The sequence below is a fragment of the Lentzea sp. NPDC060358 genome (genome assembly GCF_042725365.1).
Taxonomy (GTDB): domain Bacteria; phylum Actinomycetota; class Actinomycetes; order Mycobacteriales; family Pseudonocardiaceae; genus Lentzea.
The window spans coordinates 1-54,401 of the sequence record NZ_JBHXCW010000010.1; the positions used below are offsets into that span (position 1 = coordinate 1).

A 54,401-nucleotide genomic window follows, 5' to 3' on the forward strand; every position below is an offset into this window, starting at 1 on the left:
GCGTGGCCGTTTGACATCCCTCCCCAGGCGCAGCGAGTGCTGTGGTGCGACTCGTGACGGGGCACCCACCGCTGAGAGCTGCGCTCAAAAGCAAAAGCTGACTGCTCGCCTTCGGCTTCGCGGTGGCTTACCTCTGCTCGTAGTAGAAGTCCGCTGCCAGGTCTTCCAGGAGGGTGGGCTCCTTCGGCTCCCAGCCCAGCAGGGCCTTCGTGTGTTCCGCTGACGTGGGTGCGTCTCGCGACACCATGAACGCCAGCGCGCCGAAGTGCTCCTGGGCTCGTTCTGCCGGGATGCTCTCGGTCGGGACGTTCAGCTTGCGGCCGATCGCCTCCGCGATCTCCTTCATCGTCACGGCTTCCTCCGCCACCGCGTGCAGCACCGCGCCGGCCGGGGCGCCTTCCACCGCCAGGCGGTACAGGCGGGCCGCGTCCAGGGTGTGGCCCGCTGACCAGCGGTTCGTGCCGTCGCCCGGGTAGCCGGAGACGCCGGTCCTGCGTGCGGTGTTCACCAGGATCGGGATGAAGCCCGCCGTGTCCAGGGCGCTGTGGACGGTGGGCGGGAGGACCACCACCGCGCCGCGGACCTCGGTCGCGTCGAGGATTTCGTTGCGGGCTGCGCCTCTCGGGCTTTCGCTCGGGACTCGTTCCTCCTCGGTGGCCGTGTGGCCCAGGTTCGAGTAGGACAGGGTGCCGCTGGTGCCGATCAACGGCTTGCCGGTGCCGGACAGTTCGTCCAGGAACGTCCTGACCACGGTCAGGTCCGCGTCGGCTGCGCCCTGGTAGTCGCCCGCGTACATCTCGTCGTGCTTGAACGCCAGGTGGATCACGGCGTCGGACTCCGCTGCCGCCTTGCGGAGGAGGTCGAGGTCGTCGAGCGTGCCTCTTAGTGCGGTGGCGCCCTGGGCCTCGACCTTGGCCGCGGAGGCCTCGGAGCGGGCCAGGCCCACCACCTCGTGGCCCGCCCGCAGCAGTTCTGGGACCACGGCCGAGCCGACGTGGCCGCTGGCGCCGGTGACGAAGACCTTCATGGACTTGCTCCTGGAAAGTGATGGGACTTGGTCTCATCAACCGTAGCAGAGCGATGGGACTTAGTCGCATCACATAGGATGCGGGCATGGGGCGATGGGAGCCGGACGCGCGGGCTCGGCTGGTGCGGGCCGCGCTCGACCTGTTCAGCGAGCAGGGGTACGAGAGCACGGCCGTCGCGCAGATCGCCGAGCGCGCCGGGCTGACCAAGAGCACGTTCTTCCGGCACTTCCGCGACAAGCGCGAGGTGTTGTTCGGCGGGCAGGACGAGCTCGCGGAGCTGATGACCGGGGCGATCGCCGCCACGCCGCTCGAGGCCGGGGCATTGGCCGCCGTCGAGGCGGCGCTGGTGGCCACGGCCTCCACGTTCGGCGAGGAGCGGTTGTCGCACGGGGCGCAGCGGCTGGCGGTGATCGAGGGCAACGTCGAGCTGCGCGAGCGGGCCGCGTTGAAGATGGTCGGGTTCGCCGTGGCGATGGCCGACGCGCTGAAGGCGCGCGGGGTGTCCGAGCTGGAGGCGGTCGTGGCGGCGGAGCTCGGGGTGCTCGCGTTCCAGCGCGGGTACGACCGGTGGCTCGAGGCCGGCGGGGACTTCGGGGAGGTCGCCCGCCGGACGCTCGGCGACGTGCGTGCCGCGGTGCAGGGGTTAGCGGGCGGCGAGTAGCTCCTCGACCTCGGAGGCGATCCGGTCGAGGGCCCGGTCGTCGTCGTGGGCGGCGATCGCGCGGTCGATCCAGTCGGCGATCAGCGGCATCTGCGCGGGCTGGAGGCCGCGGGTCGTGACGCCGGCCGTGCCCAGGCGGATGCCGGACGGGTCGAACGGCTTGCGGGTGTCGAACGGGACCGCGTTGTAGTTCAGCTCGATGCCCGCGCGGTCGAGGGCGCGCGCTGCGGGCTTGCCGCCGAGCAGCTTCGACGTCAGGTCGATCAGGACCAGGTGGTTGTCCGTGCCGCCGGAGACCAGGTCGAAGCCGCGGGCCAGCAGCGCCTCGGCCAGGGCCTTGGCGTTCGCGACGACCGTGTGCGCGTACTCGCGGAACTCCGGTTGCGCGGCCTCGTGCAGGGCCACGGCGATCGCGGCGGTCGTGTGGTCGTGCGGGCCGCCCTGCAGGCCGGGGAACACCGCGCGGTCGATCGCCTTCGCGTGCTCGGCGTCGCACAGGATCATGGCGCCGCGCGGGCCGCGCAACGTCTTGTGCGTGGTCGTGGTGATCACCGGCGCGTGCCCGGCGGGTGACGGGTGGGCGCCGCCCGCGACCAGCCCCGCGATGTGCGCCATGTCCGCGACCAAGAGCGCGCCGACCTCGTTCGCGATCTCCGCGAACCCCGGGAAGTCGATGGTCCTGGGGATCGCCGTACCGCCGCAGAAGATCACCTTCGGGCGTTCGGCCAGCGCCTGCGCGCGGACCTCGTCCAGGTCGACGACGCCGGTGTCCTTGCGGACCTCGTACTGCACGGCGCGGAACCACCTGCCGGTCGCCGAGACGCCCCAGCCGTGGGTGAGGTGACCGCCCATCGGCAGCGACATGCCCATCACGGTGTCGCCCGGCTGCAGGAACGCCAGGTAGACGGCGAGGTTCGCCGGTGCGCCGGACAGCGGCTGCACGTTGGCGTGGTCCACGCCGAACAGCGACTTCGCCCGGTCGACCGCCAGCTGCTCGACCTGGTCGACGATCTGCTGACCCTCGTAGTACCGCTTGCCGGGGTAGCCCTCGGAGTACTTGTTGGTCAGCACGGAACCCGTCGCCTCGAGCACGGCCTGCGACACGTCGTTCTCCGACGCGATCATGCGCAGCTTGCGTGCCTGGCGGTCGGCCTCCGCGTTGATCAGCGCGAACACGGCGGGATCGGTTTCAGCGAGCACAGCGCGACTCCACGCCGGGCACCCAGGCGTTCGGTGCGCACGGCAGTCGCTTCCCGGTGGTCTCTTCCACCCTCGGCACGCCAGTCGCGGACGTGCCGAGCCTAGTCGAGCGTGAACGGGTCGTACTTGATCCGGTCGAGCGGAGTTCCGGCGACCAGCATGCGGGACACCGTCGACCTGATCATGGCGGGGCTGCCGCAGACCAGGACGTCGCGGTCCTCCCACGCGCCGTACCGCGTGACGACGTCGGCCAGGCTGCCCTGTTCGACGCCGCGGACCCCGGGGTCCGACTCGAGCACCGGCACGACCGTCAGCCACGGGTTCGTGGTGGCGATGCGCTGCAGGTTGTCGAGGTCGTAGAGGTCCTCACGGGTGCGACCGCCGTAGAAGAGGTGCACGCGGGGGTTGTCGCCCCACTGCGACATCTCGTCGATGATCGCGTGCATCGGCGCCACGCCGGTGCCGCCGGCCACCATCAGGACGTCGGACCCGGACGTGCGGTCGACCGAGAGACGTCCCATCGGCGGGCCGATGCGCCAGGTGTCGCCGGCCTGCGTGTGGCCGACCACCGAGCGGGACACCCAGCCGCCGTCGACGGACCGGATGTGGAACTCGATGACGCCGTCCTCGCGGGGGGCGTTCGCCGGCGAGTAGTACCGCCACAGCCGCTTGCGCTGCGGGGTCTCCACGCTGACGTACTGGCCGGCCTTGTAGTTGACCGGGTGGTCCGGTTGCAGCCGGACGACGGCCAGGTCCCACGAGACGCGCTGGTGCTCCAGCACGGTCGCGTGCCAGTAGGCGGGGCCGTTGTCGGCGTCGGCGGCCTCCTGCATGGCCCGAGCCATCAGCGTGTAGGCCTCGGCCCACGCCATCTCGACCTTCGGCGTCCAGGCGGCACCCGCGTACTTCTTGACCGCGGACAGCAGCGCCGTCCCGACCGCCTCGTAGTGGACGTTGATGACACCGAACTTGCGGTGGTCACGGCCCAGCTGGCGCAGGAAGGGGATGAGGTCGTCCGGGCGGTCGACCATCTGCACCACGTGCACGAGGGCGCGCAGCAGACGGCTGCGTTGCACCTCCATGTTCGCGGGGAACATCTCGCGTGTGGCGGGCGAGAGCGAGAAGAGCATTCCGTAGAAGAACTTCGCCACTTCTTCGGAGTGCGGCTCCACCACCGCGAAGCTCTCCCGGATCATCCGCACCATCGCGGTGACGCCAGGAGGTGGTTCGCGGTGTGGCGGGGTAGGGATGGGGCTCAGCACAGCGTTCGCAGTCATGGTCCGCGCGCAGTCTCCACGTTCTCATGGGCGCCAGCAAGGCGCTGTCGTCCTGGTCGAGCATTGGTGCCAGCAAGGCGCTGACGTTCCTCGTCAAGCATCCGTCCCCCGACAGGGTGGACAGTAACCCCTGTTCTAGCCCTTTGACTCCTTGATGCCACCTTCGAGCGAAGCGTGATTACCCTACGCAACTACTTGTTACCGCAACAGTGTGAATATGAGGAACCGTCTGTACCGGGTTGCGCGCTTGCGTGCTTGGGTGGGCCGCGTGTCCCTGCCTGAGCTGACTGAAACCACCTCACCCGACCGTGTCGACCTCCCCGGCTCGCGCGGAGAGCACTACCTCCAATGTGCCCTGGAGACGTCCGATCGCGCTAGGCGCTTCTACTCGGACCAGGTGCTCGACCACCTGAACTCGGCCATGGCCGAGTTCGTGGAGCGGATGGAGATGGCGTTCATCTCGACGGCCGACGCGGACGGGGCGTGCGACTCGTCACTGCGGTGCGGCGGCGCCGGGTTCCTGCGGGTGGCCGACTCGCGGACCATCGTCTACCCCGAGTACCGGGGCAACGGGGTGATGGCGTCGCTGGGCAACATCATGGAGAACCCGCACGTCGGGATGCTGATGGTGGACTTCGCGGACGACCTCATCGGGCTGCACGTGAACGGGCGGGCCCGGATCGCGCCCCTCGAGGAGTTCGAGACCGACGACAAGCGGGTCGAGCAGTGGGTCGTCGTCACCGTCCAGGAGGCTTACGTGCACTGCCGCAAGCACATCCCCCGGATGGTTCCCGTGGAGCGGATCCGGCACTGGGGCACCGACGACGCCAAGCCCAAGGGCGGTGACTTCTTCGGGGTGAAGGCGGAGAAGGCCGCCGCCGGGGACGCTTCGGCCTCGTAGGTCCTCCCGCCTCGCGCGACCTCTGCTCCACCGGCCTCGCCGACCCTCCGGTGTGACCCGTCAGTCACCGATTTAGTTGGCCTAGCTAACTATCTCCGGATATAGTTGTATGACATCAACTAACTTCTGGAGGTGTGCTTGAACCGGCCCACGTCGCATCGGGAGATCCTCGAAGCGCTGTCCGGAATCTGGGTGGCGCTGCTCGTCGCGATCCTCAGCTCCACCATCGTCTCGAACGCCCTCCCGACGATCCTGGCCGAGCTCAAGGGCACGCAGACCCAGTACACGTGGGTCATCACGGCGATGCTGCTGGCCTCCACCGCCAGCACGCCGGTGTGGGGCAAGCTCGCCGACCTCTTCGACAAGAAGATGCTGCTGCAGACGGCGATCGTGCTGTTCGTCGTCGGCTCCGTGCTGTCCGGCCTCAGCCAGAACATGGAGCAGCTGATCGGGTTCCGGGTCGTGCAGGGCCTCGGGATGGGTGGTGTGCAGGCGCTCGGCCAGGTCGTGGTCGGCGCGCTGCTGAGCCCCCGCGAGCGCGGGCGGTACAGCGGCTACACCGGCATGGTCATCTCGGCGGGCACCGTCGGCGGGCCGCTGGTCGGCGGGTTCCTCGTCGACTGGCCGGGGTGGCGCTGGTGCTTCTTCGTCTGCGTGCCCCTGGCGCTGGTCGCGCTGGCCGTGCTGCGCAAGACGCTGCACCTGCCGACGGTCAAGCAGCACGTGAAGATCGACTACCTCGGCGCCACGCTGATCACCGGCGGGGTCAGCCTCGTGCTGATGTGGGTGTCGTTCGCCGGCAAGGACTTCGCGTGGATCTCGGGTGAGAGCGCGCTGTTCGCCGGCGGGGCGCTGCTCGCGATCGTCGGTGCCTACTTCGTGGAGGGGCGGGCGTCCGCGCCGGTCATCCCGCTGCACCTGTTCCAGAACCGGACCGTGGTGCTCGCGATGCTCGGTGGCGTCGCGGTCGGCACCGCGATGTTCGGGGCCTCGGTGTTCATGGGCCAGTACTTCCAGATCGCGCGCGGCTTCTCGCCCACCAAGGCCGGTCTGCTGACCGTGCCGCTGGTGCTCGGCCTGAGCATCTCCTCGACGGTCAGCGGGCAGCTGATCGCCAAGAGAGGCAAGTGGAAGAGCTACCTCGTGTGGGGCTCGTTCTCGCTGGTCGCGGGGCTCGCGCTGCTCGGCACGATCGACCACTCGACCAACCTGGTGCTGATGGGGGCCTACCTGGCGCTGGTCGGCGTCGGTGTCGGGCTGACCATGCAGAACCTCGTGCTCGCCGTGCAGAACGGTGTGGGGATGGCGGACCTCGGCGCGGCCAGCTCCACGGCCACGTTCCTGCGGTCGCTGGGCGGGACGGCCGGCGTCTCGGTGCTCGGGGCCGTGCTGGCCGCGCACGTGAGCACGAAGACGCTCGACCGCGGTTCCCTCTCCCCGGCCGTGCGGGACTCCTACGGCGACGCGATGGGGCAGCTGTTCCTGATCGCCGCCGGGCTCGCGGTGTTCACCGTGATCGCGGTGCTGCTGATCAAGGAACAGCCGCTGCGCGAGTCCGTGGATGTCACCCCAACGGGTTCTGGTGCACAGAAGGTCGCCACTGAGTCTGATTCACCTGTGGATACTGACCTGCGGATTGTGGACAAGTCGGCACCTGCTGTGGACAAGCTGTTGGTGCTTTCGAGTGACGGTGGTCAGGAGGTCGCGGCGCGTTCGGCTGCGCTGCGTTCCACGCAGAACTCGTTGCCCTCGGGGTCGCGCATCGTCACCCAGCCCGTGCCGTCCGCCCTGCGCTGATCGTCGAAGACCGTCGCGCCCAGGCCGACGAGGCGCTCCACCTCCTCGTCGCGGGTGCCGTCGGACGGTTGCAGGTCGAGGTGCAGGCGGTTCTTGAGCTCCTTGCCCTCGGGCACGTTGATGAACAGGTACCGGATGCCGATCGGCAGCTCGATCAGGCACTCCGGGTCGCCCGGGTTGTCGTCCGGGTGCAGCGGGTGGCCCAGGACCTCGCTCCACCACGTCGCGATCTCGTAGGAGTTGCGCGCGTCGACGGTGATGCTGTGGATGATGGACGTCATGGGCTGATCTTGGCCCAACCCCGGCCGGGTGACGTGCGATTTTCGCGACGGCGGACACGTTCTCCTAGTTGAGCGGAACAGACTCAACTTTTCTGACGTTGTGCGGGATGATGGTCCATGCTGGAGGCTGACCACGAGGTGGAGGAATGGACGCTTTCAACCCGACGACGAAGACGCAGCAGGCGGTTTCCGCCGCGGTCCAGGCCGCGACGCTCAACGGGAACCCGGACACGGGGTCCGTGCACCTGCTCAGCGCACTGCTGGCGCAGACGGACGGGTTGACCGCGCCGCTGCTCGAGACCGTGGGCGCCGACCCGACGCTCGTGCGCAAGGAGCTGGAGCAGCTCTCACGGTCGTTGCCCAGCGCTTCGGGCTCGACGGTCTCCGCGCCGCAGCTCTCCCGCGACGCCGTGCGGGTGCTCGGCAAGGCGCAGGAGCTTGCGACCGAGATGGGCGACGAGTACGTCTCGACCGAGCACCTGCTCGTCGGGCTGGCCCAGCACGGCGGCCAGGTGGCCGACCTGCTGCGACGTCACGGCGCGACGCCGGACGCGTTGAAGGAGGCTTTCAGCCGTGTGCGTGGGTCGGCTCGTGTGACGTCTCCTGATCCCGAAAGCACCTACAAGGCGCTGGAGAAGTACGGCGTCGATCTGACCGAGCGCGCGCGCAAGGGCGAGCTCGACCCGGTGATCGGCCGTGACGCCGAGATCCGCCGGGTCGTGCAGGTGCTGTCGCGGCGCACCAAGAACAACCCCGTGCTGATCGGCGAGCCCGGTGTCGGCAAGACGGCGATCGTCGAGGGCCTGGCGCAGCGCGTCGTGGCCGGTGACGTGCCGGAGTCGCTGCGCGGGAAGAAGGTCGTGTCGCTCGACCTCGGCTCGATGGTCGCGGGTGCCAAGTACCGCGGTGAGTTCGAGGAGCGGCTCAAGGCCGTCCTGAAGGAGATCACCGACTCGGCCGGCCAGGTCATCACGTTCATCGACGAGCTGCACACCATCGTCGGCGCCGGCGCGACCGGTGAGTCGGCCATGGACGCCGGCAACATGATCAAGCCGATGCTCGCCCGCGGTGAGCTGCGCATGGTCGGCGCCACGACGCTCGACGAGTACCGCGAGCACATCGAGAAGGACGCCGCCCTGGAGCGCCGCTTCCAGCAGGTGCTCGTCGGCGAGCCGTCGGTGGAGGACACCGTCGGCATCCTGCGCGGGCTCAAGGAGCGCTACGAGGTGCACCACGGCGTGCGCATCACCGACGCCGCCCTCGTCGCCGCCGCGACCCTGTCCGACCGCTACATCACCGCGCGCTTCCTGCCGGACAAGGCCATCGACCTCGTGGACGAGGCCGCGTCCCGGCTGCGCATGGAGATCGACTCCCGGCCCGTCGAGATCGACACCGTCGAACGCGCCGTCCGCCGCCTCGAGATCGAGGAGATGGCGCTCGCCAAGGAGTCCGACGCGGCCTCGGTCGAACGGCTGCACGCGCTGCGCGCCGAACTGGCCGAGAAGCGCGAGGAGCTGGCGGCGCTGACCGCCCGCTGGCAGAACGAGAAGGGCTCCATCGACCGCGTGCGGGGTCTGAAGGAGGAGCTCGAGTCGCTGCGCGGCGAGTCCGAACGGGCCGAGCGCGACGGCGACCTGGGCCGCGCCGCCGAGCTGCGCTACGGCCGCATCCCGGCGCTGGAGAAGGAGCTGGAGGCCGCCGCGGAGGCCACCCAGGAGACCGCGATGCTGAAGGAGGAGGTCGGCCCCGACGACGTCGCGGACGTGGTGGCGGCGTGGACCGGCATCCCGGCGGGACGGCTGCTCGAGGGCGAGACCGCGAAGCTGCTGCGGATGGAGGACGAGCTGGGCCGCCGAGTCGTCGGCCAGGCCGAGGCCGTGCGCGTCGTGTCGGACGCGGTGCGCAGGACACGCGCCGGCGTGGCCGACCCGGACCGCCCGACCGGCTCGTTCCTGTTCCTCGGCCCCACCGGCGTCGGCAAGACGGAGCTCGCGAAGGCGCTGGCGGCGTTCCTGTTCGACGACGAGCGGGCGATGATCCGCATCGACATGAGCGAGTACTCCGAGAAGCACTCGGTGGCCCGCCTGGTCGGAGCGCCTCCCGGCTACGTCGGCTACGACCAGGGCGGCCAGCTCACGGAGTCGGTCCGCCGCCGCCCGTACTCGGTGGTGCTGCTCGACGAAGTCGAGAAGGCGCACCCGGACGTGTTCGACGTGCTGCTGCAGGTCCTCGACGACGGCCGCCTGACCGACGGCCAGGGCCGGACCGTGGACTTCCGCAACACGATCCTGGTGCTCACGTCGAACCTGGGCTCGCAGACGATCGTGAACCCGTCGCTGACCGAGCTCGAACGCCGCGACGCGGTGATGAGCGTGGTGCAGCGGCACTTCAAGCCGGAGTTCCTGAACCGGCTGGACGACGTCGTGGTGTTCCACGCGCTCGCCACCGAGGAGCTGACGTCCATCGTGGACATCCAGATCGCGCGCCTGGGCGACCGCCTGGCCGCCCGCCGCCTGACCCTGGAGGTCACCACGGCGGCCCGCGACTGGCTGGCGCTGAACGGCTTCGACGCCGTCTACGGCGCCCGCCCGCTGCGGCGGCTGGTGCAGTCGGCCATCGGCGACCAGCTGGCCAAGGAGCTGCTGGCCGGTGAGGTGCGGGACGGCGACACGGTGCGGGTCGACGTGCTGGACGACCAGACCGGGTTGATCGTCGGCCGCACGGCGTGACGTCCGGATCCCCCGCGAGGCCGGTAGGTTCGGCCTCTCGGGGGATCTTCGGCCTGGCGAACGGCCTGGGGCGCGTTCGTGATGCCTGCCGACGTGTGCGCGGTTGCCCGCTGACGCGTGCGCGGGGCCAGTGTGGACACCCGTGCGGCGTCCTCACCACCGCGAATAGGCACCCGCGGGCACGACGCGCGGAAGTGATCTTCGTTCCTCGCCCTCGACCCACTACGCTTCATGCGTGGGCATACCGGCGTGGGTCTGGTTCACCGTCGCCGCGGTGGCGGGCGTGGCGGGGTTCGCCCTGCTCGCGACCGACCGGGCGCAACGAACCGCGCGTAATCGTGAACGGCGCCGTTGGGCTGCTCTGCGCGGCTGGCAGTTCGAGGAGACAGACCACGTGCTGCCGACCCGGTGGGAGGCGGGGGCCATCGCGTACTACGGCACCGGGCTCGCCCGGGACGTCGTCGCGGGCTCGACCTTCACGGCCGACGGGCGGCGGCAGGTCTACGTGCTCGACCACGAGGCCGGCGGCAAGGTCAACTCCGTGCTGGTCGGCGTGCGGTGCCGGCGGGCGTTGTCGGTGGTGATCGAGCTCTGGCTGTCGACCGTGCCGTTCCAGCGCGACAACGACAAGGTGCCGATGCCGGACCTGCTCGGGCCGGTGGGCTCGCGGTACGCGTTCGTCACGGACGTGCCGGCCGCTCGCAAGATCATCACGCCCGACCTGATCGACGCCGCCGAGGAGATCGGCGGGGACGTCACGGTCGTCTGGATGGAGCACGACTGGGTGCTGGCCGCCGCGCCGCCCAACTCGTCGCCCGCGCGCCTGGAACGGCTGCTGCGCGACGTCGGTGAGCTGGCGGACGTCATCGACCCCTTCGACCCCGACCCGGCCGAGGCCGTGGAACCGGCGGCCGAGGAGGACGAGGGTGGCGAGGTCTACCGGCCGTCGTTCGGGCGCAAGCAGCAGTAGATTTTTCACGGAGCGTGACGAGGCGCACCGTAACCTGCCTTCGCAAGGCTCTCACCAGCGAAATTCCGATTTGGGACCAAAGACCTGTGTTCCAGGTCACGCCACTCTCCGTGTAAAACATCTGAGATTAATTCAGATACTCCGTGCGTAACACCGTCGTGTCCCCGAGCCCCCGGAAAGGGATCCACGATGTACGGAGGAAAAGCAGTTGCACCCGTTGCCGTCGCCGGCACGGCGTCCGTCGTGACGCTGGCCAGCACCGGTGCGTCGGTCGGGTGGTTGCTGGCGGGCGGAGTCGCTCTGGTCGTGTCCGGCCTCGCGCTGCGTCTCGCGGTTCTGCGCCGTCCGGCGAAGAACGAAGTGTGATCATCGGCGGCCTTCGGCCCCGGCGGATTTCCGACTACCGTGCGGTGGCATGCCAACCGCACTGGTGACCGGATCTACCGTCGGGATCGGGGCCGCCTTCGCCCGCAGGCTCGCGGCCGAGGGGTACGACCTCGTGCTGGTCGCGCGCACCGCGTCCGCACTCGAAGAGCTCGCGCAGAAGCTGCGTGAACGCCACGGCGTCAACGTCGACGTCCTGCCCGCCGACCTCAGCGACGCCACCGAGCGCGCCAAGGTCGAGGCGCGCCTCGCCGAGTCCGCCGTCGACCTGCTCGTCAACAACGCGGGCTTCGCCAACAGCGGCGAGTTCTTCGCCGCCGACGTGGAGAAGCTCCAGGCCCAGCTCGACGTCAACGTCGCCACGGTGCTGCGCCTGAGCAGGGCGGCGATCCCCCCGATGATCGCCCGCGGCAAGGGTGACGTGATCAACGTGTCCAGCGTCGCGAGCTTCCTGCCGGGCCGCGGCACGAGCTACAGCGCCGACAAGGCGTGGGTGACGACGTTCTCCGAGGGCATGGCTCTCGCGACCGAGGGCACCGGCGTGCGGATCATGGCGCTGTGCCCCGGCTTCGTGCGCACCGAGTTCCACAAGCGCGCGAACATCGACATGACCAAGACGCCGAACTTCCTCTACGTCGACGCCGACCGGTTGGTCCACGAAGGACTGCGGGACCTGCGCCGCGGCAAGCCGTTGTCGATCCCCGGCCTGCAGTACAAGGCGATCGTGACGATCTCGCGGCTGATCCCGCGGGCCGTCGTGCGCAAGATGGCCTCCCGCATGGCGGGTGGGCGCGGACGCACGTGACGGCGGCGTGTGCGAAGGTAGCGACCTGTGCGAACTGAAGTGGTCTTGGACGCGAACGCGAAGTCTGAGCTCGCCCGTCTGGTGAGCGAGCTGGCCGTGGTGCACGGCAAGGTGACCCTGTCGAGTGGCAAGGAAGCCGACTACTACGTCGACCTGCGGCGGGCCACGCTGCACCACGCGGCGGCTCCCCTGATCGGCAAGCTCCTGCGGCAGCTCACGAGCGACTGGGACTTCGTCGCCGTGGGCGGTCTCACCCTCGGCGCCGACCCGGTCGCCTACGCGATGATGCACTCCGCCTCGGCCGACGGTGACGTGCTCGACGCGTTCGTCGTCCGCAAGGCGAACAAGGCGCACGGCATGCAGCGCCAGATCGAGGGCATCGACGTCCGCGGGCAGCGCGTGCTGGCCGTCGAGGACACCTCCACCACGGGTGGTTCGGTGTTGACGGCCGTCACAGCGCTGCGCGAGCACGGGGCCGAGGTGATCGGCGTCGCGACGGTCGTCGACCGAGGTACGGGGGCCAAGGAGGCCATCGAGGCCGAGGGTCTGCAGTACCGCTACCTGCTCGACCTGAACGACCTCGGGCTGGCCTGAGGTTTTATCCAGAGCGGATCGAGTCACCCCGTCCTAGTCTGGAGGACGGGGTGGTGCGAATGGCCGGGGTGTTCGCAGAAGCGGTAGTGGTGCTGCACTTCACGGTGATGGGGTTCCTGCTCGCGGGCGGGTTCCTCGCGTGGCGCTGGCGGTGGGTCATCTACCCGCACCTGGCCCTCGGCGCGTGGGCGATCCTCAGCATCATCACGCCGACGGTGTGCCCGCTCACCGTGTGGGAGAACCACTTCCGCGAGCAGGCCGGGATGCCGCTGCTGGAGACCGGGTTCATCGACCACTACATCGACGGCGTCTGGTACCCGGAGAGCGCGTCGATGCTGGTGCAGCTCGTGCTCGGGGCGGTCGTCCTGACGTCGTGGATCGGCTTCTACGCTGGTGCCCGTGCTTCTCGAAGGCTTTCACACGGTTAAGCACGCGCTGCGCTTCGGCGCGGCGGTGGACCCGTTGCTCACGACGGACCTCGCCGCCGCGGTCGGGCTCGCCGAGTCGCACGCGCCGGACCTCGTGGACCGGTTCGCGCAGGCCACCGAGGTCGACCGGAAGGCGTTCGCGCTGCGGGTCGGGCGCACGCACCCGACCGGTGTCGCCGGGTTCGCGGACCGGCCCGAGCTGCCGTTCGACCGGCAGGCCCCGGTCGTGCTGCTCGACAACCCGCGCAACCTGGGCAACTTCGGCGCGGCCATCCGGGTCGCCGCCGGCCTCGACGCGGGCGGCGTGCTCTCGACCGGCGACGTGGACCCGTGGCACCCGAACGTGCTGAGGGGGTCCGCGGGCCTGCACTTCGCGTTGCCGGTCGCCAGGACGGAGAGCCTCGACTTCGCGGGTGAGCTGATCGCGTTCGACGCGGACGGCGACCTGCTGAAGGGCCCGGTCCCCGACGACGCCGTGCTGGCGTTCGGGTCGGAGCGCCACGGCCTGTCCGCCGAGGTGCGGGAGAGGGCCACCCGGATCGTCCGGCTGCCCATGCGCGAGAAGGTCAGCAGTTACAACCTGACAACTTCTGTGGCCATGGGCCTGTACCACTGGGCGATTCACCGAGCTTCTTGACCGGTCAAGCACTCACGATGATCGAGTGGCGATCGCGAAACTGCTGGCTGCGCGCGCGGGCGTCGCGGAGCGCGCGGTGTACTCCAGGCATCTGCGACGGGTCTGGGGTGTGCCGGGCACGCTGCTCGGGGCGCGGGCGTGGCCCCCGCTCTTCCGCGACCGGCTGCACGCCAGCTTCAACTACTGGTGGCAGGCGCACCTGCTCGACTGCATGGTCGACGGTTACCTGCGCGCGCCGGGCGAGCTGCGCAGAACCGCGATCGTCAAGGTCGTCCGCGGCATCCGGGTGCGCAACGTCCTCGGCTGGACCAACGACTTCTACGACGACGTGGCGTGGCTCGGCCTGGCCCTGCAACGCGCCCAGCACGAGGTGGGCGTCGCGAAGCCCCAGGCCCTCACCGCCATCGCCGGGCAGCTGCGCGACGGCTGGACCGACCACGCCGGCGGCGGCATCTGGTGGAAGCGCGACGACGACTTCAAGAACGTGCCCGCCAACGGTCCCGCCGCGATCTTCCTGGCCCGCCAGAACGAGCGGACCGACCTCGCCCGCGCCCGGTCCACCGTGGACTGGATCGAGGAGCACCTGGTCGACGAGAGCAGCGGCCTCGCGTGGGACGGCCTGCACGTCCACCCGAACGGCGAGATCCGCGAGGTCGAGAAGACCATCTACACCTACTGCCAGGGCGTGCTGATCGGCGCGTGCGTCGAGCTCGCGAAGCACGGCCAGCAGGACAAGTGGCTCGACCGGGCCGCCCGGACGATCACCGCGGTGCACGACGACCTCGCCACCAACGGCGTGCTCAAGGGGCAGGGCGGGGGCGACGGAGGCCTGTTCGCGGGCATCCTCACGCGCTACCTCGCGCAGGCGGCGCTCACGATTCCCGACCTCGACCCGGACCGGGCGGTGACCGCGGACCTCGCGCGGGAGCTCGTCGTCCAGTCGGCCGAGGCGGCGTGGACGAACCGCACGATGGCGGTGAGCGGCCCGCTGTTCGGTCCGGAGTGGACCGTCCCCGCGAAGGAAGCGGAGGGGCGCGACCTGTCCGTCCAGCTCGGCGGCTGGATGTGCCTGGAGGCTGCTGCCCTGCTCGAACGCAACGGTCTGAACGTCAAACCCGGCTGAGGGGTCAGGCCCGGTTTCGCGTCCTCGCGGAACCGCTCGGGTGAGTAGTCGCGCACGGACTCCAGGGCCCGGGGATCAGCACCCGCAGGACTGCCGGTGCAACAGCGAGGGGGCGAGGCGGATGGTCTCCGGCGCCCGGTCCGGGTCGGCGATCCGCGAGAGCAGCAGCTTCACCGCGGTCCGGCCGATCTCCTCGACGGGCTGGGCCAGCGTGGTGAGCGGCGGGTCTATCAGGGTCGCCCACTCCACCTCGTCGTAGGCGACGACGGCCAGGTCGGTGCCGAGCTTCAGGCCGCGGGCGCGCATCTCGTGCAGCATCCCGACGGTCACGAGGTGGTCGGCGGCCACGACGGCGGTCGCCGGGTCGTCCTGGTCGAGCAGCGGCGCGAGCCAGCCGCTCTGCGACACCAGCGCCTCGTCCCACTTGAGGCCCGCGCGGCCGAGGCCGAGGCGGTAGCCGAGGATGCGCTCCTCGGTCGTCGCCACGCCCGTCTTGCCGCAGACGATGCCGATCCGCCGGTGGCCGAGCTCCGCGAGGTGCTTGACGAGACCCGACGTGGCCTGCACGTTCTCCGGCCCGACCTGGTCGATGTCCTTGGCCACGGTCAGCCGGTCCACCAGCACGGTGGCGATGCCCTGCTTCTTGAGCTCGGGCAGCACGAGGCTCCCGCCGCCCGCCGACGGCGTGAGCAGCAGCCCGTCGACGCGTCTGGAGCGCAGCATCCTGACCGCCGCCTGCTCGGACTCGGGGGTGTCCCGCGTGTCGATCAGCACGAGCGAGTAGCCGTTGCGGGTCGCCTCCGACTCGATGGCGGCGATGAGCTCGGCGAAGTACGGGTGGGACACCAGCGACACCGCGAGGCCCAGCGACTTCGTGCCACCCATGACCAGCGACCGTGCGATGGCGTCACCGGTGTACCCGGTTTCGTCGATCGCCTTCTGCACGCGCTCGCGCGTGTCCCCGGCGACGGGCCTGGTCTCGTTGATCACGTGTGACACCGTGGTGATGGAGACCCCCGCGAGAGCCGCGACATCCCGCATGGTGACCATGACCTGGGACCATACCCGTTTGGAGGAAGCCCTGATGGCAGCCGTGCTGTGTGTCGGGCTCACAACACTCGATGTGACCCAACGGGTGGAATCGTTCCCGGAGCCGGGGCAGAAGATCACCTCGCTCGACGTGACCCTCGCACCGGGCGGCCCGGCGGCGAACGCGGCCCGTGCGGTCGCGGCGCTGGGCGGGCGGGCCGCGTTGCTCACCGCACTGGGCGCCGACGCGCTGGGTGATGTCGTCCGGGCCTCCTTGGAGCCGGTCCAAGTCACCGTCGTGGCCGGGACGACGCCCGTGAGCATGGTCGTCGTCAGAAGCGCTGATGGGGAGCGCACTGTCGTCTCGCGCAACGCGTCCGTGCCGGTCGAGGCGCCCGATCTGTCCGATCTCGTGGCCGCCGCGGACGTCCTGCTCCTGGACGGGCACCACGACGGACTGGCGATCCCGGCGGCCCGGCAGGCGAAGGAGGCGGGATTGCCTGTGGTGCTCGACGCCGGGAGCTGGAAACCTGTCCTCGATCACCTGTTGCCGCTGGTCGACGTGGCCGCCTGCGCTTCGGGGTTCGAGCTGTCCGATGCCGGGGTGCACTCCTACGGGGTGCCGCTGGTGATCCGCACGCGGGGTGCGGCGCCGGTGACCTGGTCGCGGGACGGCTCGACCGGAGAGGTGCCCGTGCCGGCGGTGCAGGTGAAGGACACGAACGGTGCCGGTGACGTCTGGCACGGCGCGTACGCCTACGCGCTGGCGTCGGGGACGGACCCGGTGGCGGCCATCGGCTTCGCGTCGGAGGCGGCCGCCGTTCGCGTCGGTGCGGTCGGGGACTGGATCAGGGAGCTGGCGCGGTGGCAGGACAGCAGGTCAGGTTCGAGGAGCTGCTAGAACGGGCTCGGGTGCTCACCGACCAGGGGGAGCGCAAGATCCTCGGCATCGGCGGCGCACCCGGTTCCGGCAAGTCGACACTCGCGCGGCGGCTCGTCGAGGCCCTCGACGGCCAGGCCGTGCTCGTCGAGATGGACGGCTTCCACCTCGCGCAGAGCGAGCTGGAACGGCTGCGGCTCGTCGAGCGCAAGGGCGCGCCCGACACGTTCGACATCCCCGGCTACGTCGACCTGCTCGGCCGGATCAAGGCGTGCGGGCCGGACATGATCTACGCGCCGCAGTTCCGCCGCGAGATCGAGGAGCCGATCGCCTGCGCCGTCCCGGTGCACCCGGACGTGCCGCTGGTCGTGACCGAGGGCAACTACCTGCTGCTCAACTACGACAAGTGGAAGCGCGTGCGGATCATCCTCGACGAGGCGTGGTTCCTGTTCATCGACGAGGACGTGCGCGTGCAGCGGCTGATCGACCGCCACCTGCGGTACGGGCGGACCCTGTCGGAGGCGGAGGAACGCGTGCTGCACGGCACGGACCACGTCAACGCGTTGATGGTGAACTCGTCGAAGGGATCAGCGGACCTGCTGATCACCGAGGTGCTCTAGCGGCGATTTCAGCCGCAGGCGATGGAGAAGCAGCCGAGGGCGTCGTCGCGGGAAATGTTCCCGCCGCCGTCGCGCACGGTGCCGGGCGTCGCCCACATGCCGTGCTGACCGTTGTTCTCGCTGAGGTTGTCGCGGACGACGATGTCGAGTGGAATCGGCACTTCGACGTGCAGTCCGTCGGCGCGGTTGTCCGCGAAGACGTTCCGTTCGACCAGCAGCCGGCCTTTCAACGGCTGCTGGACGTCGATCCGCAGACCGCCGTTGGGCATTTTCTCGAACCGGTTGTCGCGGACGACGCCGCTGCCGAGCGTGTGGACGCCGACCCACGGCCCGCCGCTGAACGTGCTGCGCTGCACGTCGAGGCGTCCGGGGGCGAACAGCTCGAACCCGTCCATCGCGCTGTCGCGGATGGTCAGCCGCTCCGCCGCGCCCACCCGGAACGCCCCGAGCCGCGCGCCGATGATCTCGGTGGTGGTGCCGCCGATGAAGTTGATGTTGTTCGTCGTGCCCCGGTCACCCCGGACCACCAGCGCTTCCGCGTAGACCTGCTCGACGGCGAAGGTGCTGTCGCGGAGTTCGCAGCGGGCACCGCAGAAGAGCCTGTTCGCGGTGATGGTGCTCCGCAGGAACGTCACCGACGTCGTGCCGGTCCAGTCGTAGGAGGTGAACCGGCTGCCGAACGTCACGTCGGCGAACCGGGTGCCGGTGGCGTTGTCGGCGGTGACGGGTCCGAGCACGCTGCCGTTGCGAACGGTCGTGCCGTCGACGCCCGTGATGTTCAGTGCGGGAGAACCGCTGAGCGTGTGCCCGTCCAGGTTCACCACGAGTCCATTGGTACCGAGAATGAGACCGGCAGTTCCCGGGCATTCCAGATCAGCGGTCAACCTGACGTTCTTCGTGAGCGTGTCCCCGCATTGTGGCGCCGCCTGTGCGTGAGCCGGTGTTACTCCCCCGAACAGTGCGATTGCGATTACCAATAGGCTGAAAAAACGCACAACAGGCCTCCCCTGCCTCTTATGAGAAAAGACATGGTGGCACTTCTGCCGTGATTTGTCGCTAGTGGGGGCCGACCTCGACCGGTTCGTCGATCGGCTTGGCCATCTCCTGCCGGTAGCGCCAGATCCCCCAGCCGGTCCCGCCGACGAAGAACGCGACGCTGACGACGATGGCCGCCGTCTCGAGCCACGGCAGCCGCTGCAGGATCCCCGCGCCGTAGTAGCCGGCGAGCACCAGCGTCGGCACCCACGCGACGGCGCCGAGGGTGGTGGCCACCGTGAACCGGCGGAGGTCCATGCGGGCGGCGCCGGCGATCATCGGTGCCAGGGTGCGGATCCACGGGATCCAGCGGGCCAGCACGACGGCCCAGAAGGCGCGGCGGTCGAGGAAGTCGCCGGCGCGTTCGAGGTTGTGCCTGTTCAGCACCCGGCCGCCCTTGCGCGCGGGCACGCGGGTGCCGGTCGCCCTGCCGATGTAGTACCCGACCAGGTTGCCGGCGACGGCCACGACCAGGGCGGCCAGGGACAGCAGCCACGCCGACAGCTCGCCGCCGTGGGTCGCCAGCACCACGCCGGCGGCGAACAGCAGCGAGTCGCCGGGCAGGAACAGCCCGAAGATGAAAGCGCACTCGACGAAGATGAAGCTGAGCACGATGACCCAGACGGCCACCGGACCCGCGGTCTCCAGCGAGGCGAAAGCATGCGCCACGGTGAGCCAGCGTACGTGGTGCTACGCCGTTCGTGCTGCTTCATCGGTCTGACGGGTGCACGAAATCCGGGTTGAGCACACCCGGTCACCGGGTGAACTCCGCGCCGCCGAAATCGCCTCCCGGTGGGCCGGTCGAAGCGGACTAGCGTGGCCGGTATGGAGACGTTGCTCGCTGAACTCCGCACCGCACTGGGTGACGCAGGCGTCCTGACCGATGCCGACGTCACCGCGAGCTACCGGCGCGACATGATGCCGCTGGCGCCGCACGGCAGCCCGCTGGCAGTGGTGTTCCCCCTGAACACGGAGCAGGTCCAGGCGGTCGTGCGGGCGTGCGCGAGCCACCGGGTCCCGATCGTCCCCCGCGGTGCGGGCAGCGGTCTGTCCGGCGCCGCGAACGCGATCGAGGGGTGCGTCGTCCTCGTGACGACCAAGATGAACGCGATCGTCGAGATCGACGCCGACAACCGCCTCGCCGTCGTCGAGCCGGGCGTGGTGAACCTCGACCTGCGCGGCGCCGTCGAGAAGGACGGCCTGTTCTACCCGCCCGACCCGAGCAGCTACGACTGGTGCACGATCGGCGGCAACCTCTCCACGAACGCGGGCGGTCTCTGCTGCGTGAAGTACGGCGTCACCACCGACTCCGTGCTCGGCCTGGAGGTCGTGCTGGCCGACGGCGAGGTCCTGCGCACGGGCCGGCGCACGGTCAAGGGCGTCGCGGGCTACGACCTGACGAAGCTCTTCATCGGCTCCGAGGGGACCCTCGGCGTGATCACGAAGGCCACGCTCGCGCTGCGCCCGTTGCCGCAGGCCCCGGCCACGCTGGTCGCCGCGTTCAGCAGCACGGCCAAGGCCGGCGCGGCGGTCAGCAAGATCGTCCGCGAGGGCCTGGTCCCGTCGCTGATGGAGATCATGGACCGCACCTCGATCGAGGCCGTGGAGCAGTACCTCAAGACCGAGCTCGGCGCGGGTCCCGGCTGCGCCGCGCTGCTCATCTGCCAGTCCGACGCGGGTGGTGAGCAGGCGCGCGACGAGCTGCGCAAGATCGAGGAGATCTGCCTCGAGGCCGACCTCGTGTACGCGACCCACGACGTCAACGAGGGCCGCGACCTGCTGACCGCCCGCCGGGCCGTGCTGACGGCGCTGGAGGTCTACGGCTCGTGGCTGACCGACGACGTGTGCGTGCCCCGCACCCGCATCGCCGAGCTCATCCAGGGCTGCGAGGACATCGCCGCGGAGGTGGGTCTGAAGATCGCCGTCGTCGGCCACGCGGGCGACGGCAACATGCACCCGACGATCGTCTACGACCCCGCCGACGCCGACCAGTTCGCCCGCGCCCAGAAGGCGTTCGACGACATCCTCGCCCTGGGGCTGTCGCTCGGCGGCACGGTCACCGGCGAGCACGGCGTCGGCAAGATCAAGCGCGAGTGGCTGGAGAAGGAGATCGGGCCGGTCGGGCTCCGGGTCCACCGCGAGATCAAGCGGGCGCTGGACCCGGAGAACCTGTTCAACCCCGGCTCGATGTTCAGCCTCTGACACCAGGCTCGGCCGGTCCGGGGGGACTCGAGCGCGAAGGCCCGCCCGCTCGGTGAGCGGACGGGCCTCCGGCAAGTGCTGGGTCAGCGTTCGACGCGCGGGATGATCTGCGTCGAGTCGTCCTGGATCTGCGCCTCCATCACCTGGGTGATGTCGTCGGCCTCGGCCTCCACCAGCGCCTTCTTCTCCTTGCGCGCCTTGATCACCTCGATGATGATCGGCACGATCGACAGGAAGACGATGGCGAGCAGCGTGATCTCCAGGTTCTCCTTGATGAAGGTGACCTGGCCGAGGAAGTAGCCGAGGATCGTCAGACCCGCGGCCCACGCCACGCCGCCGATCGCGGAGTAGGTGAAGTACTTCTTCGGGTCCATCTTGCCCACGCCGGCCATCGCGGTGATGAACGTGCGGACGATCGGCACGAACCGGGCGAGGACGATGGCGCGCGCGCCGTACTTGTCGAAGAACTCCTGCGTCTTGTCGACGTACTCCTTCTTGAAGATCTTCGACTCCGGCTTGGCGAACAGCGCGGGGCCCGCCTTCGCGCCGATGTAGTAGCCGGCCACGTTGCCGACGAACGCGCAGACCGTGAGGAGCACGCAGACGAGCCACAGCGGGGTGTCGATGGTGCCCGCGGCGACGAAGAGACCCGCTGTGAACAGCAGTGAGTCGCCCGGCAGGAAGAAGCCGACGAGCAGCCCGCACTCCGCGAAGATGATGAGGCACAGCCCGATGAGCATGTACGGGCCGAGCCCGTTCAGCAGAACGGTGGGGTCCAGCCAGTCAGGGCCCAATGCAACAGTCACGGCCACAACGGTACAGGTCAGCTGAGCGTGATCACTGCGGCCACCGTGCCCGCTGCCAGGCCCAACAGCAGCGCGAGGCCCAGCACCCACCACGCGGACACGGGTGCCGGGCGTTCGTCGGCAATCTGGACATGTGCGGCAAATCCGGCATTCGTGCTGGTCGCCTGCGCCCTCAGCGCGTCGGTCACCAACCGCTCCGGATCGTCCGCCATGCCCCTAGTCCTTGACCCACTCGCCCCTGACCAACACGTCCTTCGGCTTCAATTCTGCATCCAGCACGACGAGGTCCGCCGCACAGCCCGCCTGGAGCCTGCCGGTGTCGAGTCCGAGCAGGTCCGCGCCGCGCGTCGCCGTGGCGTGCGCGGCCTCCACGAGCGACAGCCCGCACGAGTTCACGGCGTTGCGGAACGCCACGTCCATCGTGAGCGTGCTGCCGGCGAGCGCGGCACCGCCCGCGAGCGTCGGGACGCCGTCGACGACCCGCACCTCGAGCCCGCCGACGTCGTACACGCCGTCGCCGACACCGGCCGCCGCGATGGCGTCGGTGATGAGGACCGTGCGCCGGAGCCCGGCGTGCCGGGCGGCCAGGCGGACCGCGGTCGGGTGCAGGTGCACGAGGTCGCAGATGAGCTCGACGGTGACGCGCTCGTCGTCCAGCAGCGCGCCGATCGGGCCCGGCTCGCGGTGGTGCAGCGGGCGCATGCCGTTGAACAGGTGCGTCGCCACCGAGGCGCCGGCGTCGACGGCCGGGCGGACCTGCGCCTCCGTCGCGTCGGTGTGGCCGATGGCCGCGATGACGTCGTTGTCGACGAGCTGGCGCACGGCCTGGACCGCGCCCTCCAGCTCGGGCGCGATGGTGATCATGCGGACGGTGCCCTTGCCCGCGTCGAGCAGCTTCGTCACCGCGGTCTGCTCCGGCGGGCACAGGATCGCCGGGTCGTGCGCGCCGCAGCGGGCCGCGGACAGGAACGGGCCCTCCAGGTGGACGCCCGCGACGACGCCCTCCTGGACCAGCTCGGCCAGCGCGGACACCTGGTCGGCCAGCTCCGGGACCGGGCGCGAGACCAGCGAGGCCAGCAGCGTCGTGGTGCCGTGCCTGCGGTGCGCGGCGGCGGCCTTGCGGATCTTCACCGGGTCGCTGCTGGTGAACGCGTCCCCGCCACCGCCGTGGCAGTGGATGTCGACGAACCCGGGCACGATCGTGCCCCCGCCGACGTCGGTCGTCGGGCCGTCGGGTGCGACCCCGTCGCCCACCGCCGCGATCCTGCCGTCGCGGACGCTGACCCACCCGTTCTCGAGCACCCCGTCCGGCGTGACGACCCGACCACCGGTCAGGGTCACGTCGACAGGTCCACCCCACGTGCTCATCACGCCTCCAGCGTGTCGATGGCCAGCAGCGCCGCGCCGAGGAAGCCCGCCTCGTCGCCGAGCGCCGCGAGCCGCAGCTCCGGTCGGCGCTGGAAGGCGATCAGCCCGTCCAGCCGTTCCCTCAAGGGCTCCACCAGCAGGTCTCCTGCGAGTGCGAGCCCACCGCCGAGCACGACGGCCTCGGGGCCGAGCAGCGTCGCCAGCACCAGGATCCCCCTGGCCAGCGCGTCCACGGCCTCGTGCCAGACGGTCACGGCGTCCTGCTCCCCGTCGCGCACCCTGCGAGCGACCTCGGCGGCGCCGTGGACGGGGGTGCCGGTACGTGCGGTGTACCGGCGGGCGATCGCCGCGGACGACGCCACCGTCTCCACGCAGCCGGTCTGGCCGCACGCGCAGGGCTCGCCGTGGCCGACGTCCACGTGGCCGATCTCGCCGGCGAAGCCGCCGGCGCTGAAGATCCTGCCGTCGAGCAGCAGCGCACCGGCGATCCCCGTGCCGATGGGCATGATCACGGCGTTGCGCAGGTCCCGGGCGGCACCCATGCGGCACTCGGCGAGGCCCGCGGCGCGGACGTCGTGGCCGAACGCGGTGGGCACGCCGAGCCGTTCGGTGAGGACGGTGCCGAACGGGAACCGGCTCCACGGCAGGTTGGCCGTGTAGACGCCGATCCCGGCGGCCTCGTCCACGATGCCCGGCGCCACGACCCCCACGGCGTCGATCTCGTGCTCGGAGGCACCGCCGAGCTCCTGCACGAGCTCGGCGATCACGTCGAGCAGGGGTTCGAGCTCGGTCGGGGTCGCCCGGCGCGCGTGCTTGTGCGCCGCCACCTCGTCCGAGGTGCCGGTGACGAGCGCCGCCTTGGTTTCGGTGCCACCGATGTCGACGGCGACCACGTGTCTGCGTGCCACGGGGACTGATCCTGCGGCATGAGAGGGCTATTGGTCTATACCAAGCACCGGATTGGGCGCGCGTTCCCGCGAGCTGAAACCACCCTCATCGGGCAAAACGGCTTCAGCTGCGGAAACTGTGAAGTGTGCTGCCTGTGGCGGTCAGCCGGCCATGATCTTCTGGAGGGCGTCGAGCGCACGGGAGGCCGTCGACTTCACCGTGCCCTTCGAGATGCCGGTGGCCTCCGCGATCTCGGCTTCGGACAGGTCGCCGTAGTAGCGCAGCACGAGCACCTCGCGCTGGCGCGGCGGCAGCTGCTGCAACGCCTTGACCACGGCCTGGTGCTCCGCGGTCAGCATCGCGAGCGACTCGGCCGAGCGCGCGTTCGCCACGTGCGGCGGTGTGTAGTCGCGGGCGGTCTTGCGGCGGCGCAGCACGCTGCGCGAGCCGTTTACCACGGCGGTGCGGAGGTAGCCCACGGCGGCCTGTGCGTCGCGCAGGCCCTTCCAGTTGCGGTGCAGGCCGGTGAAGGCCTCCTGCACCACGTCCTCGGCTGTCGCGGGCTCGTCCACGAGCAGCAGCGCGAGCCGGATGAGGCGCATGCGGTGCTGCTTGTAGAGGTCTTCGAGTGTGAGAGGCCCCGTGGGAGGTCCTGCGACGCCGTCCTTGATTCGCAGGTTGGTCAGGGTGTCCTGCACGGTGCGCGGTGTTTCGTCGCCAACCACAAGGTAGGACGGTACCGGTCACCGTCGCTACGGTGGTCGCATGGCCCGCTTTGCAGTCGAATTGGTGTTCGGTCCCGATACCGAGAAGCGTCTCGCGGTTCGTCCCGCGCACCGCGATTACCTCGCCTCCCTGTCCGGGAAGGGCGTGCTCCTGGCCGCCGGCCCGTTCGCGGACGACACCGGCGCGTTGATCATCTACGAGGCCGCGGACGAGGCGGCCGTGCGGGAGGTCATCGCCGCGGACCCGTACACGCCGGCGGAGGTCGTCGACTCGTGGACCATCCGCCCGTGGAACGCCCTGCTCGGCACCTGGGTCACCGGCTAGCGGCCCGCCCGCCCGGCCCGACCAGGCCCGACGTGTCGTCGTCGGCCATCTGCCGGTCGGCCTCGGCGATCTCCGCGACCGCCTGGCGGTCCACGACCAGCGGCGTGAACGCGCGGAAGTACTTCAGAGCGCCGACCCAGCCGGGGACGTGGACCGCCTTCGCCCGCCTCTCGATGCCCTTCACGACGGCCCTGCCGACGTCGCGCACCGGGTACTTCTTGCTCGCGAGCCCCGGCATGCCCTGGCGCAGCCGGCCGAACACCGGGTGCTCGTCGGCGCTGTTGACCATGTCCGTGGCGATCCACGAGAAGTACGCCGTGCCGACGCCCACGCCCAGGTGCCGGACTTCGGCGCGGAGGCTGTCCGCGAACGCCTCGCTGCCCGCCTTCGCCGCCGAGTAGGCCGCGTTGCCGGGGATGTGCACGATCGCCGCGAGCGACGACACGACCAGGCAGTAACCGCGGCTGCGGACCAGGTGCGGCAGCGCCGTGCGGACCGTGCGCCACACGCCGAGCAGGTTGACCTCGATGACCCGTTCGAACGCCTTCGGGTCCATCGAGCGCACGAACCCGGTGGCCGCGATGCCCGCGTTCGCCACCACGACGTCAATGCCGCCGAAGTGCTCGGCGACCTCGTTCGTGACGCGTTCGAGCACGTCCCAGTCGGTGACGTCGGCTTCCCACGCCATGCCGCCGGTCTGCCGCGCGACCTCGTCGAGCTGGGCCTTCTCCAGCCCGACGAGCGCGAGCCGAGCCCCGCGCGCGGCCAGCTGCCGCGCCACCTCCGCGCCGATGCCCCTAGCCGCGCCGGTGATCAGTATCACCTTGCCCGTGACGTCCATGACCGCCACGGTAACCCAACCTACTCCCGGTAAGCTACTGGCAAGTTAAATTGCGCTGAGCCGGTCCACCTCGTCCTGGGAGAGCTCGAGGGACAGCACCGGCGTGAGGTCGGCGAGCTGCTCCAACGTCCGCGCGGACGCGATCGGCGCCGCCACGGTCGGCTGCTGCGCGAGCCACGCGAGGGCGACCGCGGCCACGGTCGTCGCGTGCGTCTCGGCCAGCTCGTCGAGCACCTCCAGGACCTGCAGCCCGTGCTCGTCGAGGTGCTGCGAGGCGCTCTGCGCGCGCACGCTCTCGACCTCGACGCCCGGCCGGTACTTGCCGGTCAGGAAGCCCCTGGCGAGCGAGAAGTACGGCACCGTCGCGAGCCCGTTCGCGGCGACGACCTGCTGGAGCGCGCCCTCGAACTTCGTGCGGCTGACCAGGTTGTACTCGGGCTGCAGCGCGACGAACCGCGCGAAGCCCTCGCGGTGCTGGATCTCGAGCGCGAGCGCCAGCCGTTCGGCGGAGAAGTTGGACGCGGCGACGTGGCGGACCTTGCCCTGCCTGACCAGCTCGTCGTAGGCGGCGAGCGTCTCCTCGAGCGGAGTGCCCGGGTCGTCGCGGTGGACGTAGTAGAGGTCGATGTGGTCGAGGCCGAGGCGCTTGAGCGACCGCTCGGCGCCGATGAGGACCGTGTCGCGCTTCTGGTTGTCGAACCCGGCCAGCATGCCGACCTTGGTGGCGACGACGACCCGGTCGCGGTGGCCGCGCCGCGCGAGCCACCGGCCGACGATCGCCTCGGACTCGCCGCCGGAGTTGCCCTCCGCCCAGGCCGAGTAGACGTCGGCGGTGTCGACGAAGTTGCCACCGGCCTCGACGTAGGCGTCGAGCACGGCGAACGACTGCTGCTCGTCGGCGGTCCAGCCGAACACGTTGCCGCCCAGGCAGAGGCGGGACACGTCCAGGTCTGTGCTGCTCAAGATCCCCATGGACGAACGGTAGACCGTGGGGGTGCGGTCCGCCCCGCGCACGCGCACCCCGCCGATGCCGTCGGTCAGGCCGTGATGTCGACGCCCTTCCAGAACGCCACCCGGCCCTTGATCTCCGCCGCCGCCTCCTTGGGTTCCGCGTAGTACCAGGCCGCGTCGCGGTTCTCCGCGCCGTCCACCTGCAGCGAGAAGTAGTTCGCGGTGCCCTTCCACGGGCAGACCGTGGTGTGGTCGGACGCCTTGAGCACGTCCGGGTCCACCGAGTCGAGCGGGAAGTAGTGGTTGCCTTCGACGACGACCGTGTCGTCACTCGATGCGATGATCTTGTCGTTCCACCGGGCAGTTGCCATGTCATCCACTATGCCTCCAGGCTCGTACCGTGACGAATTGTGGAACTTTCGGCGTGTGGGGTACCGAGCACAACTGGTCGGTCGAGGGGGTCGCGGAGCTCGAAGGGCTGGGCTTCGGCACCTTCTGGCTCGGCGGTTCGCCGGCGGGGGACCTGACGTTCGCGGAGCGGCTGGTGCGGGCGACCGGCTCGCTGACCGTGGCCACCGGCATCGTCAACGTCTGGCAGACCGAGCCGGAGGACGTCTCCCGCTCGTTCCACCGCATCGGCGGCGACCGGTTCCTGCTCGGCGTCGGGGTGGGGCACCGGCAGGTCGACCAGGCCTACGAGAAGCCGTTCGAGAAGCTCACGGCCTACCTCGACCGGCTCGACGTTCCGAGCGACAAGATCGTTCTGGCCGCGCTCGGCCCCCGCGTCCTGCGGCTCGCCGCCGAGCGGACCGCGGGCGCGCACCCCTACCTCGTGCCCGTCCAGCACACCGCGCACGCCCGCGAGGTCCTCGGCGCGGGCAAGTTCCTCGCCCCCGAGGTGACCGTCGTCGTCGAGGAGGACCCGGCCGCGGCGCGCAAGATCGCGCGCGAGCAGCTGGCGTTCTACTTCGGGCTCACGAACTACACCCGCAACTGGTTGCGCTGGGGTTTCACCGAGGCCGACGTCGCCGATCTCGGGTCCGACGACTTGATCGATGCACTCGTACCGCACGGTAACCCCGGCCAGGTGGCCGAGAAGCTGCGCGCCCACCTGGCCGCCGGTGCCGACCACGTGGCCATCCAGTCCCTGAACGGGCACTATGCCGAGCTGGCCGCCGCGTTGGGTCTGTGACCCGGCCTCGTAGGATGCGGTCGACACCCGTCAGGGCGCCTGAGGAGGACCACCGATGCCCATCGCAACTCCCGAGGTCTACGCGGAGATGCTGGACCGGGCCAAGGCGAACGAGTTCGCCTACCCCGCCATCAACGTCACGTCGTCGGAGACGCTCAACGCGGCTCTGCGCGGCTTCGCCGAGGCTGAGAGCGACGGCATCATCCAGGTCTCGACCGGCGGTGCCGAGTTCGCCTCGGGCACCAAGGTCAAGGACATGGTGACCGGCGCCGTGGCACTGGCCGAGTACGCGCACGTCGTGGCCGCGAAGTACCCGGTCAACATCGCGCTGCACACCGACCACTGCCCGAAGGACAAGCTCGACGGGTACGTGCGGCCGCTGATCGCGATCAGCCAGGAGCGGGTGGACAAGGGCGGCAACCCGCTCTTCCAGTCGCACATGTGGGACGGCTCCGCCGTGCCGCTGGAGGAGAACCTCCAGATCGCGAGCGAGCTGCTCGACCTCTCCGCCAAGGCCAAGCTCGTCCTCGAGATCGAGGTCGGCGTCGTCGGTGGCGAGGAGGACGGCGTCGACAACGAGATCAACGACAAGCTCTACACGACGCCCGAGGACTACCTGAAGACGGTCGAGGCGCTCGGCGCCGGCGAGAAGGGCCGCTACCTCCTCGCCGCGACGTTCGGCAACGTGCACGGCGTCTACAAGCCGGGCAACGTGAAGCTGCGCCCGGAGATCCTCAAGCAGGGCCAGGACGTCGTGGCGGAGAAGCTCGGCCTCGCGGCCGGCTCGAAGCCGTTCGACCTGGTCTTCCACGGCGGCTCCGGCTCGCTGCTCGAGGAGATCCACGAGGCCGTGTCGTACGGCGTCATCAAGATGAACATCGACACGGACACGCAGTACGCGTTCACGCGCCCGATCGCGGCGCACATGTTCGCGAACTACGACGGCGTGCTGAAGATCGACGGCGAGGTCGGCAACAAGAAGGCCTACGACCCGCGCAGCTACCTCAAGGCCGCCGAGACGGCCATGGGCGCCCGCATCGCGCAGGCGTGCGAGCACCTCAAGTCGTCGGGCCGCATGATCGCGGGCTGACGCACCGTTCGGCGAAGGGCCCCCGGTTTCCGCCGGGGGCCCTTTCGTTCTCAGCGGAACGCCTCGACGTTGCGCTCGACCCAGTCCGCGAACGTGCGCGGGGCACGGCCGAGGACCTTCTCGACGTCCGGGCTCACCGCCACCTCGTCCGGGGTGGGCGAGCCCAGGATGTCCAGGGTGTCGTCGGCGAGCTCGCCGGGCATCAGCTGCTCCATGCCCGCCTTGGCCTCGGCGCGGGTCAGCTCGTGGAACCGCACGGGCTCGCCGAGCGCGTCCGCGATGGCCTGCGCCTGCTGCCGCGGCGTGACCACCTCCGGCCCGGTGAGCTCGAGGATGCCGTTCCGGTCGCTCAGCAGGGCGGTGGCCGCGACCTCGGCGATGTCCGCCGGGTCGATCACCGGCACGCCGGTGTCGCCGAACGGCGCGGCGACGGTCCGCCGGGTGCGGACCGACTCCGCCCACCACAGCGCGTTGGACGCGAACCCGCCCGGCCGCAGGACCGCCCAGCCGAGGCCGGAGCCGCGCACCAGGTCCTCCAGCCCGCGCAGTTCGACCCGCGTCGTGCCGAACGGCCTGGTCCGCACGCCCAGCGACGACAGCAGCACCACCCGGCCCACGCCCTGCGCGACGGCCCGTTCGACCAGGGCGGCGGGGCTGGCGCCGACGGCGTGCAGGTCGCCGGAGAGCAGCAGGAACAACGCCTTCGCGCCCGTCAGGTCGAGGCTTTCCGGATCGGAGAGGTCCGCCACCTGGTGCCGCACGCCGTCGGGCACCTCCGCGGCGTGCCGCGACACGGCCACCACCTGCTCGCCCGCCTCGGCCAGTGCCTTCGTGAGGGGTCGTCCGATGTTCCCGGTCGCCCCGGTCACCACGATCATGTCCAGCTCCTTCGTCGTTGTGCGGACGACGGTAGGAACCGGGCTTACATTTCGTAAGGACGTACCTGCGGGTAAGCTCCCGACATGGCGGTCGGACCTCAGTTCACGCGTCCCGGGAACAACGGGCGCTATGACGTGTTTCACACCAACTGCCCCGCGCGCGAGATGGTCGACCACGTCACCAGCCGCTGGGGCATCTGGGTGCTGATCTCGCTGCAGGCCAACGACCTGAGGTTCTTCGAGCTGCGCGACGGCATCCAGGGCATCAGCGAGAAGATGCTGTCGCAGACCCTGCGCGGCCTCGTCGACGACGGGCTGATCTGGCGCAGGGTGGAGCCGACGACCCCGCCCCAGGTCACCTACGGGTTGACCGAGTTCGGGCGGGACGTCGGCGAGCCGCTGACCGACCTGTTCGGCCGGATCACCAGCAGGTTGTCAGCCCAGCTCCAGGCGTGACGCGATCAGCCGCGCCTCCGGCCGGTGGATCACCATGTCCCCGACCGTCCAGAGCACCGCGAGCAGCACGGCCGTGACCGCCGCCGACGCGAACGCGATCGGCGGTCCCCACAGGTACTCCTGCTGGAACCAGATGCCGACGTAGCCGACCGTCGTGACGGCCGCCGAGCCCAGCACGGCCGCGGCCGGCGTGGGCATCTTCACCGCGTGCGCCGCGTCGATCGCGAGACCGACGAGGACCAGGAAGAACGGCACGGCGGACTTCGGGAAGTCGATGCCCGCGAGCAACGGCCAGATCAGGCACCGGTAGACGACGTACCCGCCGACGACCGCGGTGGCCGCCCAGGGCCGGTCGATCGTGCGCCGCGCGATGACCAGCACGATCGCCGCCGCGACGAGCCCCCACACCGGGTAGACCCAGTCCGCGATCGGCAGCGCGAAGTGCACGACCGCCTCGCGCCCCACCCCGACGCCGAGCTGGTCGGCGGCGAACTGCAGCAGGATCGGCTCGGCCTCCGGCTTGCCGTTGTCCCAGGCCTGCAGAGCGCGCACGCCGTACTCCTGGTGCTGGTTGGGGAACCAGACGTTCTCCAGGAAGAAGAACCACAGGGCGACGAGCCCGAACGTCCGCGCGTTGCCCTCGGGGAAGTACTTCATCCACCCGCGGATCGCGCCGGCGAGCATCACCGCGGTGCCGAGGTAGAGCAGCGCGTGTGAACCACTCCACGACGTGATGTCGAGCCCGTTGACCCGGTGGTTGATGATGTCGATCGGCAGGGCGACGAGGAAGATCCCGCAGCCGATCTGCATGAGCCGCAGCGTGAGCTTGTCGACGCCGTACCCGGTGAACGTGTGGAACAGCGTGAGCCCCACGACGATGACCGTGCCGACCGTGTTGATCAGATGCGGTGGCGCCAGGTCGTCGCGCAGCCACTTGAAGTGCCACGAGACGTCCCACGACGAGCCGATCAGCTTGAGGAGCAGTCCGACGAGCCACAGCCGGTAGAGCTGCTTCGTGAGCGCCGCCGGTGTCTCCCTGCCCGGAACGCCCCGCTCCCAGTACTGGTCCCGGAACTGCCTTGCCCCCTGAATCATCCGCACATCATGGGCCGCTGTTCCGGCATCAGGAAGCCGAATCCACCCTGGTTTTACCCTGATGTTTCCAATTTGTGTGCACGAGCGGGTGAACCGCGTTGATCTGAACGGCCGAGCGCGGCAGCATGCACGGCCATGGGCAAGAAGTTCGTCGCAGCCGTGCTCGTCACCGCATTGGCCCTGGCTGTTGTGGCCACGGTCATGAGGGTCTTCCTCTCCTGAGCCGGTCCCGTGCGGCACGATGAGCCGCATGGTTGAGAACCTGCTCGGGCCCGAACCGACCCGCCTCCCCGACCGCCCCGAGGCGCAGGCCGCCGCGGACGGCGGCACCGACCCCGCCAAGATCGTGCGGGCCTACCCCGACTTCTCCGAGGCCTGGGCTCTGCTGGCCGAGCGCTCGCTGCACTCCGGTGACCCCGTCGCTGCTTACGCGTACGCGCGCACCGGCTACCACCGGGGGCTCGACCAGCTGCGCCGGTCCGGGTGGAAGGGGTTCGGGCCCGTCCCGTGGGACCACCGGCCCAACCAGGGGTTCCTGCGGTCGCTCGGGGCGTTGGCCCGGGCCGCCCGGGAGATCGGGGAGGACGAGGAGTGGGAGCGGTGCAGCACGTTCCTGGCCGACTCCGACCCCGAGGCCCCGGCCGCGCTGGGGTTGGTCTGAGCTGACGTGGGTGTCGTCCGGGACGCGGTCGGGCGTGGGCTGGCGCGGTGGCGCGGGGCCGCGCTGCCGATCGTCCACTGTGCACTGTCCGCTGGTCTGGCGTGGGTCGTCGCGACCCTCGTGATCGGGCACCAGCACCCTTTCTTCGCACCGATCGCCGCCGTCGTCTGCCTCGGCGTCTCGCTGGGGCAGCGGCTGCGGCGCGTCGGTGAGCTCGTCGTCGGCGTGTCCGTCGGTGTGGGGGTCGGGGACGCGCTGATCGGGTGGATCGGCAGCGGGCCCTGGCAGATCGCGCTCGTGGTCGCGCTGGCGATGTCGGCCGCGGTGCTGCTCGACGGCGGGACCGTCATCGCGTTGCAGGCCGGGAGCAGTGCCGTGCTGGTCGCGACGCTGTTGCCGCCCAGCGCCGGCGGCGGGTTCGACCGGATGATCGACGCGTTGACCGGTGGACTGGTCGGGCTCGTCGTCGCGGCGTTGCTCCCCGCCAACCCCGTCACGGTGGCGCAGCGGCAGCTCAAGGCGTTGACGAACACCCTCAGCGGGGCGCTGCGCACCCTCGCCGGGGCGTTGGACGAGAAGGACTCGGTGAAGGCCGCCGGGGTGCTGGCCGAGCTGCGGACCAGTCAGGACACGATCGACGCCTACAAGGCGGCGCTGCAGACCGGCAGCGAGATCGCGAAGATCGCGCCGATTCGGTGGCGGTCCAAGGACGAGCTCAGCCGGTACCAGACCGCGGCCGGGCCGGTGGACTACGCGATTCGCAACACGCGTGTGCTGGCCCGGCGGGTGATGGCGGCGCTCAAGGCCCAGGAGCAGATCCCGGACGGGGTGCCGCAGGTGCTGAAGGACTACGCGGACGCCGTCGACTGCCTCAGGGGCGAGCTGGAGAAGGGCAAGGAGCCCAGCGGGACCCGGGAGGCCGTGCGGGACGCCGCGCGGCAGCTCACCGCGCGGCGTCTCGGCGGGGACGGGTTCTCGTCCAAGGTCGTGCTGGCCCAGATCCGCAGTGTCGCGGTGGACCTGTTGCAGGCGACCGGGGTGAGCCGGAGCGAGGCGATGGAGGCGTTGCCGCCCCTCAGCCCTCCGGCCGGTTCAGGATCCCCAGCAGCAGGGAGTGGACCTGTTCGTGGTCCTGAGGATCTGCCAGGGCGCACGAACCGCCCGTGATCGCGTACCACTCCTCCGCGCCCTCGTAGCGGACCAGCGCGCGCAGCTTCCCGTCGTCGGAGAGCTCCGTGCACAGCTCCAGGTCGCCGGTGACGACGCCGACCTCGTCGGTCATCACGCCACCGGGGCCCGCCACGAAGAGCGAGGAATGGGACGCCATCAGCACCTTCCGAGCATGCCCGTCAGTTCGGTCTTCTCCGCCGAGTTCACGCTGAGGCTCCAGCGGTACTTGGTGTGTACCCACATCTTCGCGTAGGTGCACCAGTACGAGGTCAGCGGCGGCTTCCACGTCGCCGGCGTCTGGTCGCCCTTCGACTGGTTCACGTTGTCGGTCACCGCGATCAGCTGCGGGCCCGACAGGTCGTTGGCGAACGACTGGCGTTGCGCGGTCGTCCACGAGCTCGCTCCCGACCTCCAGGCGGCCGCCAGGGGTACGACGTGGTCGATGTCCACGTCGGCCGCCGCGGACCAGGTCGCGCCGTCGTAGGGCGAGAACCAGCGGCCCGACGTGGCGGCGCACGAGGAGTCTGTCACCACGTTCGTGCCGTCGCGCTTCAACACGGCCTCACGGGTGTTGCAGGTACCCGACTGGGTGATCCAGTGCGGGAACTTGTCGCGCGAATAGCCCGTCATGGAGCCGTCCGCGCGCACGGTGAGGCCCGCCAGCTCGGATTTCGCGGTGGCGGTGCTGGGAATGTTCGGCGGTGTCGCGAGTGCAGGGGAAACAAAACCGAGGGCGATGGCCGCGGTGGCAACCAGGACGCCGACGGTTCGGTTAACTTTTGACATCGTCCCGACCTTCCTTGTTGGAAAGTGATCGGGACTACCCTTCGTCACATTCTGGAATTAGGCAATGCCTTCGAGTGACACTCCGGCGAATTACAAGTTGACGGTTAGACGCCTCGAACGAGCCTCAGGTCCTCGGTGTGGCGGTACCAGGTCCACTTGTCGACCGGCCGCGGGTGCTTGTGCCCGTCGAGCGTGGCCGTCGTCGGCAGACAGCCGAGCTGGAACGCGCGCGGCCGGCTCTCCTTCACCTTCGAGCCGATGAGCCGCTTGTTGACGATCCGGACCACGAGCCCCAGGCCGCCCTCGGTGTCGGGCGTGCACTCGATCCGCGACGCCTGCCCGCGCAGCACGTTGTCCGCGTCGCTGTAACCAACGCCACGAACGGGCGAAAGCACGCCCAGTCCCATGAGGACACCGCCGACGTCGTCGCGCACGAGCGGAACGGGATCCACGTCACCGTTCAGGGCCACGTCGAGAGCGCGTTCCTGGTTCGTCGACAGCCCCCACAGCGCGGCCACCGCCGACTCGCCGACGGGCACGTAACCCACCGCCACCGAGCCGAGCTTCTCCTTGCGCAGCAACCGGACCGCGACCGCGGCGAGGTCGGCGTCCGTGCCCACGACGACGAGCCGTTCCGCGTCCAGGCAGGGGTCGACGTGGTCCTTGCCGGGGCGCGCCGGGACGACGTGGACGTCGTCACGTTGAGTGATCATTGGCGACTGCGTGTTTCCGCAGGCCAACACGATTCCGTGCACGGTCATCTCCTGGTCTACCCTCGCTTACCGGCGTTCGCTCGAACCAGTCCAAGCGCTTGGAGTTTCACATGCCGGCCGTCGTGCTGATCGGTGCCCAGTGGGGCGATGAGGGCAAGGGCAAGGCCACCGACATCCTCGGTGAGCGTGTCCAGTGGATCGTCCGCTACCAGGGCGGCAACAACGCGGGTCACACCGTGGTCCTCCCGGACGGCCAGAAGTTCGCCCTCCACCTCATCCCGTCCGGCATTCTCACACCGGGTGTGAAGAACGTGATCGGCAACGGTGTCGTGGTCGACCCCGGCGTGCTGCTCGAGGAGCTCGCGGGTCTCGAGGAGAAGAACGTCGACACCAGCAGCCTGCTGATCTCGTCGGACGCGCACTTGATCATGCCGTACCACGTGGCCATCGACAAGGTGACCGAGCGCTACCTGGGCAAGGCGAAGATCGGCACGACCGGCCGCGGCATCGGCCCGTGCTACCAGGACAAGCTCGCCCGCGTCGGCGTCCGCGCGCAGGACCTGCTCGACGAGAAGATCCTGCGGCAGAAGGTCGAGGCCGCCCTGGACTTCAAGAACCAGGTGCTGGTCAAGGTCTACAACCGCAAGGCGCTCGACCCCGACCAGGTCGTCGACCAGGTCCTGGAGCGCGGCCAGCACTTCGTGCACCGCATCGCCGACACCCGCCTGCTGCTCAACCAGGCGCTCGACCGCGACGAGATCGTGCTGCTGGAGGGCTCGCAGGGCACCCTGCTCGACGTCGACCACGGCACCTACCCGTTCGTCACGTCGTCGAACCCGACATCGGGTGGCGCGGCCGTCGGCTCCGGTGTCGGCCCGACGCGGATCAACACCGTGATCGGCATCCTGAAGGCCTACACCACGCGCGTGGGCTCCGGTCCGTTCCCGACCGAGCTGAACGACGACATGGGCGAGTTCCTGCGCAAGCAGGGCGGTGAGTTCGGTGTCACCACGGGACGTTCGCGGCGCACCGGCTGGTTCGACGCCGTGATCGCCCGCTACGCCTCGCGCGTCAACGGCATCACCGACTACTTCCTCACGAAGCTGGACGTGTTGTCGGGCCTGGAGAAGGTGCCGGTCTGCGTCGGGTACGAAGTGGACGGTCGCCGGGTCGACGAGATGCCGATGACGCAGACCGACGTGCACCACGCCGTGCCGGTGTACGAGGAGCTGCCGGGCTGGTTCGAGGACATCTCGGGCTGCCGCTCGTTCGAGGAGCTGCCGGCCAACGCGCGCTCCTACGTCGAGTACCTGGAGAGCATCAGCGGCGCCCGCGTGTCGGCGATCGGCGTCGGCCCCGGCCGCGACCAGACGATCGTCCGCCACGACGTTCTCGGCTGATACCGACTATCTCGAAGTACGACGCTTTTTCACGATTTGGGCGTCGTTGACGAAGGGCCGCGGCTCGCCTGTAATTCGGCACCGTGGCCCTTTCGCTTGTTCGGAAAACCACGCTCCCGGTGCGCTGGATCAGCCCGGTGGCGTTGGTCCTGCTGTGGCAAACCGCCAGCTCGACAGGTGTGCTGTCGCCGGAGAAACTCGCTTCTCCGCTGACGGTCGCGCAGTCCGCCGGTGAGCTGATCGCCGACGGTCAATTGGTCGACGCATTTCTCGTGTCGCTGGGCCGCGTATTCTTCGGATTCCTGATCGGCGGCGTGGTCGGCGTCGCCCTCGGTCTCGTCTCCGGCCTTTCCCGGTGGGGCGAGACGCTGCTGGACCCGCCCGTGCAGATGCTGCGGACGCTCCCGCACCTCGGCCTGATCCCGTTGTTCATCCTGTGGTTCGGCATCGGCGAGGAACCGAAGCTCGCGCTCGTCGCGGCCGGTGTCGCGTTCCCGCTCTACCTCAACCTGCACGCCGGAATCCGCCAGACCGACCCCGGCCTGGTCGAGGCCGCCCGCGCCCTGGGCTACAGCCGCTACGAGCGCATCGCGCACGTCGTGCTGCCGTCCGCCGTGCCGCAATCCCTGGTGGGACTGCGGATCGCGCTCGGCACCGCCTGGTTGTCGCTCATCGTCGGCGAGCAGGTCAACGCCGACTCCGGCCTGGGGTTCCTGATCAACAACGCCCGTGAGTTCCTGCGCACCGACGTCGTGGTCGTCGGCCTCGTGGTCTACGCGCTGCTGGGCCTGTCCACCGACGCGCTGGTGCGCCTGCTCGAGAGGAGGGTGCTGCGATGGCGGGCCCGGTGACCGTTCGCGGACTGCGCAAGGACTTCGGCGCGCGGACCGTCCTGCACGACGTGGACCTGGAGATCGCTCCCGGCGAGTTCGTCGCGCTGCTCGGCCGCAGCGGCTGCGGCAAGTCGACGCTGCTGCGCATCCTCGCGGGCCTGGACCGCGAGGTCACCGGGCAGGCGCGGATCGACGGCACGGTGTCGATCGCGTTCCAGCAGCCGCGGCTGCTGCCGTGGCGCAAGGTCTGGCGCAACATCGTCCTCGGCCTGCACCGGCCGGACGGCCGCGAGATCGCGTTGAAGGCACTGGAAGAGGTGCGGCTGGCCGGTCACGCCGACGCGTGGCCGCTCACGCTCTCCGGCGGTGAGGCGCAACGGGTCTCGCTCGCGAGGGCGCTGGTCCGCGAACCGGACGTGCTGCTGCTCGACGAACCGTTCGGCGCGCTGGACGCGTTGACCCGGCTCGCCATGCACCACCTGGTGGAAGACCTGTGGGCCCGGCACCGGCCCGCGGTGCTGCTCGTCACGCACGACGTCGACGAGGCGTTGCTGCTGGCCGACCGGATCCTCGTGCTCGACGAGGGCCGGATCGTCGCCACGCACCACGTCGACCTGCCCCGCCCGCGCCGCCGGGCCTCGATCGTGGAGCAACGCGCCCGCGTGCTCGCCGACCTGGGAGTGGATGTTGAAACAGCTGCCTAGCCGAAGTCTGCTCGCCCTGCTCGCGGCGATCCTGTTCACGACCGGGTGTTCGGCCGCCGCGCAGGACACCCCGGCCGGTGAGGTCGTGCTCAAGGTCGGCGACCAGAAGGGCGGCGCGAAGTCCGTGCTGACCGCCGCGGGGTTGCTGAACGACTTCCCCTACAAGATCGAGTGGTCGACCTTCACGTCCGGGCCGCCGCTGCTGGAGGCCGCCTCCGCCGGTGCGATCGACATCGGCGCCGTCGGCAACACCCCACCGATCTTCGCCGCCGCCGCGAACGCCAGGATCGCCGCGGTCGGCGTGTCCCAGGGCCAGGTCGAGGCCGACGCGATCCTCGTTCCCGAGAGCTCGCCGCTGCGGTCGGTCGCCGACCTCCGCGGCAAGAACATCGCGGTGGCCAAGGGAAGCTCGGCGCACGGCCAGGTCCTGCTCACCCTGCGGTCCGCCGGTCTCACGACCAAGGACGTGACGCTCAACTTCCTGCAGCCCGCCGACGCCTACGGCGCGTTCACCCAGGGCAAGGTCGACGCCTGGGCCGTGTGGGACCCCTACACCGCGCAGGCGCAGCAGGAGGCCAAGGCCCGCGTGCTCACCACCGGGGAGGGCAGGTCGAACGGCTACGGCTTCCAGGTCGCGGGCCGCAAGGCGTTGGACGACAACGGGAAGAACCCGGCGATCAAGGAGTACCTGGTCCGCTACTACAAGGCGCAGAAGTGGGCCGACACGCACCGCGAGGAGTGGGCGAAGGCGTGGGCCGCGGAGACCGGGCTGAAGTACGACGTCGCCCTGGCCGCCGTGCAGCGCAACGGCGACAAGGTGGTGAAGCTCGACGACACGGTGATCAAGTCCGAGCAGGAGCTCGCCGACGCGTTCACCGAGGACAGGACGCTGCCCGGCAAGGTCGACTTCGCGAAGTTCGTCGACACGAGGTTCCAGGGAGATCTCGCATGAGCATCACGCTGCACTGGTTCCTGCCGACCTCCGGCGACGGGCGCACGGTCGTGGAGCACTTCCACGCCAACCGCGCACCGGCCGCGGGTGCGCGGCGGGAACCGGACATCGACTACCTGGCGCAGATCGCGCGCACGGCCGAGCAGGTCGGGTTCACCGGCGTGCTCACGCCGACCGGGACGTGGTGCGAGGACGCGTGGCTGACCACGTCCGCGCTGATCGCGCAGACGAAGACGCTCAAGTTCCTCGTGGCGTTCCGGCCCGGTGTGCTGTCGCCGACGCTCGCGGCGCAGATGGCCGCGACCTACCAGCGGATCTCGCGCGGCCGGTTGCTGCTGAACGTCGTGACCGGCGGCGACTCCGTCGAGCAGCGGCGGTTCGGCGACTGGCTCGACCACGACCAGCGCTACTCGCGCACCGACGAGTTCCTCCAGGTCGTGCGCGGCATCTGGACCGGCGAGCCGTACTCGTTCCACGGCGAGCACTACCGGGTGCAGGACGCGACGGTGCTGGCCGCGCCGGACCCGGTGCCGCCGATCTACTTCGGTGGGTCGTCCGACGCCGCGCTGCCGGTGGCCGCCGCCCGTGCCGACGTCTACCTGACCTGGGGCGAGCCGCCCGCCGACGTGGCCGCGAAGATCGCGCGCGTGCGGGCGCTGACGGACCGGCCGATCCGGTTCGGCATCCGGCTGCACACCATCAGCCGGGACACCTCGGCCGAGGCGTGGGAGGCGGCGGCGAAGCTGCTCGACGCGCTCGACCCCGAGTCGGTGGCGAAGGCGCAGGCCCAGCTGGGTGCGTCGGAATCCGTTGGGCAGCAACGGATGGTGGCGCTGCACGGCGGCGACCTCAGCCGTGGCGTGCGCGGGCTGGAGATCCACCCGAACCTGTGGGCCGGTGTCGGCCTGGTCCGCGGTGGAGCCGGCACGGCGTTGGTGGGCTCGCACTCCGAGGTCGCGGACCTGGTCGAGGAGTACCACTCCGTCGGCATCGAGGAGTTCGTGCTCTCCGGCTACCCGCACCTGGAGGAGGCGTACTGGTTCGGCGAGGGCGTGCGGCCCCTGCTGAAGCAGCGCGGGCTGCTCGGCGGGGACCGCACGCTCGTCGCGACTAGCGCCTGACCTTGGCCTCGACGGCCGTGTCGGGGTTGTCCGCGAACACGCCGTCGATGCCCTGCTTGAAGAAGAGCTCGTACTCCTCGAAGGCCCGGCCGTACGCGGCCGGGTCGGTCGAGGACCGGAAGTCGGCCGGCAGGAACGAGTTCTCGTTGCGGAACGTCCACGAGTGCACGATCAGCCCGGCCTTGTGCGCGTCCCCGACCACGGTCGTCGGCGCCTTCAGGAACCCGTTGGCGTCACGGGGGATGATGAGGTCCTTGGTGAGGCCGACGCCGTCCGCGTAGCCGCGCACCTCCCGCAGGCCCGCCGGGGTGACCAGGTCGGCGTAGGTGCGCTGGTCACCGGCCACCACGAAGTCGTAGGGCGCGCCCGAACCGTTGACGAGCTGGACGATCGGCACCCGCAGCGACCGGTTGAGCTGCTTGAGGTTCGCGACCTCGAACGACTGCACGTAGACCTTGGCGCTGCTCCGGTTCAGGCCGTTGCGGTTCAGCAGGTCGACGAGCTTCGGCTCCAGCGCGAGACCGATCGACTGGAAGTACGTCGGGTGCTTGGTCTCCGGGTAGAGGCCGATCTCGCGGTGCAGCTCGCGGGACAGGCGCTTCGAGAGATCGATGACCTCCTGGAACGTCGGGATCTCGAAGCGGCCGTCGTAGAGCGTGTTGCGCGGGCGGATCGCGGGGATGCGTTCCTTGGCGCGCAACGTTTTCAGCTCGGCGAGGGTGAAGTCCTCGGTGAACCAGCCGGTGATCGCGACCCCGTCGATCGTCTTGGTCGTCCTGCGCCCGGCGAACTCGGGTTTGGTGTCGACGTTCGTGGTGCCGCTGATCTCGTTCTCGTGCCGGGCGACGAGCTTGCCGTCCTTCGTCGGCACCAGGTCCGGCTCGATGAAGTCGGCGCCCGTCCGCGCCGCGAGCTCGTAGGCCGCGAGCGTGTGCTCGGGCCGGTACGCCGACGCGCCGCGGTGCCCGATGACGATCGGGCCCTTGTCGTCGTGTGCCGAGGCGGAGGGCAGGGTTGCCACGACCGCGCCCGCGAACACGAGCACCACGGCGGCGAGACCTCTCCGAAGCATCGTTCGACCTCCCATTTCACGTTGGAAGCGCACCCAAGCATCGCAACACGAAATGCAGGTGAACGGCTATTCACGGGACAGTGCGGCTTCCTCCAGGTCCAGCTCGCGCATCACCCGGAACAGCACCTCGTCATCGATCTCACCGTTGTCCCTGGCCTTGACGAACTCGTCGCGTTCGGCGGCGAGCATCACCCGGCGCAGCCTGCGGTACGCGGCCGCCGGGCTCTCCTCCTCCTGCCGCCCGAGCCGTTCCCACGCGGCGTTGCCCCGGTGCTCGGCGAGCGAGCGCAGCTGGTCGCGCACGTGGTCCGGGGTGTCGTCGACCTCCTCGTCGAGCCTGGTCACCGCCGCCTGCGCGGCCCGGTGCTGCACCTGGGCCTCGGTCAGCGCGTCCTGGCGCGCGTCGTCGCCCTCGAAGCCGATCTTGTTGATGATCCAGGGCAACGTCAGGCCCTGCAGCAGCAGCGTGGCGACCGTGACCACGAAGGCGCAGAACAGGATGACGTCGCGTCCCGGCACGTTCTCCGGGATCGCCGCGGCGGCCGCCAGCGTCACCACGCCGCGCATGCCGGCCCACGCGATGACCGTGACCTGGCCGAGGTGCGGCGGCTTCTCCCGTTCGCGCAGGCGTTTCGACAGGTAGCGGGGGATGTACGTGGCCGGGTACATCCAGACGAACCGGGCGAGGATCGTCGCGAGCAGCACGGCCCCGGCGCCGAGCAGCAGGGCGGTGTCCAGCTCGACGTCGCGGATGATCGCGGACACCTGCAGCCCGATGAGCGCGAAGACGAACGCCTCCAGCAGGGCGTCCAGGGCCTTCCAGACCGCCGCGTCCTGCAGCCGCGTCGAGTACTTGCCGCGCGGCGAGTGGTGGCCGACGTACAGGCCGGCGACGACGACCGCGAGCACGCCCGAGACGTGGGCGACCTCCTCGGCGACGAGGTAGGCGCCGAACGGCACCAGCAGCCCCAGCGCGCTCTCCAGCACCCCCTCGCAGAGCCGCCGGCGCAGGAACCGGACCACCACGCCGACGACCAGGCCGACCGCGATGCCGCCGGCCGTGACGAGCAGGAACAGGCCCACGCCCTCCACGGGGTGCATGGCGGCGCCCGCGGCTGCCGCCACCGCGACCTTGAACGCCGTCAGCGCCGTGGCGTCGTTGATCAGGCTCTCGCCGACCAGCAACGTCATCGCGCGGCGTTGCAGCCCGAGCTTGCGGCCGATCGCGACCGCGGCGACGGCGTCCGGCGGGGCGACGACCGCTCCCAGGACCAGCGCCGCGGCGAACGGCAGGTCCGGGAACACCAGTTTCGCCGTCACGCCGACGACGAGCGTCGTGAACAGCACCAGCCCGACCGCGAGCAGGCCGATCGGCCGCAGGTTCGCGCGGATGTTGAGGTACGAGCTGTCGAGCGCCGCGCTGTAGAGCAGCGGCGGCAGCACGACCAGCAGGATCAGGTGCGGGTCGAGCTCGAACTCCGGCACACCCGGTATGAACGAGACCACGAGCCCGACGGCGACCAGCACCAGCGGTGACGACAGGTTGAACCGGCGCGCGACGGCAGTGACGACCAGCGCACCGAGGAGCAGCAGCAGGAGTTCAGGCCCGACCATGCGCTCATTCTGCGTACTGTGGGAAGCCATGACCTGTTCGCACGTGGCAGCCCTGCCCCGAGAAGTGACGCCGGACTCCGCCGGGGGGTGTGCCGACTGCGCCGCCGAGGGCCGGCAGAGCTGGGCCCACCTGCGGATGTGCCTGTCCTGCGGGCACGTGGCGTGCTGTGACTCCAGCCCCCGCAGGCACGCGACGAAGCACTTCGAGGCGTCCCGGCACCCGGTCATGCGCTCGTTCGAGCCGGGCGAGGACTGGCGCTGGTGCCATGTGGACGCCGCGATCGTCTGAAAGTTCTTTGCAGTCCCTTTGGATTGATCGCCTGCCGCTGTGATCGCGCCCACAGTACGGTCGGTCCGTGGCCAACCCGGACCTCGCCCGCATCGTCGCGGAGCACGACGAGGAGATGCCGTCGCGCTCGCTCTCACCCCGGTGGGAGCGGGCGCTGTGGATCGCCGGTCTGCTGATCGCGCTCCTCGTGCTGAAGCAGGTGTTCCTCCCGTTCGCCAAGGGGAGCCAGTACTACCTGATCATCTTCCTGGCGGTGACGCTGCCGCTCGTGTTCCTGTCCTACGGCCGCGGGCACACGCCGCCGTGGTGGGACTGGTTGCTGGCGCTGCTGGCGTTCGTCGTCGCCTCCTACCCGCTCTTCGGGGGCTATGACGAGTTCCTGAACCGGCAGGGCCAGCTGACGACGCTGGACGTCGTGGCGGGCGCGGTGCTGCTCGTGCTGATCCTGGAGGCCTGCCGGCGCACGACCGGGTGGGTGCTCCCCGTGGTGTGCCTGGCGTTCCTCGCCTACGCCTACTACGGCGGGTTCCTGCCGCCGTCGTGGTCGATCGCGCACTCCGGCGTCGACTTCTCGCAGATCATCAACGGGTACTTCAACGACTCCAGCGGGTTCTACGGCATCCCCCTGGACGTCGCCGCGACCTACATCGTGCTCTTCACGATCTACGGCGCGGTGCTGAACGCCTCCGGGGCGGGCAAGTTCTTCGTGGACGTGAGCTTCGCCGCGTTCCGCAAGTCGCGGACCGCTCCCGGTCGCACCGCAGCGACGGCGGGCTTCCTGCTGGGCACGGTCTCGGGTTCCGGCACGGCGACCACGGTGTCGCTGGGCGCCGTGACGTGGCCGATGCTGCAGAAGGCCGGGTACCCCAAGGAGAACGCGGGCGGGCTGCTCGCCGCGTCCGGCATCGGCGCGATCCTGTCGCCGCCCACGCTCGGCGCGGCGGCGTTCATCATCGCCGAGTACCTGGAGGTCTCGTACCTGGAGGTGCTGGTCTGGGCGATCATCCCGACGCTGCTCTACTACCTCGGCATCGCGCTGGCGGTGGAGGCCGACGCGCGGCGGTTCGGGGCCAAGCCGGTCGACGTGGACGCGCCGCGGTTCTTCGACGTGCTCAAGCTCGGCTGGTACCACTTCCTGTCGCTCGGGATCATCATCGTGTTCCTGGTGCTGGACGTCCCGGTCTACAAGGCGGTCGTCTACGCGACCGGTGTCGCCGCGCTGTTCGCGCTGATCAACCACCGGCGCGACTGGTTCCGGCTCGTCGCGGACGCGCTGTCGGCCGGCGTGCGCTCGGCGTTCCCGGTGATCGCGGTGTGCGCCGCGGCCGGGGTCGTGACCTCGACGATCACCAAGACCGGCCTGGGGCAAGCGTTTGCGGGAGCGTTGGTGGGCTGGGCCACGGCGCTGGCGTCGTCCCCTGTCGTGATCTTGATGCTGACGGCGGTGTTCGCGGCCGTCGCCGTGTCGGTGCTGGGCCTGGCGGTGCCGGTGACGGCGTCGTTCATCATCTCGTGGGTCATCATCGGACCGGCGTTGATCACGCTCGGCGTCGAACCGGCCGAGACCGCGATGTTCATCTTCTACTACGCGGTGCTGTCCGAGGTGACGCCGCCGACCGCGCTCGCCGCCGTCGCCGCCGCGGCGCTGACCGGTGGCGACGTCATGAAGACGATGTGGCAGACGTGGAAGTACACGCTGCCGGCGTTCCTCGTGCCGCTGGCGTTCGTGCTCACGGATTCCGGTTCCGCGCTGCTGCTGCGCGGGCCGTTGCTCGACTCGGTGTGGACGTTCGGTGCGTCCGCACTGGGGGTCGCCGCCCTCGCCGTGCTGACGGGCGGCTGGTTGTTCGGTCCCGCGCGCTGGCCGGAACGCGTGTTGTGCGTGCCGGCGGCGTTGTTCCTGCTCTACCTGCAGCCGTTGACGATCGCCATCGGGGCCGGATTCCTCGTGGTGGCCGTGGCGGTCCACCTGGTCACCCGTGGGAGGGTTCGCGATGCAGTTGCGTAAGTGCGCGATCGGTGCGGTCGCCTTGGCGCTCGTGGTGTCCGGGTGCGGCGGCAAACGCACGCCCACGACCCCGGACGCGTCGGGCGGCGGCGCGTCCTGCGAGGCCTCCGACGGCCGGATCACGATCGCGACCGGCAACTCCGGTGGCGTGTACTTCGTGGTCGGCGGCGGCCTCGCCAAGCTGATCAGCGACAACTCGAAGCTGAAGGCGTCGTCGGCCGAGACCGGCGCGTCCGTGCAGAACATCCAGCAGCTCGTCAGCGGCACGTACGACATCGCGTTCTCGCTGGCCGACACGGCCGCGGACGCCGTGAACGGCACGGGCGCGTTCAACGGCAAGAAGGAGAAGGTCGCGGCGCTGTCGCGGATCTACCCGAACTACACGCAGGTGCTCGTCCGGGCCGACTCCGGGATCAACTCGGTGGCGGACATGAAGGGCAAGCGGATCTCGACCGGGTCGCCGAAGTCCGGCACGGAGGTCATCGCGGGCCGCCTGCTGAAGTCGGCGGGGCTGAACATCGACTCGGACGTCGCCGCCCAGCGCCTCGACCTCACCAAGACCGCGGACGGGATGAAGGACGGCAGCATCGACGGCCTGATCTGGTCCGGCGGCCTGCCCACGCCGCAGATCACGGACATCACCACGTCCATGAAGGACCGGGTGAAGTTCGTCGACATCACCCCGCTGCTGCCGGAGATGAAGAAGATCAGCCCGGTCTACGACACCGCGCCGATCCCGGCCGCGACCTACGGCGTGGCCGAGGTGTCCACGATCGTGGTGCCGAACATGCTGCTCGTGCGCGAGGACTTCGCGGCGAACAACGCCTGCGCGGTGACCAAGCTGCTCTTCGACAAGAAGGCTGACCTGGAGAAGGTTCACCCGGCCGTGAAGGACATCGCGAAGGACAAGGCCTCGGCCACCGACCCCGTTCCGCTGCACCCAGGGGCGAAGCAGGCGCTCGGCTGAACTACGCTCAGGCACCGTGCGCGTCCTGGTCATCGGGTCTGGAGCCCGTGAGCATGCCCTTGTCCTCGCGTTGTCACGCGACCCGCAGCTGACTGCTTTGGCGTGCGCGCCGGGCAACGCGGGAATCGCGGGACACGCCGAGATCTACGGCGTCGACGTCGCGGATGCCTCGGCGGTCGCCACCCTCGCGAAGGAGTGGAAGGCCGACCTCGTCGTCATCGGCCCCGAACAACCGCTGGTCGTCGGGGCCGCCGACGCCGTCCGCGCCCTCGGCGTCCTGTGCTTCGGCCCGTCCAAGGCCGCTGCCTGCATCGAGGGGTCCAAGGCGTTCGCCAAGGACGTGATGAACGCGGCGGGCGTGCCGACCGCGCACAGCGAGGTCGTGGACAACCCGGCGCGCCTCGACGCCGCCCTGGCCCGGTTCGGCCCCACCTGGGTCGTGAAGGACGACGGCCTGGCCGCCGGCAAGGGCGTCGTGGTGACGTCCGACCTGGCCGCCGCCCGCGCGCACGCGATGACGCTGCTCGACGGCGGCCACCCGGTGCTGCTCGAGTCCTTCCTGGACGGCCCCGAGGTGTCGCTGTTCTGCGTCACCGACGGCGTCTCGGTCGTGCCGCTGATCCCCGCGCAGGACTTCAAGCGCGTGGGCGACGGCGACGCGGGCCCGAACACCGGCGGCATGGGTGCGTACGCGCCGCTGCCGTGGGCGCCGGACGGACTCGTCGAGGAGATCGTGACGCGGTGCGTGCAGCCGGTCGTCGACGAGCTGCGCGCCCGCGAGACGCCGTTCTCCGGCCTGCTGTACGCGGGTCTGGCGCTGACGTCGAACGGCGTGCAGGTGATCGAGTTCAACTGCCGCTTCGGCGACCCGGAGACGCAGTCGGTCCTGGCCCTGCTGAAGTCGCCGATCTCGGCGCTCTTCCTGGCGGCCGCCAACGGGACCCTGGCGGAGTTGCCGGCCCTGGAGTGGGAGAACGGCTACGCCGTGACGATCGTGGTCGCCGCCGAGGGCTACCCGAACCGCCCGCGCACCGGTGACGTGATCACCGGCTCCGAGGCCGAGGGCGTGCTGCACGCGGGCACGCGCCGCCGTGAGGACGGGGCGGTCGTGTCGGCCGGCGGCCGCGTGCTGTCGGTCGTGGGCACCGGCAAGTCGCTGTCGAAGGCCCGTGACCGCGCCTACAAGCGGGTCGAGGAGATCCACCTGACCGGCTCGCACCACCGTTCGGACATCGCCCAGAAGGCGATCGACGGCAAGATCGCGCTGCCGTGAACCTCCTCGGGTGTCTGCTGGGCGGGGCCGTGGGCGACGCCATGGGAGCGCCGATCGAGTTCTCGTCGATCGACGTGATCCGGCGCCTGTACGGCCCCGACGGCGTGGTGGACCTCCCGTTGCTGGAGATCACCGACGACACCCAGATGGTGCTGTTCACGCTGGAGGGCCTGCTGCTGGCCCGTCAGCGCGGCGTCGACCCGCTGCCGACCGTGCGGGCCGCTTACGCGCGCTGGCTGCACACGCAGGGCGGCCCCGAGGTTCCCGACGACGGCTGGCTGATGTCGGACCGGCGCCTGCACTCGCGGCGGGCGCCGGGCCACACGTGCCTGACCGCGTTGCGGCACAACGAGAAGAACGACTCGAAGGGCTGCGGCGGCGTGATGCGCGCGGCCCCCGTCGCGGCGTGGTCGAGCGACGTCCGCGAGGTGTTCGACCTGGCCGTCGGCACGGCCCGGATGACGCACCACCACCCGAGCGGCTACCTGTCGGCCGGGGTGCTCGCGGTGATCGTCCGCGCGCTGTTCGACGGCGCGGACCTCCTCACCGCCGTCGCGGTGTCCCGCGCGGAGCTCGTCCGCTGGGACGGCCACGAGGAGCAGACCACCCTGCTGGACAAGGTGGTGGGCCTCGGCCCGCTGAGCCCCGAGGAGATCGAGTCCTCGCTGGGCGGGGGCTGGGTCGGCGAGGAGGCCCTGGCCATCGGCCTGCACGCCGCCCTCGTCGGTGCGGACTTCCCGTCGGCCGTGAGGCTGGCCGTCAACCACTCCGGTGACTCGGACTCGACGGGGTCGATCTGCGGCAACATCCTGGGCGCCCGGGACGGTGCCGGTGTGATTCCCGCTTCCTGGCTCTCGGTCCTGGAACTGCGCGACGTGACCGAGCGCCTCGCGCTCAGCTGGTGACCGGGATCCACAACTCCGCTCGCGCCGTGTCGCCGTCGATCTCCGTGCGCAACATCGACGGTCCCTCGACGCTCTGGTAGCTGTTCGACGGGAACCACTGCGTGTAGACGTCCCGCCACATGTACTGGATCGTCTCCGGATAGGGGCCCTCGGTCGTGAAGACCGCCCACGTGTTCTGGGGCACCGTCATGGTCTCCATGTCCTCCGGCGCGTCCCTGCTGGTCACCACGCCCTGGAAGTAGTCGAGGTGGTCACCCTCCTCGACCCCCTCCTGGTTGAACGTGAGCGCCAGCAACCCGCCCGGCTCCCCGTCGCTCAGCTCCTTCATCCGCTCGAGCGCCGGCATCCCGATGCCCTTGACGAACTCGACGATCGCGGGGTTCTGCCCGAGGTGCACCAACGGCACCCGCGTCCCCCGCCCGACGACCCGGAACTCGTCCTTCTCCACGATCCGGTACTCCATGCTCGTGCTCCCTTCGACAACCAGCCTGAACGTGAGAATCTGCTGTGACTGCAACGGTTTCCTCTGCACACGGGCCTCCTGCGGGTTGACCCCGTGCATGGCCCGGAACGCCCGCGCGAAGGCCTCGTTGGACCCGTAACCCCACCGGACGGCGACGTCGAGCAGCGAGTCCTGTCCACTGAGGACCTCCCCGGCGGCCCTGGTGAGCCTCCGCCGCCGCACGTACTCGCTCAGCGGCAACCCGGCCAGCGCGCTGAACATCCGCCGGAAGTGGTACTCGCTGGTCCCGGCGATCCGGGCGAGCTGCTTGACGTCGACCTCACCACCGAGGTCGTCCTCGATGCGGGCCATGGCTTCGTTGAGTCGTTCCAGCACGTGCCCAACGCTATGGGCCCTCTTCGCCCGGCACCCGACTTCCCGTGCCCGGTCCGATCGGCCCTCGGAGTGACGTGGAACCGACGACGGGTGGAGTTCGTCCAACCACAGGTCCGCATCACGCAGGCGTTGGTAACCTGCGAAGTGGGACCGAACCGTTACCGACCGTACGGGGGTAGGACGTCGTGACACAGGAGAACGCGGGGGCGGATGCCGTTCTCGGTGCCGCTGCGGGACTGGCTGGTGGCGCGTTGGCCGGTGCGGTGGGCGCCTTCCAGGCGGCGTCGGCGGTGATGGACAAGCTGTCGGCGGGTCCGTCGACTCAGCAGTTCCACGTGGAGAAAGACACCGTCCTGAAAGCGGGGAAGGTCATCCACGACCAGTTGTTGCTCCTCAAGGATGCTCTGGGGCGCACCTCGGCCAAGCTGCGAATCGTCTCGATGGACGGCAAGGTCACCTCTGACGTCGTTAATGCCTGGAATGACCGCCTTGTGTTCAGCGAAGACTCTTACGTCAACCGGATCCAGCAGTACATGAAGGCACTGGAAGGCCTTTCTGATCAGCTGAGGGAATCGGCGAAGCAGTACGGCTACACCGATGAAGAGATCATGAACTCGTTCAGGCTGAAAGTATGACCATGCGCATCTCCAAGACGGCTGCCGCGATCGTGTGCGTGGCGGCTCTTTCGGCTTGCACGACCGGTGGCGAGAAGGGCAATCCCACGCCTGCCTCGCCGACGGCCGGTACGACCGGAAGTGATCAGTCGAACGAGGTTCCGGCGCGGCCGAAGAGCTTGCAGCTGGACTCGGTGGACACCTGCAAGCTGCTGACCGAAGACCAGATGAAGCAGATCAGCGTTCTGTCCTCGCAGCCGGAGAACCTGGATCTCGTTGATGGGAAGCAGTCACCTGCCTGCCATTATTCGAACGAGGCCCGTTACATCTACGCAGTGGGCGCGGTGACACACGACGGTGTCTCCTACTGGCTGAAGGGCGCCGGGAACGTGACGACCAAGGTCGTCAAGGTCGCCGACTACGGTGCCGTGAAGATCGAGTTGTCCGGTGGAAGCGGATTCGACTGCTCGATCTCGGTCGACGTCGCCGACGGTCAACAGCTGATGGTCAGTTACATCCCGATGACGACCGGTGAAAAAGACCAGGCGGTGCTGTGCGAAAAGGCCGAGAAGGCCGCCGGTCTCGCGCTCGCGACGCTCAAGACATTGAAGTGAGGGGGAGCCATGTCGGGATATCGGCAGCTCACTGACTGGAACTTCGACGGCTGGTCCAACCAGGATCTCGCGAACGAGGTCCAGAAGCTCTCGGGCACCACGGCGGCCACCAAGTTCGGTGAGGCCTCGGCGGCACTGCGCGAGCTGGCGGGCACGCTGGACTCCGTCGACAAGACGATCCAGGCCGAGCTGAAGAAGCTGGAAATCGACTGGGGCGGCACTGCGGCCGAAAAGGGTCGGCAGAAGACCGATGTGATCGCCAAAGGCGCTGACGACAGCAGCCAGGCGTCGGACCAGAACTCCCAGGCCATGACGCAGCAGGGTGAGAGCACCAGCACCGCCCGCTACAGCACCCCTCCCGCCCAGGACCTGCGCGGCGACACCCAGCAGAACTTCGGCGACAAGGTCGCGGGCTTCGTCGGCATCGAGACCGACCACGCCGCCGAGGTCGCGCAGACCAACCAGGCGCGTCAGCAGGCCATCGACAGCCTCACCGGCTACGTCTCCAACAGCCAGGGCTCCCTCGACGGCTTCCGCGCGCCCGACAAGGCCCCCGACATCATCGTGACCAGCGGTGCCGTGGCTACGCCCGTGGGCACCCCGGTCGGTCAGCCGCAGGTCGGCGCGCCCGGTGTCCCAGGCGGACCCGGCTTCACCGGCTCGCCCGGCAGCCCCGGCTCGCCCGGTGTCCCGCTCGGCGCGACCCCCGGCATCACCCCCGGCGGCGGCGTGCCCGGCAACTCCACCGGCATCCTGCCCGGCATCACCCCCGGCGGCGTTCCGACCGGTCCCGGTGGCCTGCCGAAGCCGATTCCGGTTCCGTCGGCGCTGACCACCGCCCTGGCCACGGGTGCGAGTGGGCTGGCCGGTGCGACCGGTGGCGCTCGTCCCCCGACGGTCGTCGGTGGTGGGCGTGGGCCCAGCCAGGCGCCGAAGACGCCCATCGCGCCCGCCGGTCCGAAGGGTGCGCCCAGCACCATCGGTGCGGGCAAGGGCGGTGGTGGCGGAGCCGGTGGTGGCGCGGGTGCCGCGGGCAAGGGGCCCGGTGGCGCGATGACGCCCGGTGGTGCCAGTGGTGTCGGGCCCGAGGCCAACCGGTCTGGTGCCGCTGCTGCGGGTCGTGGTGGCGTGGGGGGCAAGGGCGCCGGGTCGCTCATGTCGCCGGCCGCCAGTGCCGCCAGGGGCGAGGGCGAGGAGGACGGCGAGCACGTGCGCAAGTACGGCGTCGACTCCGACGAGATGTTCGGCGACGACCGGATGGTCGTCCAGTCCGTCATCGGCGAAGACCCGAAGGACCAGTAAGACCTTGAGCTCACCCGCTTCCGTGGTTCTGTCCGCAGTGGAGTTCGCCGTGGTCTGGGAGGCGCAACGCCTCCCGGCCGCGCACGTCGTGCTGGACACCCGGATCCCGTCCACCACCCACACCGAGAAGGCGGAGGTGGTGAAGCGGGCCTGGGAGTCGCTGGAGTCGCGCGACCTGGCCCGCAACGGGCGGGTCTCGCCCGAGCTCGCGGACTGGTTCGCGCTGCTCGGCAACCACCAGGTGGCCGTCGACCTGTGGATCTGGGCCGACCGGGAGATCAAGGGGCTCGCCGCGGCCATCGGCGACGAGGCGATCCTCGCCGTGCACGACCGCGACGAGGTGTGGCTGATCCAGGCCCGCGGCACCGCGCTCGCCGAGGCCGCGGTGTCGGTCGCCGGTGAGATGCCCGCCGGGTTCGGGCGCTCGATCAGCCTGCCCTACGACGACCTCGTGGCGGCGGCGAAGAACGTCGGGCTCGACGCCCAGCGCATGATCACCGCGTTGGAGCGCCAGGGGTTGCGCCTCGGCGACGCCCAGGAGCTCGCCGGCATGCTCGACGGCATCTCCACGCGCGGTCAGTTCGGCGTGCAGCGCAACGGGCAGCGCGCCGGCCGGGTCGTCTCCTTCCACGACACGCACAACGGGCGTTATCTCCGCCAGCTCAAGCCGAGCAGCGACGGCCGCAAGTGGTGCACGATCACGCCGGTCGACAACCACCGGCTCGCCGGGTCGATCTGGGAGCTGCTCGAAGAAGTCTGAACGCGGAACCTCCGGCCGTGCCCGCCCGTCGAATCTTCGCGGGCGGGCACCGTCGTCTCCGAAAGAGCGAATCGGCGTCGTGCTCGGCACAATTCGTTCTATGGTCTCGAGGGACGTCGAGGGGGTACGTGCGCATGGCTGTGGCGAAGTTCAACAGCGAAGCCATGGAACAGTGCCGCACCACCGTGAGCAGTCAGGCCGGGCAATTCGGCGCGATCGGTGACGGCTTTTCCAACCAGTACGGCAATCCGGACATCTTTGGAAAACTCGGATCTTCCGGATCTCTCGCGAGTGCCGTCACCGCACTGGACCAGGCGGGCGCCCAGGAGTTCGACGCGGCCGAGAAGGTGCTGCGCAAGGTCGAGGGCACGATCGACGTGATCCAGACCAACGTCGACGACGTCGAGGAAACCAACAAGAACTCGTTCAGGGTGGTGTGACGTGAGCGCGACGGACGAGGTCTCGGCACTGCCCGGCGGCGCCGAACTGGCCGCACTCGCCGACAAGGTCGACACCGCGCAACCCCAGGCGGTGCGCGACATCGCGAGCCGCTGGAAGCAGGCCGCGGGCAAGTGCGGCGACCAGACGACCGTGCTGCAGAAGTCGGTGACCCAGCTCGACGGCGCCTGGGAGGGCAAGTCCGCGGACGGCTTCGTCGCCTACATGAACACCGTGACGAAGTGCGGCACCGCGGCGGCCGACGCGCTCACCGGCGCCGCGACCGACCTGGAGGCGGCCGCGACCGCGCTGGAGACGGCGAAGTCGTCGATGAGCCGCATCTGCGAGAACCTCCTGAGCCGCGCCCGGCAGACGCGCCAGCAGCTGCACGGCCAGCCGCAGGAGGACGTCGACAGCGTCATCCGCGGTTACGTGGCCGAAGCCGTGTCGGACGCGACCCCCGTGATCTCCCAGGCGGAGTCGGCCCTGAACGCCGCCGCGGGCACCCTGCGCGGCCGCCCCGGCTCGCTGACGCCGAAGTTCTCGACCTTGGAGGACCCGAACGCGCAGTCGTTCGTCCCGGCCCCCGGCAAGCCGATCGAGTGGGCCCCGACTGCGCCGCCGGACGACTCGACCCAGCAGTCCGCCGTCGCGGACCCGCAACCCAAGCCCGCCGCCGTCGCTCCCACCGCGGACCACGGAGGCGGTGGCGGTGGTGGAGGTGGCGGCGCTTCCGGTGGCGGAGGCGGAGGCATGGGCGGCCTCGGCCCGAGCGGTGGCCCTCCGTCGGGCAGCCCGCCGCCCGGCAACGTCGAGGAGTGGATCCGCGAGGCCATCAAGATCCTCCAGGCGGCCGGCATCCCGGTCACCGAGGAGAACATCGACGAGATCTGGAAGATCATCGAGAAGGAGTCGAGCGGCGACCCGCGCGCCATCAACCTCTGGGACTCGAACGCACAGGCCGGCACGCCGTCCAAGGGCCTGATGCAGTGCATCGACTCGACGTTCAACGCCCACAAGCTGCCGGGCCACGACGACATCTGGAACCCGGTCGACAACATCATCGCGGGCGTCCGCTACACGTTCTCGCGCTACGGCGGCTTCGAAGGCCACCCCGGCCTCAAGGCGATGGCCCAGGGCGGCGGCTACCAGGGGTACTAGCGGCTGGAGGAGCAAGCGGGCCGGGTGTGTGAGCAGGCAGGTCACCTCTCGGTCCGCGAAGCAGGGCCGCCACACGCCGGGCGCGAGTTAGCCTGGCGGGCATGCTGACCGTGGCTGCTCGCGCCGACGTCCCGCCCTTCCACGTCATGGACGTGCTGTCCGCCGCCGCACGCCGGCAGCGGACCCACGGCGACGTGATCTCGCTGGCCGCCGGCCAGCCGTCCAGCCCGGCGCCGCGGCCCGTGCGCGAGGCGGCGGTGCGGGCCCTCGGCGAGCACGCGCTCGGGTACACCGAGCAGCTCGGCATCCTCGAGCTTCGGGAGGCCATCGCGGGGCACTACGCGCGGCAGTACGGGCTCGAGGTCGACGCCGACAACGTCGTGGTGACCACCGGGTCGTCGGGCGCGTTCACGCTGGCGTTCCTGTCGGCGTTCGACGCCGGGGACCGGGTGGCGTTGGCACGTCCCGGCTATCCGGCCTACCGCAACATCCTGAAGGCGCTGGGATGCGAAGTCGTCGAGTTGCCGTGCGGGCCTGAGACGCGGTTCCAGCCGACCGTCGAGATGCTCGACCCCGGGCTCAAGGGCGTGATCGTGGCCAGCCCGGCCAACCCCACCGGCACGGTCGCGCACGTCGAGCCCATCGCGCGGTGGTGCGAGGACAACGGGGTCCAGCTGATCAGCGACGAGATCTACCACGGGATCAGCTACGGCGAGCCGCTGCGGTGCGCGTGGGAGACGTCGCGGGAGGCGATCGTCGTCAACTCGTTCTCCAAGGCCTTCGCGATGACCGGGTGGCGGCTGGGGTGGATGCTGCTGCCGCAACGGCTGCGCAGGGCCGTGGACTGCCTCACGGGCAACTTCACGCTGTGCCCGCCGGCGCTCGCGCAGTACGCCGCCGTCGAGGCGTTCCACGAGGACTCCTACGCGGAGACCGCGCGGGACCTCGAGCGGTACCGGGTGAACCGCGACCTGCTGACGCAGGGGCTCGTGGACCTCGGCATCGACAGG

At 70.0% G+C, this 54,401-nt stretch carries 60 protein-coding genes and 1 riboswitch (1 of these 61 running past the window's edge); of the genes, 37 read left to right on the forward strand and 23 right to left on the reverse strand.

The genetic code is table 11. From position 1 onward, the window contains the following. Positions 1 to 127: 127 nt before the first annotated feature. Entirely contained in the window at positions 128 to 1,027 is a 900-nt protein-coding gene (locus tag ACFWGZ_RS03625) for an SDR family oxidoreductase (RefSeq protein WP_382449888.1), read from the reverse strand. An 86-nt stretch (positions 1,028 to 1,113) separates the two neighbouring features. Between ACFWGZ_RS03625 and ACFWGZ_RS03630 the strand changes: the two genes are divergently transcribed. Further along, positions 1,114 to 1,689 (forward strand): TetR/AcrR family transcriptional regulator, encoded by a 576-nt coding sequence (locus tag ACFWGZ_RS03630; protein WP_382449889.1) that lies wholly within the window; start codon positions 1,114 to 1,116, stop codon positions 1,687 to 1,689. Here the strand turns inward: ACFWGZ_RS03630 and glyA are convergent. Both glyA and ACFWGZ_RS03640 read right to left on the reverse strand, forming a co-directional pair. Then, positions 1,672 to 2,889, reverse strand: a complete 1,218-nt coding sequence (gene glyA, locus ACFWGZ_RS03635; protein WP_382449890.1) for a serine hydroxymethyltransferase — start codon at positions 2,887 to 2,889, stop codon at positions 1,672 to 1,674. The two genes, ACFWGZ_RS03630 and glyA, sit on opposite strands and share 18 nt — an antisense overlap. Positions 2,890 to 2,902: 13 nt before the next feature. Then, a riboswitch (ZMP/ZTP riboswitch) is annotated at positions 2,903 to 2,984 on the reverse strand. 6 nt (positions 2,985 to 2,990) lie between these two features. Next, positions 2,991 to 4,094 carry an FAD-binding oxidoreductase gene (locus tag ACFWGZ_RS03640; RefSeq protein ID WP_382449891.1) on the reverse strand — a complete coding sequence of 368 codons (1,104 nt, stop codon included), beginning with the start codon at positions 4,092 to 4,094 and terminating at the stop codon, positions 2,991 to 2,993. 469 nt (positions 4,095 to 4,563) lie between these two features. Between ACFWGZ_RS03640 and ACFWGZ_RS03645 the strand changes: the two genes are divergently transcribed. Together ACFWGZ_RS03645 and ACFWGZ_RS03650 are read left to right on the forward strand one after the other, a co-directional pair. After that, the gene (locus tag ACFWGZ_RS03645) at positions 4,564 to 5,067 is read left to right on the forward strand and encodes a pyridoxamine 5'-phosphate oxidase family protein (RefSeq protein ID WP_382449892.1); all 504 of its coding nucleotides are present in this window, start codon (positions 4,564 to 4,566) and stop codon (positions 5,065 to 5,067) included. A 138-nt stretch (positions 5,068 to 5,205) separates the two neighbouring features. After that, positions 5,206 to 6,864, forward strand: coding sequence for an MDR family MFS transporter (locus ACFWGZ_RS03650; RefSeq protein WP_382449893.1), 1,659 nt, complete (start codon positions 5,206 to 5,208; stop codon positions 6,862 to 6,864). On the opposite strand, the gene ACFWGZ_RS03655 is transcribed toward ACFWGZ_RS03650, so the two are convergent. Further along, positions 6,762 to 7,145: a VOC family protein gene (locus tag ACFWGZ_RS03655; protein ID WP_382449894.1), complete on the reverse strand. Its 384-nt coding sequence runs from the start codon at positions 7,143 to 7,145 to the stop codon at positions 6,762 to 6,764. The two genes, ACFWGZ_RS03650 and ACFWGZ_RS03655, sit on opposite strands and share 103 nt — an antisense overlap. Positions 7,146 to 7,291: 146 nt before the next feature. Here ACFWGZ_RS03655 and clpB point away from each other — a divergent pair, with 146 nt between their 5' ends. The 8 genes from clpB (at position 7,292) to ACFWGZ_RS03695 (ending at position 14,815) form a co-directional block, all read left to right on the forward strand. Beyond that, entirely contained in the window at positions 7,292 to 9,874 is a 2,583-nt protein-coding gene (gene clpB / locus ACFWGZ_RS03660; protein ID WP_382449895.1) for an ATP-dependent chaperone ClpB, read from the forward strand. 235 nt (positions 9,875 to 10,109) lie between these two features. After that, positions 10,110 to 10,844, forward strand: a complete 735-nt coding sequence (locus tag ACFWGZ_RS03665; RefSeq protein WP_382449896.1) for a hypothetical protein — start codon at positions 10,110 to 10,112, stop codon at positions 10,842 to 10,844. Between the two features lie 189 nt (positions 10,845 to 11,033). After that, a complete protein-coding gene (locus tag ACFWGZ_RS03670; RefSeq protein ID WP_382449897.1) occupies positions 11,034 to 11,210 on the forward strand; it encodes a peptidase in 177 nt (58 codons plus the stop codon). 49 nt (positions 11,211 to 11,259) lie between these two features. Beyond that, positions 11,260 to 12,033 carry an SDR family NAD(P)-dependent oxidoreductase gene (locus tag ACFWGZ_RS03675; protein WP_382449898.1) on the forward strand — a complete coding sequence of 258 codons (774 nt, stop codon included), beginning with the start codon at positions 11,260 to 11,262 and terminating at the stop codon, positions 12,031 to 12,033. 39 nt (positions 12,034 to 12,072) lie between these two features. Then, entirely contained in the window at positions 12,073 to 12,627 is a 555-nt protein-coding gene (gene pyrE / locus ACFWGZ_RS03680) for an orotate phosphoribosyltransferase (protein WP_285637614.1), read from the forward strand. Between the two features lie 59 nt (positions 12,628 to 12,686). After that, a complete protein-coding gene (locus ACFWGZ_RS03685) occupies positions 12,687 to 13,055 on the forward strand; it encodes a DUF2784 domain-containing protein (RefSeq protein ID WP_382449899.1) in 369 nt (122 codons plus the stop codon). Then, entirely contained in the window at positions 13,027 to 13,692 is a 666-nt protein-coding gene (locus tag ACFWGZ_RS03690) for a TrmH family RNA methyltransferase (RefSeq protein WP_382449900.1), read from the forward strand. Before ACFWGZ_RS03685 ends, ACFWGZ_RS03690 begins: the two co-directional genes overlap by 29 nt. A 25-nt stretch (positions 13,693 to 13,717) precedes the next feature. Next, the gene (locus ACFWGZ_RS03695) at positions 13,718 to 14,815 is read left to right on the forward strand and encodes a glycoside hydrolase family 76 protein (protein WP_382449901.1); all 1,098 of its coding nucleotides are present in this window, start codon (positions 13,718 to 13,720) and stop codon (positions 14,813 to 14,815) included. Positions 14,816 to 14,890: 75 nt separating this feature from the next. Here the strand turns inward: ACFWGZ_RS03695 and ACFWGZ_RS03700 are convergent, their stop codons facing one another. Continuing rightward, complete coding sequence (locus ACFWGZ_RS03700; RefSeq protein ID WP_382449902.1) at positions 14,891 to 15,865, reverse strand: LacI family DNA-binding transcriptional regulator; 975 nt, start codon at positions 15,863 to 15,865, stop codon at positions 14,891 to 14,893. A 34-nt stretch (positions 15,866 to 15,899) separates the two neighbouring features. Here ACFWGZ_RS03700 and ACFWGZ_RS03705 point away from each other — a divergent pair, with 34 nt between their 5' ends. Beyond that, positions 15,900 to 16,745: a PfkB family carbohydrate kinase gene (locus ACFWGZ_RS03705; RefSeq protein WP_382449903.1), complete on the forward strand. Its 846-nt coding sequence runs from the start codon at positions 15,900 to 15,902 to the stop codon at positions 16,743 to 16,745. Beyond that, on the forward strand, positions 16,709 to 17,344 hold the full coding sequence (locus tag ACFWGZ_RS03710) for a nucleoside/nucleotide kinase family protein (RefSeq protein ID WP_382418916.1): 636 nt from the start codon (positions 16,709 to 16,711) through the stop codon (positions 17,342 to 17,344). Before ACFWGZ_RS03705 ends, ACFWGZ_RS03710 begins: the two co-directional genes overlap by 37 nt. Before the next feature lie 8 nt (positions 17,345 to 17,352). Here the strand turns inward: ACFWGZ_RS03710 and ACFWGZ_RS03715 are convergent, their stop codons facing one another. Both ACFWGZ_RS03715 and ACFWGZ_RS03720 read right to left on the reverse strand, forming a co-directional pair. Beyond that, on the reverse strand, positions 17,353 to 18,168 hold the full coding sequence (locus tag ACFWGZ_RS03715; protein ID WP_382449904.1) for a right-handed parallel beta-helix repeat-containing protein: 816 nt from the start codon (positions 18,166 to 18,168) through the stop codon (positions 17,353 to 17,355). 232 nt (positions 18,169 to 18,400) lie between these two features. Then, positions 18,401 to 19,048, reverse strand: a complete 648-nt coding sequence (locus ACFWGZ_RS03720; RefSeq protein WP_382449905.1) for a DedA family protein — start codon at positions 19,046 to 19,048, stop codon at positions 18,401 to 18,403. A gap of 156 nt (positions 19,049 to 19,204) precedes the next feature. Between ACFWGZ_RS03720 and ACFWGZ_RS03725 the strand changes: the two genes are divergently transcribed. Then, complete coding sequence (locus ACFWGZ_RS03725) at positions 19,205 to 20,581, forward strand: FAD-binding oxidoreductase (protein WP_382449906.1); 1,377 nt, start codon at positions 19,205 to 19,207, stop codon at positions 20,579 to 20,581. An 83-nt stretch (positions 20,582 to 20,664) separates the two neighbouring features. On the opposite strand, the gene ACFWGZ_RS03730 is transcribed toward ACFWGZ_RS03725, so the two are convergent. From ACFWGZ_RS03730 to ACFWGZ_RS03750, 5 genes are all read right to left on the reverse strand, one after another. Then, positions 20,665 to 21,387, reverse strand: a complete 723-nt coding sequence (locus tag ACFWGZ_RS03730; protein WP_382449907.1) for a DedA family protein — start codon at positions 21,385 to 21,387, stop codon at positions 20,665 to 20,667. Positions 21,388 to 21,404: 17 nt separating this feature from the next. Next, entirely contained in the window at positions 21,405 to 21,599 is a 195-nt protein-coding gene (locus ACFWGZ_RS03735) for a hypothetical protein (RefSeq protein WP_382449908.1), read from the reverse strand. A 4-nt stretch (positions 21,600 to 21,603) separates the two neighbouring features. Continuing rightward, positions 21,604 to 22,755 (reverse strand): N-acetylglucosamine-6-phosphate deacetylase, encoded by a 1,152-nt coding sequence (gene nagA / locus ACFWGZ_RS03740; protein ID WP_382449909.1) that lies wholly within the window; start codon positions 22,753 to 22,755, stop codon positions 21,604 to 21,606. Further along, positions 22,755 to 23,663, reverse strand: a complete 909-nt coding sequence (locus tag ACFWGZ_RS03745) for an ROK family protein (RefSeq protein ID WP_382449910.1) — start codon at positions 23,661 to 23,663, stop codon at positions 22,755 to 22,757. Before ACFWGZ_RS03745 ends, nagA begins: the two co-directional genes overlap by 1 nt. A gap of 141 nt (positions 23,664 to 23,804) precedes the next feature. Further along, entirely contained in the window at positions 23,805 to 24,368 is a 564-nt protein-coding gene (locus ACFWGZ_RS03750; RefSeq protein WP_382418909.1) for a SigE family RNA polymerase sigma factor, read from the reverse strand. Positions 24,369 to 24,408: 40 nt separating this feature from the next. Between ACFWGZ_RS03750 and ACFWGZ_RS03755 the strand changes: the two genes are divergently transcribed. Further along, positions 24,409 to 24,693 carry a YciI family protein gene (locus ACFWGZ_RS03755; RefSeq protein ID WP_382449911.1) on the forward strand — a complete coding sequence of 95 codons (285 nt, stop codon included), beginning with the start codon at positions 24,409 to 24,411 and terminating at the stop codon, positions 24,691 to 24,693. Here the strand turns inward: ACFWGZ_RS03755 and ACFWGZ_RS03760 are convergent. The 3 genes from ACFWGZ_RS03760 to ACFWGZ_RS03770 form a co-directional block, all read right to left on the reverse strand. After that, positions 24,683 to 25,534 carry an SDR family oxidoreductase gene (locus tag ACFWGZ_RS03760; protein ID WP_382449912.1) on the reverse strand — a complete coding sequence of 284 codons (852 nt, stop codon included), beginning with the start codon at positions 25,532 to 25,534 and terminating at the stop codon, positions 24,683 to 24,685. The genes ACFWGZ_RS03755 and ACFWGZ_RS03760 overlap by 11 nt on opposite strands. Before the next feature lie 45 nt (positions 25,535 to 25,579). Further along, positions 25,580 to 26,506, reverse strand: a complete 927-nt coding sequence (locus ACFWGZ_RS03765; RefSeq protein ID WP_382449913.1) for an aldo/keto reductase — start codon at positions 26,504 to 26,506, stop codon at positions 25,580 to 25,582. Between the two features lie 65 nt (positions 26,507 to 26,571). Further along, a complete protein-coding gene (locus ACFWGZ_RS03770; RefSeq protein WP_382449914.1) occupies positions 26,572 to 26,856 on the reverse strand; it encodes a DUF427 domain-containing protein in 285 nt (94 codons plus the stop codon). Positions 26,857 to 26,885: 29 nt separating this feature from the next. On the opposite strand from ACFWGZ_RS03770, the gene ACFWGZ_RS03775 reads away from it, so the two are divergent. Together ACFWGZ_RS03775 and fbaA are read left to right on the forward strand one after the other, a co-directional pair. Next, on the forward strand, positions 26,886 to 27,677 hold the full coding sequence (locus ACFWGZ_RS03775; RefSeq protein ID WP_382449915.1) for an LLM class F420-dependent oxidoreductase: 792 nt from the start codon (positions 26,886 to 26,888) through the stop codon (positions 27,675 to 27,677). A 55-nt stretch (positions 27,678 to 27,732) separates the two neighbouring features. After that, a complete protein-coding gene (gene fbaA, locus ACFWGZ_RS03780) occupies positions 27,733 to 28,767 on the forward strand; it encodes a class II fructose-bisphosphate aldolase (protein ID WP_382449916.1) in 1,035 nt (344 codons plus the stop codon). Between the two features lie 50 nt (positions 28,768 to 28,817). Here fbaA and ACFWGZ_RS03785 read toward each other — a convergent pair whose 3' ends face one another. Next, complete coding sequence (locus ACFWGZ_RS03785) at positions 28,818 to 29,645, reverse strand: SDR family oxidoreductase (RefSeq protein WP_382449917.1); 828 nt, start codon at positions 29,643 to 29,645, stop codon at positions 28,818 to 28,820. An 84-nt stretch (positions 29,646 to 29,729) separates the two neighbouring features. Between ACFWGZ_RS03785 and ACFWGZ_RS03790 the strand changes: the two genes are divergently transcribed. Beyond that, entirely contained in the window at positions 29,730 to 30,101 is a 372-nt protein-coding gene (locus ACFWGZ_RS03790; protein ID WP_382449918.1) for a winged helix-turn-helix transcriptional regulator, read from the forward strand. Here the strand turns inward: ACFWGZ_RS03790 and ACFWGZ_RS03795 are convergent. Beyond that, positions 30,081 to 31,196 carry a hypothetical protein gene (locus ACFWGZ_RS03795; protein WP_382449919.1) on the reverse strand — a complete coding sequence of 372 codons (1,116 nt, stop codon included), beginning with the start codon at positions 31,194 to 31,196 and terminating at the stop codon, positions 30,081 to 30,083. The genes ACFWGZ_RS03790 and ACFWGZ_RS03795 overlap by 21 nt on opposite strands. A 250-nt stretch (positions 31,197 to 31,446) precedes the next feature. On the opposite strand from ACFWGZ_RS03795, the gene ACFWGZ_RS03800 reads away from it, so the two are divergent. Together ACFWGZ_RS03800 and ACFWGZ_RS03805 are read left to right on the forward strand one after the other, a co-directional pair. Continuing rightward, on the forward strand, positions 31,447 to 31,857 hold the full coding sequence (locus tag ACFWGZ_RS03800; RefSeq protein ID WP_382449959.1) for a DUF3151 domain-containing protein: 411 nt from the start codon (positions 31,447 to 31,449) through the stop codon (positions 31,855 to 31,857). Positions 31,858 to 31,863: 6 nt separating this feature from the next. Further along, positions 31,864 to 33,024, forward strand: coding sequence for an aromatic acid exporter family protein (locus ACFWGZ_RS03805; RefSeq protein WP_382449920.1), 1,161 nt, complete (start codon positions 31,864 to 31,866; stop codon positions 33,022 to 33,024). Here ACFWGZ_RS03805 and ACFWGZ_RS03810 read toward each other — a convergent pair. The 3 genes from ACFWGZ_RS03810 to ACFWGZ_RS03820 form a co-directional block, all read right to left on the reverse strand. After that, positions 32,933 to 33,184: a hypothetical protein gene (locus ACFWGZ_RS03810; RefSeq protein ID WP_325521055.1), complete on the reverse strand. Its 252-nt coding sequence runs from the start codon at positions 33,182 to 33,184 to the stop codon at positions 32,933 to 32,935. The two genes, ACFWGZ_RS03805 and ACFWGZ_RS03810, sit on opposite strands and share 92 nt — an antisense overlap. Then, on the reverse strand, positions 33,184 to 33,813 hold the full coding sequence (locus tag ACFWGZ_RS03815) for an HNH endonuclease family protein (RefSeq protein ID WP_382449921.1): 630 nt from the start codon (positions 33,811 to 33,813) through the stop codon (positions 33,184 to 33,186). Before ACFWGZ_RS03815 ends, ACFWGZ_RS03810 begins: the two co-directional genes overlap by 1 nt. A 104-nt stretch (positions 33,814 to 33,917) precedes the next feature. After that, the gene (locus ACFWGZ_RS03820; RefSeq protein WP_382449922.1) at positions 33,918 to 34,526 is read right to left on the reverse strand and encodes a hypothetical protein; all 609 of its coding nucleotides are present in this window, start codon (positions 34,524 to 34,526) and stop codon (positions 33,918 to 33,920) included. A 110-nt stretch (positions 34,527 to 34,636) separates the two neighbouring features. Between ACFWGZ_RS03820 and ACFWGZ_RS03825 the strand changes: the two genes are divergently transcribed. The 5 genes from ACFWGZ_RS03825 to ACFWGZ_RS03845 all read left to right on the forward strand — a co-directional run bounded on the left by ACFWGZ_RS03825 (position 34,637) and on the right by ACFWGZ_RS03845 (position 39,536). Next, positions 34,637 to 35,926, forward strand: coding sequence for an adenylosuccinate synthase (locus ACFWGZ_RS03825; RefSeq protein WP_382449923.1), 1,290 nt, complete (start codon positions 34,637 to 34,639; stop codon positions 35,924 to 35,926). 119 nt (positions 35,927 to 36,045) lie between these two features. Next, positions 36,046 to 36,777, forward strand: coding sequence for an ABC transporter permease (locus ACFWGZ_RS03830; RefSeq protein ID WP_382449924.1), 732 nt, complete (start codon positions 36,046 to 36,048; stop codon positions 36,775 to 36,777). Next, complete coding sequence (locus ACFWGZ_RS03835; RefSeq protein ID WP_382449925.1) at positions 36,762 to 37,463, forward strand: ABC transporter ATP-binding protein; 702 nt, start codon at positions 36,762 to 36,764, stop codon at positions 37,461 to 37,463. Before ACFWGZ_RS03830 ends, ACFWGZ_RS03835 begins: the two co-directional genes overlap by 16 nt. Beyond that, on the forward strand, positions 37,456 to 38,415 hold the full coding sequence (locus ACFWGZ_RS03840) for an ABC transporter substrate-binding protein (protein WP_382449960.1): 960 nt from the start codon (positions 37,456 to 37,458) through the stop codon (positions 38,413 to 38,415). The genes ACFWGZ_RS03835 and ACFWGZ_RS03840 overlap by 8 nt, the downstream gene beginning before the upstream one ends. After that, positions 38,412 to 39,536 carry an LLM class flavin-dependent oxidoreductase gene (locus tag ACFWGZ_RS03845; RefSeq protein WP_382449926.1) on the forward strand — a complete coding sequence of 375 codons (1,125 nt, stop codon included), beginning with the start codon at positions 38,412 to 38,414 and terminating at the stop codon, positions 39,534 to 39,536. The genes ACFWGZ_RS03840 and ACFWGZ_RS03845 overlap by 4 nt, the downstream gene beginning before the upstream one ends. On the opposite strand, the gene ACFWGZ_RS03850 is transcribed toward ACFWGZ_RS03845, so the two are convergent. Next, positions 39,526 to 40,608 (reverse strand): glycerophosphodiester phosphodiesterase, encoded by a 1,083-nt coding sequence (locus ACFWGZ_RS03850; protein ID WP_382449927.1) that lies wholly within the window; start codon positions 40,606 to 40,608, stop codon positions 39,526 to 39,528. The genes ACFWGZ_RS03845 and ACFWGZ_RS03850 overlap by 11 nt on opposite strands. A gap of 66 nt (positions 40,609 to 40,674) precedes the next feature. Continuing rightward, entirely contained in the window at positions 40,675 to 42,222 is a 1,548-nt protein-coding gene (locus tag ACFWGZ_RS03855; RefSeq protein WP_382449928.1) for a Na+/H+ antiporter, read from the reverse strand. 28 nt (positions 42,223 to 42,250) lie between these two features. Between ACFWGZ_RS03855 and ACFWGZ_RS03860 the strand changes: the two genes are divergently transcribed. From ACFWGZ_RS03860 to ACFWGZ_RS03880, 5 genes are all read left to right on the forward strand, one after another. Then, positions 42,251 to 42,511, forward strand: a complete 261-nt coding sequence (locus ACFWGZ_RS03860; protein WP_382449929.1) for a UBP-type zinc finger domain-containing protein — start codon at positions 42,251 to 42,253, stop codon at positions 42,509 to 42,511. Between the two features lie 115 nt (positions 42,512 to 42,626). Then, positions 42,627 to 44,519, forward strand: coding sequence for a TRAP transporter permease (locus ACFWGZ_RS03865; RefSeq protein WP_382449961.1), 1,893 nt, complete (start codon positions 42,627 to 42,629; stop codon positions 44,517 to 44,519). After that, entirely contained in the window at positions 44,506 to 45,486 is a 981-nt protein-coding gene (locus ACFWGZ_RS03870) for a TAXI family TRAP transporter solute-binding subunit (protein ID WP_382449930.1), read from the forward strand. The genes ACFWGZ_RS03865 and ACFWGZ_RS03870 overlap by 14 nt, the downstream gene beginning before the upstream one ends. Positions 45,487 to 45,502: 16 nt before the next feature. Continuing rightward, a complete protein-coding gene (purD, locus tag ACFWGZ_RS03875; RefSeq protein ID WP_382449931.1) occupies positions 45,503 to 46,759 on the forward strand; it encodes a phosphoribosylamine--glycine ligase in 1,257 nt (418 codons plus the stop codon). After that, complete coding sequence (locus ACFWGZ_RS03880; RefSeq protein WP_382449932.1) at positions 46,756 to 47,664, forward strand: ADP-ribosylglycohydrolase family protein; 909 nt, start codon at positions 46,756 to 46,758, stop codon at positions 47,662 to 47,664. The genes purD and ACFWGZ_RS03880 overlap by 4 nt, the downstream gene beginning before the upstream one ends. Here ACFWGZ_RS03880 and ACFWGZ_RS03885 read toward each other — a convergent pair. Next, a complete protein-coding gene (locus tag ACFWGZ_RS03885; protein WP_382449933.1) occupies positions 47,654 to 48,502 on the reverse strand; it encodes a GyrI-like domain-containing protein in 849 nt (282 codons plus the stop codon). The two genes, ACFWGZ_RS03880 and ACFWGZ_RS03885, sit on opposite strands and share 11 nt — an antisense overlap. Before the next feature lie 185 nt (positions 48,503 to 48,687). Here ACFWGZ_RS03885 and ACFWGZ_RS03890 point away from each other — a divergent pair, with 185 nt between their 5' ends. The 7 genes from ACFWGZ_RS03890 to ACFWGZ_RS03920 form a co-directional block, all read left to right on the forward strand. Continuing rightward, entirely contained in the window at positions 48,688 to 49,137 is a 450-nt protein-coding gene (locus ACFWGZ_RS03890; RefSeq protein ID WP_382449934.1) for a hypothetical protein, read from the forward strand. 2 nt (positions 49,138 to 49,139) lie between these two features. Next, positions 49,140 to 49,730 (forward strand): DUF3558 domain-containing protein, encoded by a 591-nt coding sequence (locus ACFWGZ_RS03895; protein WP_382449935.1) that lies wholly within the window; start codon positions 49,140 to 49,142, stop codon positions 49,728 to 49,730. Between the two features lie 9 nt (positions 49,731 to 49,739). Continuing rightward, a complete protein-coding gene (locus tag ACFWGZ_RS03900) occupies positions 49,740 to 51,032 on the forward strand; it encodes a hypothetical protein (protein WP_382449936.1) in 1,293 nt (430 codons plus the stop codon). Between the two features lie 4 nt (positions 51,033 to 51,036). Continuing rightward, on the forward strand, positions 51,037 to 51,792 hold the full coding sequence (locus ACFWGZ_RS03905) for an ESX secretion-associated protein EspG (protein ID WP_382449937.1): 756 nt from the start codon (positions 51,037 to 51,039) through the stop codon (positions 51,790 to 51,792). 134 nt (positions 51,793 to 51,926) lie between these two features. After that, the gene (locus ACFWGZ_RS03910; protein WP_382449938.1) at positions 51,927 to 52,232 is read left to right on the forward strand and encodes a hypothetical protein; all 306 of its coding nucleotides are present in this window, start codon (positions 51,927 to 51,929) and stop codon (positions 52,230 to 52,232) included. Between the two features lies 1 nt (position 52,233). Beyond that, complete coding sequence (locus ACFWGZ_RS03915; RefSeq protein ID WP_382449939.1) at positions 52,234 to 53,391, forward strand: transglycosylase SLT domain-containing protein; 1,158 nt, start codon at positions 52,234 to 52,236, stop codon at positions 53,389 to 53,391. A gap of 101 nt (positions 53,392 to 53,492) precedes the next feature. Beyond that, a protein-coding gene (locus ACFWGZ_RS03920) for a pyridoxal phosphate-dependent aminotransferase (RefSeq protein ID WP_382449940.1) crosses the window boundary here: on the forward strand, positions 53,493 to 54,401 show its 5' portion. 222 nt of this gene lie beyond the right edge of the window; 909 of the gene's 1,131 nt are visible here — the first part of the coding sequence; the start codon lies at positions 53,493 to 53,495; the stop codon falls past the right edge of the window.

Excerpts from the sequence above, each read along its gene's own strand:
- ACFWGZ_RS03760 (WP_382449912.1), bottom strand. The coding sequence starts at position 25,534 with ATGGACGTCACGGGCAAGGTGATACTGATCACCGGCGCGGCTAGGGGC.
- ACFWGZ_RS03865 (WP_382449961.1), top strand. The coding sequence starts at position 42,627 with ATGCCGTCGCGCTCGCTCTCACCCCGGTGGGAGCGGGCGCTGTGGATC.
- ACFWGZ_RS03895 (WP_382449935.1), top strand. The coding sequence starts at position 49,140 with ATGCGCATCTCCAAGACGGCTGCCGCGATCGTGTGCGTGGCGGCTCTT.
- ACFWGZ_RS03765 (WP_382449913.1), bottom strand. The coding sequence starts at position 26,506 with ATGGGGATCTTGAGCAGCACAGACCTGGACGTGTCCCGCCTCTGCCTG.
- ACFWGZ_RS03845 (WP_382449926.1), top strand. The coding sequence starts at position 38,412 with ATGAGCATCACGCTGCACTGGTTCCTGCCGACCTCCGGCGACGGGCGC.
- ACFWGZ_RS03655 (WP_382449894.1), bottom strand. The coding sequence starts at position 7,145 with ATGACGTCCATCATCCACAGCATCACCGTCGACGCGCGCAACTCCTAC.
- ACFWGZ_RS03790 (WP_382449918.1), top strand. The coding sequence starts at position 29,730 with ATGGCGGTCGGACCTCAGTTCACGCGTCCCGGGAACAACGGGCGCTAT.
- ACFWGZ_RS03910 (WP_382449938.1), top strand. The coding sequence starts at position 51,927 with ATGGCTGTGGCGAAGTTCAACAGCGAAGCCATGGAACAGTGCCGCACC.
- ACFWGZ_RS03860 (WP_382449929.1), top strand. The coding sequence starts at position 42,251 with ATGACCTGTTCGCACGTGGCAGCCCTGCCCCGAGAAGTGACGCCGGAC.
- ACFWGZ_RS03630 (WP_382449889.1), top strand. The coding sequence starts at position 1,114 with ATGGGGCGATGGGAGCCGGACGCGCGGGCTCGGCTGGTGCGGGCCGCG.
- ACFWGZ_RS03670 (WP_382449897.1), top strand. The coding sequence starts at position 11,034 with ATGTACGGAGGAAAAGCAGTTGCACCCGTTGCCGTCGCCGGCACGGCG.
- ACFWGZ_RS03900 (WP_382449936.1), top strand. The coding sequence starts at position 49,740 with ATGTCGGGATATCGGCAGCTCACTGACTGGAACTTCGACGGCTGGTCC.
- ACFWGZ_RS03700 (WP_382449902.1), bottom strand. The coding sequence starts at position 15,865 with ATGGTCACCATGCGGGATGTCGCGGCTCTCGCGGGGGTCTCCATCACC.
- ACFWGZ_RS03725 (WP_382449906.1), top strand. The coding sequence starts at position 19,205 with ATGGAGACGTTGCTCGCTGAACTCCGCACCGCACTGGGTGACGCAGGC.
- fbaA (WP_382449916.1), top strand. The coding sequence starts at position 27,733 with ATGCCCATCGCAACTCCCGAGGTCTACGCGGAGATGCTGGACCGGGCC.
- ACFWGZ_RS03870 (WP_382449930.1), top strand. The coding sequence starts at position 44,506 with ATGCAGTTGCGTAAGTGCGCGATCGGTGCGGTCGCCTTGGCGCTCGTG.
- ACFWGZ_RS03640 (WP_382449891.1), bottom strand. The coding sequence starts at position 4,094 with ATGGTGCGGATGATCCGGGAGAGCTTCGCGGTGGTGGAGCCGCACTCC.
- ACFWGZ_RS03735 (WP_382449908.1), bottom strand. The coding sequence starts at position 21,599 with ATGGCGGACGATCCGGAGCGGTTGGTGACCGACGCGCTGAGGGCGCAG.
- ACFWGZ_RS03685 (WP_382449899.1), top strand. The coding sequence starts at position 12,687 with ATGGCCGGGGTGTTCGCAGAAGCGGTAGTGGTGCTGCACTTCACGGTG.
- ACFWGZ_RS03820 (WP_382449922.1), bottom strand. The coding sequence starts at position 34,526 with ATGATCACTCAACGTGACGACGTCCACGTCGTCCCGGCGCGCCCCGGC.
- ACFWGZ_RS03835 (WP_382449925.1), top strand. The coding sequence starts at position 36,762 with ATGGCGGGCCCGGTGACCGTTCGCGGACTGCGCAAGGACTTCGGCGCG.
- ACFWGZ_RS03810 (WP_325521055.1), bottom strand. The coding sequence starts at position 33,184 with ATGGCGTCCCATTCCTCGCTCTTCGTGGCGGGCCCCGGTGGCGTGATG.
- nagA (WP_382449909.1), bottom strand. The coding sequence starts at position 22,755 with ATGAGCACGTGGGGTGGACCTGTCGACGTGACCCTGACCGGTGGTCGG.
- clpB (WP_382449895.1), top strand. The coding sequence starts at position 7,292 with ATGGACGCTTTCAACCCGACGACGAAGACGCAGCAGGCGGTTTCCGCC.
- ACFWGZ_RS03850 (WP_382449927.1), bottom strand. The coding sequence starts at position 40,608 with ATGCTTCGGAGAGGTCTCGCCGCCGTGGTGCTCGTGTTCGCGGGCGCG.
- ACFWGZ_RS03755 (WP_382449911.1), top strand. The coding sequence starts at position 24,409 with ATGGCCCGCTTTGCAGTCGAATTGGTGTTCGGTCCCGATACCGAGAAG.
- ACFWGZ_RS03770 (WP_382449914.1), bottom strand. The coding sequence starts at position 26,856 with ATGGCAACTGCCCGGTGGAACGACAAGATCATCGCATCGAGTGACGAC.
- ACFWGZ_RS03795 (WP_382449919.1), bottom strand. The coding sequence starts at position 31,196 with ATGATTCAGGGGGCAAGGCAGTTCCGGGACCAGTACTGGGAGCGGGGC.
- ACFWGZ_RS03825 (WP_382449923.1), top strand. The coding sequence starts at position 34,637 with ATGCCGGCCGTCGTGCTGATCGGTGCCCAGTGGGGCGATGAGGGCAAG.
- ACFWGZ_RS03625 (WP_382449888.1), bottom strand. The coding sequence starts at position 1,027 with ATGAAGGTCTTCGTCACCGGCGCCAGCGGCCACGTCGGCTCGGCCGTG.
- ACFWGZ_RS03855 (WP_382449928.1), bottom strand. The coding sequence starts at position 42,222 with ATGGTCGGGCCTGAACTCCTGCTGCTGCTCCTCGGTGCGCTGGTCGTC.
- ACFWGZ_RS03785 (WP_382449917.1), bottom strand. The coding sequence starts at position 29,645 with ATGATCGTGGTGACCGGGGCGACCGGGAACATCGGACGACCCCTCACG.
- ACFWGZ_RS03705 (WP_382449903.1), top strand. The coding sequence starts at position 15,900 with ATGGCAGCCGTGCTGTGTGTCGGGCTCACAACACTCGATGTGACCCAA.
- ACFWGZ_RS03675 (WP_382449898.1), top strand. The coding sequence starts at position 11,260 with ATGCCAACCGCACTGGTGACCGGATCTACCGTCGGGATCGGGGCCGCC.
- ACFWGZ_RS03815 (WP_382449921.1), bottom strand. The coding sequence starts at position 33,813 with ATGTCAAAAGTTAACCGAACCGTCGGCGTCCTGGTTGCCACCGCGGCC.
- ACFWGZ_RS03800 (WP_382449959.1), top strand. The coding sequence starts at position 31,447 with ATGGTTGAGAACCTGCTCGGGCCCGAACCGACCCGCCTCCCCGACCGC.